The 57,671-nt window shown below is 63.0% G+C and carries 50 protein-coding genes (1 of these 50 running past the window's edge); 17 read left to right on the top strand and 33 right to left on the bottom strand.

The features are described from left to right. Nucleotides 1-250: the final stretch of a zinc dependent phospholipase C family protein gene (locus ACFPB1_RS16015; protein WP_379227041.1), read on the top strand. The gene continues 755 nt to the left of window position 1, outside the view; 250 of the gene's 1,005 nt are visible here — the last part of the coding sequence; its start codon lies beyond the left edge, outside the window; its stop codon occupies nt 248-250. Here the strand turns inward: ACFPB1_RS16015 and ACFPB1_RS16010 are convergent. Next, nucleotides 245-1,255, bottom strand: coding sequence for an HRDC domain-containing protein (locus tag ACFPB1_RS16010; RefSeq protein WP_379227039.1), 1,011 nt, complete (start codon nt 1,253-1,255; stop codon nt 245-247). The two genes, ACFPB1_RS16015 and ACFPB1_RS16010, sit on opposite strands and share 6 nt — an antisense overlap. A 268-nt stretch (nt 1,256-1,523) precedes the next feature. Here ACFPB1_RS16010 and ACFPB1_RS16005 point away from each other — a divergent pair, with 268 nt between their 5' ends. Further along, nucleotides 1,524-1,820, top strand: a complete 297-nt coding sequence (locus ACFPB1_RS16005; protein WP_379227037.1) for a DUF3055 domain-containing protein — start codon at nt 1,524-1,526, stop codon at nt 1,818-1,820. Nucleotides 1,821-1,871: 51 nt separating this feature from the next. After that, nucleotides 1,872-2,132 (top strand): hypothetical protein, encoded by a 261-nt coding sequence (locus ACFPB1_RS16000; RefSeq protein WP_379227035.1) that lies wholly within the window; start codon nt 1,872-1,874, stop codon nt 2,130-2,132. Nucleotides 2,133-2,564: 432 nt separating this feature from the next. Here ACFPB1_RS16000 and ACFPB1_RS15995 read toward each other — a convergent pair whose 3' ends face one another. The 3 genes from ACFPB1_RS15995 to ACFPB1_RS15985 all read right to left on the bottom strand — a co-directional run bounded on the left by ACFPB1_RS15995 (nt 2,565) and on the right by ACFPB1_RS15985 (nt 5,949). Continuing rightward, the gene (locus tag ACFPB1_RS15995; protein WP_379227033.1) at nt 2,565-3,089 is read right to left on the bottom strand and encodes a hypothetical protein; all 525 of its coding nucleotides are present in this window, start codon (nt 3,087-3,089) and stop codon (nt 2,565-2,567) included. Nucleotides 3,090-3,525: 436 nt separating this feature from the next. Next, on the bottom strand, nt 3,526-4,386 hold the full coding sequence (locus ACFPB1_RS15990; protein ID WP_379227031.1) for a 5'-3' exonuclease: 861 nt from the start codon (nt 4,384-4,386) through the stop codon (nt 3,526-3,528). A 90-nt stretch (nt 4,387-4,476) separates the two neighbouring features. After that, nucleotides 4,477-5,949 (bottom strand): alpha/beta fold hydrolase, encoded by a 1,473-nt coding sequence (locus ACFPB1_RS15985; protein WP_379227112.1) that lies wholly within the window; start codon nt 5,947-5,949, stop codon nt 4,477-4,479. Nucleotides 5,950-6,167: 218 nt separating this feature from the next. On the opposite strand from ACFPB1_RS15985, the gene ACFPB1_RS15980 reads away from it, so the two are divergent. From ACFPB1_RS15980 to ACFPB1_RS15965, 4 genes are all read left to right on the top strand, one after another. Further along, nucleotides 6,168-6,443, top strand: coding sequence for a hypothetical protein (locus tag ACFPB1_RS15980; protein ID WP_379227029.1), 276 nt, complete (start codon nt 6,168-6,170; stop codon nt 6,441-6,443). Between the two features lie 396 nt (nt 6,444-6,839). Continuing rightward, on the top strand, nt 6,840-7,850 hold the full coding sequence (locus tag ACFPB1_RS15975) for a Gfo/Idh/MocA family protein (protein ID WP_379227027.1): 1,011 nt from the start codon (nt 6,840-6,842) through the stop codon (nt 7,848-7,850). After that, a complete protein-coding gene (locus tag ACFPB1_RS15970; protein WP_379227026.1) occupies nt 7,851-8,831 on the top strand; it encodes a Gfo/Idh/MocA family protein in 981 nt (326 codons plus the stop codon). 367 nt (nt 8,832-9,198) lie between these two features. Next, nucleotides 9,199-10,425, top strand: a complete 1,227-nt coding sequence (locus tag ACFPB1_RS15965; RefSeq protein WP_379227110.1) for a cytochrome P450 family protein — start codon at nt 9,199-9,201, stop codon at nt 10,423-10,425. Nucleotides 10,426-10,505: 80 nt separating this feature from the next. Here ACFPB1_RS15965 and ACFPB1_RS15960 read toward each other — a convergent pair whose 3' ends face one another. From ACFPB1_RS15960 to ACFPB1_RS15910, 11 genes are all read right to left on the bottom strand, one after another. Beyond that, nucleotides 10,506-11,708, bottom strand: coding sequence for an aminotransferase class I/II-fold pyridoxal phosphate-dependent enzyme (locus ACFPB1_RS15960; protein WP_379227023.1), 1,203 nt, complete (start codon nt 11,706-11,708; stop codon nt 10,506-10,508). Nucleotides 11,709-11,734: 26 nt separating this feature from the next. Beyond that, nucleotides 11,735-12,094: an arsenate reductase family protein gene (locus ACFPB1_RS15955; protein ID WP_379227021.1), complete on the bottom strand. Its 360-nt coding sequence runs from the start codon at nt 12,092-12,094 to the stop codon at nt 11,735-11,737. A 185-nt stretch (nt 12,095-12,279) separates the two neighbouring features. Continuing rightward, nucleotides 12,280-13,332 carry an RluA family pseudouridine synthase gene (locus ACFPB1_RS15950; RefSeq protein WP_379227019.1) on the bottom strand — a complete coding sequence of 351 codons (1,053 nt, stop codon included), beginning with the start codon at nt 13,330-13,332 and terminating at the stop codon, nt 12,280-12,282. Then, nucleotides 13,332-13,904 carry a cob(I)yrinic acid a,c-diamide adenosyltransferase gene (locus tag ACFPB1_RS15945; RefSeq protein WP_379227017.1) on the bottom strand — a complete coding sequence of 191 codons (573 nt, stop codon included), beginning with the start codon at nt 13,902-13,904 and terminating at the stop codon, nt 13,332-13,334. Before ACFPB1_RS15945 ends, ACFPB1_RS15950 begins: the two co-directional genes overlap by 1 nt. 172 nt (nt 13,905-14,076) lie before the next feature. Next, a complete protein-coding gene (locus ACFPB1_RS15940) occupies nt 14,077-14,250 on the bottom strand; it encodes an aspartyl-phosphate phosphatase Spo0E family protein (protein WP_379227015.1) in 174 nt (57 codons plus the stop codon). Between the two features lie 162 nt (nt 14,251-14,412). Then, nucleotides 14,413-15,624, bottom strand: coding sequence for an aminotransferase class I/II-fold pyridoxal phosphate-dependent enzyme (locus ACFPB1_RS15935; RefSeq protein ID WP_379227013.1), 1,212 nt, complete (start codon nt 15,622-15,624; stop codon nt 14,413-14,415). Nucleotides 15,625-15,638: 14 nt separating this feature from the next. Further along, on the bottom strand, nt 15,639-16,130 hold the full coding sequence (locus tag ACFPB1_RS15930) for an Lrp/AsnC family transcriptional regulator (protein ID WP_379227011.1): 492 nt from the start codon (nt 16,128-16,130) through the stop codon (nt 15,639-15,641). A gap of 157 nt (nt 16,131-16,287) precedes the next feature. Continuing rightward, nucleotides 16,288-16,695: a spore coat protein gene (locus ACFPB1_RS15925; protein ID WP_379227009.1), complete on the bottom strand. Its 408-nt coding sequence runs from the start codon at nt 16,693-16,695 to the stop codon at nt 16,288-16,290. A gap of 36 nt (nt 16,696-16,731) precedes the next feature. Then, nucleotides 16,732-16,956 carry a hypothetical protein gene (locus ACFPB1_RS15920; protein WP_379227007.1) on the bottom strand — a complete coding sequence of 75 codons (225 nt, stop codon included), beginning with the start codon at nt 16,954-16,956 and terminating at the stop codon, nt 16,732-16,734. Nucleotides 16,957-17,069: 113 nt separating this feature from the next. Continuing rightward, a complete protein-coding gene (locus ACFPB1_RS15915; RefSeq protein ID WP_379227005.1) occupies nt 17,070-17,738 on the bottom strand; it encodes a DUF2642 domain-containing protein in 669 nt (222 codons plus the stop codon). A 428-nt stretch (nt 17,739-18,166) separates the two neighbouring features. Next, on the bottom strand, nt 18,167-18,961 hold the full coding sequence (locus tag ACFPB1_RS15910; RefSeq protein WP_379227003.1) for a hypothetical protein: 795 nt from the start codon (nt 18,959-18,961) through the stop codon (nt 18,167-18,169). A gap of 302 nt (nt 18,962-19,263) precedes the next feature. Here ACFPB1_RS15910 and ACFPB1_RS15905 point away from each other — a divergent pair, with 302 nt between their 5' ends. Further along, nucleotides 19,264-19,701, top strand: coding sequence for a hypothetical protein (locus ACFPB1_RS15905; protein ID WP_379227001.1), 438 nt, complete (start codon nt 19,264-19,266; stop codon nt 19,699-19,701). A 130-nt stretch (nt 19,702-19,831) separates the two neighbouring features. After that, nucleotides 19,832-20,908 carry a CotH kinase family protein gene (locus ACFPB1_RS15900; RefSeq protein WP_379226999.1) on the top strand — a complete coding sequence of 359 codons (1,077 nt, stop codon included), beginning with the start codon at nt 19,832-19,834 and terminating at the stop codon, nt 20,906-20,908. Between the two features lie 60 nt (nt 20,909-20,968). Here the strand turns inward: ACFPB1_RS15900 and cysK are convergent, their stop codons facing one another. The 5 genes from cysK to ACFPB1_RS15875 form a co-directional block, all read right to left on the bottom strand. After that, nucleotides 20,969-21,886 (bottom strand): cysteine synthase A, encoded by a 918-nt coding sequence (gene cysK, locus ACFPB1_RS15895; protein ID WP_379226997.1) that lies wholly within the window; start codon nt 21,884-21,886, stop codon nt 20,969-20,971. A 37-nt stretch (nt 21,887-21,923) separates the two neighbouring features. Continuing rightward, on the bottom strand, nt 21,924-23,249 hold the full coding sequence (locus ACFPB1_RS15890) for an MFS transporter (RefSeq protein WP_379226995.1): 1,326 nt from the start codon (nt 23,247-23,249) through the stop codon (nt 21,924-21,926). A gap of 120 nt (nt 23,250-23,369) precedes the next feature. Beyond that, nucleotides 23,370-23,942 carry a hypothetical protein gene (locus ACFPB1_RS15885; RefSeq protein WP_379226993.1) on the bottom strand — a complete coding sequence of 191 codons (573 nt, stop codon included), beginning with the start codon at nt 23,940-23,942 and terminating at the stop codon, nt 23,370-23,372. 157 nt (nt 23,943-24,099) lie between these two features. Then, nucleotides 24,100-24,519 (bottom strand): DUF350 domain-containing protein, encoded by a 420-nt coding sequence (locus ACFPB1_RS15880; protein ID WP_379226991.1) that lies wholly within the window; start codon nt 24,517-24,519, stop codon nt 24,100-24,102. A gap of 18 nt (nt 24,520-24,537) precedes the next feature. After that, nucleotides 24,538-26,898, bottom strand: coding sequence for an endonuclease MutS2 (locus ACFPB1_RS15875; protein WP_379226989.1), 2,361 nt, complete (start codon nt 26,896-26,898; stop codon nt 24,538-24,540). 222 nt (nt 26,899-27,120) lie between these two features. Here ACFPB1_RS15875 and ACFPB1_RS15870 point away from each other — a divergent pair, with 222 nt between their 5' ends. From ACFPB1_RS15870 to ACFPB1_RS15860, 3 genes are all read left to right on the top strand, one after another. Then, complete coding sequence (locus tag ACFPB1_RS15870) at nt 27,121-27,483, top strand: phage holin family protein (protein WP_379226987.1); 363 nt, start codon at nt 27,121-27,123, stop codon at nt 27,481-27,483. 93 nt (nt 27,484-27,576) lie between these two features. Beyond that, the gene (locus ACFPB1_RS15865; RefSeq protein WP_379226985.1) at nt 27,577-27,975 is read left to right on the top strand and encodes a cupredoxin domain-containing protein; all 399 of its coding nucleotides are present in this window, start codon (nt 27,577-27,579) and stop codon (nt 27,973-27,975) included. Between the two features lie 247 nt (nt 27,976-28,222). After that, nucleotides 28,223-28,909, top strand: a complete 687-nt coding sequence (locus tag ACFPB1_RS15860) for an SDR family NAD(P)-dependent oxidoreductase (protein WP_379226983.1) — start codon at nt 28,223-28,225, stop codon at nt 28,907-28,909. A gap of 175 nt (nt 28,910-29,084) precedes the next feature. Here the strand turns inward: ACFPB1_RS15860 and ACFPB1_RS15855 are convergent, their stop codons facing one another. The 7 genes from ACFPB1_RS15855 to ACFPB1_RS15825 all read right to left on the bottom strand — a co-directional run bounded on the left by ACFPB1_RS15855 (nt 29,085) and on the right by ACFPB1_RS15825 (nt 41,663). Continuing rightward, the gene (locus tag ACFPB1_RS15855; protein WP_379226981.1) at nt 29,085-33,308 is read right to left on the bottom strand and encodes a hypothetical protein; all 4,224 of its coding nucleotides are present in this window, start codon (nt 33,306-33,308) and stop codon (nt 29,085-29,087) included. Between the two features lie 304 nt (nt 33,309-33,612). Further along, entirely contained in the window at nt 33,613-36,057 is a 2,445-nt protein-coding gene (gene pheT, locus ACFPB1_RS15850; protein ID WP_379226978.1) for a phenylalanine--tRNA ligase subunit beta, read from the bottom strand. Nucleotides 36,058-36,073: 16 nt separating this feature from the next. Continuing rightward, nucleotides 36,074-37,105: a phenylalanine--tRNA ligase subunit alpha gene (gene pheS, locus ACFPB1_RS15845; RefSeq protein WP_379226976.1), complete on the bottom strand. Its 1,032-nt coding sequence runs from the start codon at nt 37,103-37,105 to the stop codon at nt 36,074-36,076. A gap of 403 nt (nt 37,106-37,508) precedes the next feature. Then, the gene (locus tag ACFPB1_RS15840; protein ID WP_379226974.1) at nt 37,509-38,156 is read right to left on the bottom strand and encodes a YcnI family protein; all 648 of its coding nucleotides are present in this window, start codon (nt 38,154-38,156) and stop codon (nt 37,509-37,511) included. 171 nt (nt 38,157-38,327) lie between these two features. Beyond that, entirely contained in the window at nt 38,328-39,047 is a 720-nt protein-coding gene (locus ACFPB1_RS15835) for a response regulator (RefSeq protein ID WP_379226972.1), read from the bottom strand. Between the two features lie 6 nt (nt 39,048-39,053). Continuing rightward, nucleotides 39,054-39,905, bottom strand: a complete 852-nt coding sequence (locus ACFPB1_RS15830; protein ID WP_379226969.1) for a sensor histidine kinase — start codon at nt 39,903-39,905, stop codon at nt 39,054-39,056. Between the two features lie 84 nt (nt 39,906-39,989). Continuing rightward, the gene (locus tag ACFPB1_RS15825) at nt 39,990-41,663 is read right to left on the bottom strand and encodes a copper resistance CopC/CopD family protein (RefSeq protein WP_379226967.1); all 1,674 of its coding nucleotides are present in this window, start codon (nt 41,661-41,663) and stop codon (nt 39,990-39,992) included. 453 nt (nt 41,664-42,116) lie between these two features. Here ACFPB1_RS15825 and ACFPB1_RS15820 point away from each other — a divergent pair, with 453 nt between their 5' ends. Together ACFPB1_RS15820 and ACFPB1_RS15815 are read left to right on the top strand one after the other, a co-directional pair. After that, a complete protein-coding gene (locus tag ACFPB1_RS15820; RefSeq protein WP_379226965.1) occupies nt 42,117-44,342 on the top strand; it encodes a ribonucleoside-diphosphate reductase subunit alpha in 2,226 nt (741 codons plus the stop codon). A 226-nt stretch (nt 44,343-44,568) separates the two neighbouring features. Continuing rightward, the gene (locus tag ACFPB1_RS15815) at nt 44,569-45,606 is read left to right on the top strand and encodes a ribonucleotide-diphosphate reductase subunit beta (RefSeq protein WP_379226963.1); all 1,038 of its coding nucleotides are present in this window, start codon (nt 44,569-44,571) and stop codon (nt 45,604-45,606) included. A gap of 100 nt (nt 45,607-45,706) precedes the next feature. Here the strand turns inward: ACFPB1_RS15815 and ACFPB1_RS15810 are convergent, their stop codons facing one another. Further along, nucleotides 45,707-46,843, bottom strand: a complete 1,137-nt coding sequence (locus ACFPB1_RS15810) for a substrate-binding domain-containing protein (protein WP_417623321.1) — start codon at nt 46,841-46,843, stop codon at nt 45,707-45,709. Nucleotides 46,844-47,378: 535 nt separating this feature from the next. On the opposite strand from ACFPB1_RS15810, the gene ACFPB1_RS15805 reads away from it, so the two are divergent. Further along, on the top strand, nt 47,379-48,113 hold the full coding sequence (locus ACFPB1_RS15805) for a hypothetical protein (protein ID WP_379226959.1): 735 nt from the start codon (nt 47,379-47,381) through the stop codon (nt 48,111-48,113). A gap of 4 nt (nt 48,114-48,117) precedes the next feature. On the opposite strand, the gene ACFPB1_RS15800 is transcribed toward ACFPB1_RS15805, so the two are convergent. The 3 genes from ACFPB1_RS15800 to ACFPB1_RS15790 form a co-directional block, all read right to left on the bottom strand. Beyond that, complete coding sequence (locus ACFPB1_RS15800; RefSeq protein WP_379226957.1) at nt 48,118-48,534, bottom strand: gamma-glutamylcyclotransferase family protein; 417 nt, start codon at nt 48,532-48,534, stop codon at nt 48,118-48,120. 28 nt (nt 48,535-48,562) lie between these two features. Beyond that, complete coding sequence (locus ACFPB1_RS15795; RefSeq protein ID WP_379226955.1) at nt 48,563-50,677, bottom strand: putative bifunctional diguanylate cyclase/phosphodiesterase; 2,115 nt, start codon at nt 50,675-50,677, stop codon at nt 48,563-48,565. 379 nt (nt 50,678-51,056) lie between these two features. Next, nucleotides 51,057-51,974 (bottom strand): VWA domain-containing protein, encoded by a 918-nt coding sequence (locus ACFPB1_RS15790; RefSeq protein WP_379227108.1) that lies wholly within the window; start codon nt 51,972-51,974, stop codon nt 51,057-51,059. A gap of 680 nt (nt 51,975-52,654) precedes the next feature. Here ACFPB1_RS15790 and ACFPB1_RS15785 point away from each other — a divergent pair. Then, nucleotides 52,655-52,957 (top strand): hypothetical protein, encoded by a 303-nt coding sequence (locus ACFPB1_RS15785; RefSeq protein ID WP_379226953.1) that lies wholly within the window; start codon nt 52,655-52,657, stop codon nt 52,955-52,957. Nucleotides 52,958-53,153: 196 nt separating this feature from the next. On the opposite strand, the gene ACFPB1_RS15780 is transcribed toward ACFPB1_RS15785, so the two are convergent. Next, the gene (locus ACFPB1_RS15780) at nt 53,154-53,735 is read right to left on the bottom strand and encodes a TetR/AcrR family transcriptional regulator (protein ID WP_379226951.1); all 582 of its coding nucleotides are present in this window, start codon (nt 53,733-53,735) and stop codon (nt 53,154-53,156) included. A gap of 274 nt (nt 53,736-54,009) precedes the next feature. Here ACFPB1_RS15780 and ACFPB1_RS15775 point away from each other — a divergent pair, with 274 nt between their 5' ends. Then, nucleotides 54,010-56,901: an MMPL family transporter gene (locus ACFPB1_RS15775; RefSeq protein WP_379226949.1), complete on the top strand. Its 2,892-nt coding sequence runs from the start codon at nt 54,010-54,012 to the stop codon at nt 56,899-56,901. Nucleotides 56,902-56,940: 39 nt separating this feature from the next. Here ACFPB1_RS15775 and ACFPB1_RS15770 read toward each other — a convergent pair whose 3' ends face one another. After that, a complete protein-coding gene (locus ACFPB1_RS15770) occupies nt 56,941-57,303 on the bottom strand; it encodes a hypothetical protein (protein ID WP_379226947.1) in 363 nt (120 codons plus the stop codon). Nucleotides 57,304-57,671: the final 368 nt, after the last annotated feature.

Raw genomic sequence — 57,671 nt, 5'->3', positions numbered from 1 at the left:
GGATGTCTGGACGCTCTGGGACCGGGCGATGGACGAGAGCCTGGCCGTCGTGTCGGCCGTGCTTCAATGGCTGCGCTGCGACGAACCGGAGGCGCCGGGGATCAATGGCTCGATCGACGAAGAGGCGCCGTCCAAACATCGGCTGCGCGAAGCGGCCGCCCAATTGATCGGCAACCGCTCCTACGAGACCGGACGGGACTGCGGCAGCGGCGCCTCCATCCGGTTCGAAGATCCGATCTGGACGCTATGACACCCGATTGCCGCCCGAACGGCGATACCGCAGCCGGATAAGCCGCAGCCGGTCGTACAGCAGATCCACCGCCTTTCCCTTGCTCTGCTCCGCATCCTCGCCATACACCTGATGCAGCACGGGCCTCAAGTACCGGTCGCCCATGGACTGCAGCGCGTCCCAGACGAGCTGCTGTTCGGAAGCTGGCATGCTCGCGAGCTCCTTCTCGATGAGCGGCTCTAGATCGTAGCCATCCAAGTCCAGCTTCTCGAGCCGTTCCATTAAATCCCGCCGCGGCAGCTCGATCTCCGCCTGCAGTTCCTCGATCGACTTGCCTTCCGCGATCGCGCGCAGCAGGTCGCGCTTCTCCTGCTGGCGGTCGAGCTGCGTCTTGTATTTGTTCTCCTTTTGCTTGAACACCCATTTCGTGTACACCTTCGGATCGAGCTTGTCCGCCACCCAATCGAGAGGAAACGACGTCTCCCGTTCGAACGCGCCCGTGATCGCCAGCACATCCGCACCGTATGCGGCTTGCTTGGCCTCGCCCCAGCCCGGGATTTGCATCAATTCTTCCGGCTGCAGCGGCACGTAGGCGCTGATCATCCACAGCATCCGGTTCGTCGCCACGAGATAGGCCGATTTCTTGATGGACGCCGCCTTGGCGCGCCGCCAGTCGCGCAGCGCGTTGAACAGCTCCGCATTCCCGTATATCTCCCCGTAGCATTGAATCATGGCATACTGCGCCGTGCCCGCGTTCACGCTTCGCCGCTCCTCGAGCATGCCGTCGATCAGCGGCGAGAAGCCTTCGCCCATCTGAACCGCGATGCCATGCCGGAACGCGGTCATCATCTCTTCCCACGACCCGCCTTCGTACCACGTCGACTGGCCGCCTTCCCCCGGTCCGTCCGCGTCGGTCCAAATCACCGACCAAACGCCGTTCTGTTCGCAGATCGACAGCTGCGCTTCGCGCGCCGGCCCGTCCTCTCCGCCCGGTTTCTCAAATGTGTTCAAAAATACGACCTGCATGCAGGCCACCTCCGTCTCTTAGTGTCATCAAATCCGCTCCGCCCGCGCCACGCGCGCCATCATGCGCATAAACGCAAAAAAGCACCCCTTAACGCCATAGAATATGGCAATAAGAGGTGCTTCCTCACGTGCAACGATTCGATTGCATTCATCATAGCACAGTTATAATGGCAAAGGCAATAGTAAAATCGAACAATTGTTCCCCTATTTCGTATTGAACGGCCCGGAACGGGATGCTATGATAGACCCAACAAAGGAGGAACGCCCGATGCAGCTGACCGATTACGATTTTATGTCGGATTCGACCGAACAAACGTCGACCCGCTTCGTAACCTTCATAACGCCGAGCCTGAAACGGTTCGATCTCGCCATTATGACGACCAACCGCTTCTACGGCAAGAAGCTGATTACCGACCTGCAGTCCGGACGGACCGCGATCGTGGGACAGGACGATCTGGACGAGGAAGGGTACTTGGAATACACTTACAAGCTGACCGAAGAGGAAGCGGCCGAGCTTCGCCAGTTTCTCGAGCTTGTGGTGGGAACGGTGAATTTTACCGACTGATCGGGGTACACTGAAACGGTACCACCCAATCCGTTTCAGGAGGTAGCCGACGTGTTCGAAGAAGAAAATCGTCAAGCTTATACGGATCTCAAGACAGTTGAGTCCCAGCGCAACGATCTCGCCGCGGAGGAATTTCCCGAAGGCTCCTACGGTTCCAGCATGCAATCGGCGTCGCTCGGCAAGAGCACGCCATGGCGGATGGACATGCGCTCCCCGAACCGGTTCGACTACGAGAACCGCGAGCTGCACGAAGGCATGGACCGCGAATACCCCGGAGAAGACAGCTATCCGGACGCGCTGGACGAGCCTTGATCGTCCCTGATACTTAACTCAATTTCTTGCCAACATAGGAAAATGCCCGGAAGCAGTCTAGTTCCGGGCATTTTCCTGTTTTGTTTATAAAATTAAATTCCTGTTCACGACTGTGTGGAAACGATCTGAATTCCCCTACTCTCCTTCTTGTTCTTTAATGTGAGGAATAAAGCGATGAGCGCAATTAGACTGATGATCGATGCAAACAGCGTGATAGCAAAACTAAATCCGTAGACTGTAGATGTTACTCCAGCCCCAAAAGAAGTGGCGCCTTGGAACAGATAGGCCATGACCAATACGGCAGACAGAAATTGTACCCGGTACCGCTCTGGAGAGTTAATGGCTGCAAGACCAATAGCTCCTGTTCCAGAAAAGCCATAAGCAAGCCTACAAAATATCGCGGCCAAAATAAAAATAATAAACGAGTGAAGCTCAGCTGCGAATGTTAGCAGCATCAATGTAAAAAGAATTTGAAACCAGACCAATTCGGATTGAAATAACCGGCCTCAGCTTACCCGCAAATACAGCAGTCACTGCCATGAGTAGATACGAGATGGATAAAACGGCCCCAATGACAAGTATGTCTTTCGTCCCGATGATATCCCGTGCAATTTGCGCTCCGAGCGAAACAAAAATCGCAACAGCCCCGAAAGCGGTCCCGATGGCCAAGCCAGCTACGATATATAACCCCCGCCAATCCTTGAGGAATTTTGACTCCTCGCGGTTTCCAGCGACCACCCGAGGCGTTCGGATCTGTTTTTTCTGTGGCAGGAATAAACAAAAGATAATGCTGAAAAAGACAAGCGCACATAAGACCCAATAACTGAGGTGTAACGGAAACGGCGCATATTTAATCAAGGATGCGCCAACACTAGTGGCGATAATGATACCGACGGCTTGCGTAATCGTATTGATGGATCCCGGCAGCCTTTTATTGGAATAAGAATTGAACTCCACTAACGCTGCTGCGCCCGGACCTAAGGTAAGGCCGCTGCCTATAATTTATAAAATCATTAGCAGATGACGCCAGGGAATAATATTTGCTGCTCAATTAGAGATGCTATATGGCGGGGCTATTGTGGATGCCATCATTCATAGAAGTGATCCTCATAGACAAGATACTTTCTATGATGCTGCGATTATGTTGGCCCAGGCACATCTATCCAATACGCAAGAGCAAGGAACCCTCTGATCAAGCCAAAAAAAGAGCAGTTTGCCAGCGGCGGCAAACTGCTCTTTGGTTCATTCTATCGTTGCCTAACTACCAATCCATACTATGAGGCCCTCACGACGGACACGCTAGATTACGGCCACATCACATCGGCGATAGGAGCAGCGATGATCGCGGCTCTTCGGACGCCCTTTTTCTGTCCGTTTCCGCTGCGCCGTCCCGCTACCCGATCAGCTTCAGCAGCGAGGTCAGCCGATATTGCTCGAACACCGGATGCGCCGGGTCCTGCGGCCCGCTCCAGGTGCAGGTCTCCAGCTCGCATTCGATCGGCACCTCGACGTTGATCCGCGCCAGCGTGCGCGACAGATGGAGCATTTCAAGGTCGGCTTCGATCTTCGCCTTGACGCTCTTGGACAACGCGTCCAAATTACTCAGGATGCCGTCGATCGACTCGTACTCCTGCAGCAGCTTAAGCGCCGTCTTCTCGCCGATGCCTTTGACGCCAGGATAGTTGTCGCTCGTGTCGCCGGTCAGCCCCTTCATCTCGATGATCTGGAACGGCCGCACGCCCTTGTCCGTCTGCAGAAAGTCGAGGTCGTACACCGCGTAATTGCCGCGGCCCTTCTTCATGATGGCGACGTGGATGCGTTCCGAGACGAGCTGCAGCATGTCCTGGTCGCCCGTCAGCACGTACACGTGGCCGAGCTCGCTCAGCCTGTTCGCGAGCGTGCCGATGCAGTCGTCTGCCTCGTAGCCTTCCAGCCCGACGTTCGGAATGCCGAGCGCAGCGACGATGTCTTTCACCAAAGAAAATTGCGGGACGAGATCGTCCGGCGCATCCGGCCGGTTCGCCTTGTAGCCGGCGTACATGTCCGTGCGGAACGTCTTGCTGCCCATGTCCCAGCAGCAGAGCACGTGCGTCGGCTCGAAACGGTTGACGGCGTCGAACAAATACTGCAGAAAGCCGTAAACGGCGTTCGTCGGGGTACCGTCGGCCATGCGGCGCGCGTCGTACGACTGGGCGAAGAACGCCCGAAACAGCAGCGCCATCCCGTCGACGATCAGAATCTTGTTTTCGTTCATCGGTTCGTCCTTCCTGTTCTATCAAATGTTACTCTTATCATAGAATAGGAAGCCCCCCGGCCGCAACGCCGATCGTCGTTTGGATGCAATTTACAAGGAATCTCTGCCGTCCGTCAGGCGGTTCGCGATTTGGGCGAAATAACGCGCCGAGTCCGGCCGTTCCATCCGCGCCTCCCAGGACGCCGCCCATTCCGACAGGCTCGCGAGCAGTTCTTCGATATCGCTGCGGATGTCGAGGAACCACTGGTCGTAAATGCCCTGCATGAACGGCTCCGTGCCGACGGTCCGCAGCAGCGCCCGCGCGGCCGCGTACTTCGACTCGCCGTCCGTAATGAACAGAATCCGCTTGAGCTCCGCGTCGTAGACCTGCAGGTCGCATTCGATCTTCGCGTTCAGCCGGATATGGGTCCGGCTGGTGACCAGCACCGACTCGCCGTCCGGGAGCTCGAGCAGCTTCTTCAAGTAGCCGAGGTAGACGCGCAGGTTGCTGAGCGCCGTCAGCCGGCTGAGCGCAGGGAACAAGGCGTCGCACAGCTCCTCCCGTGTGCAGGACGGGCGCAGGGTCAAATACGCCAGGATCGTCTTGGCGTACCGCTTGTCCCAGCCGTCCGGGATCGGCACGCCGTTCAGCCGCACTTCGAACGGGTGGAACAGCGCGATGTGCAGGACCTGTATGGCCGATCGCCCCGACTCGCGCGGCTGCAAATCCGGCACGAGATTGTGCATCACCGCGCGGATAATGGACGGAACAGGGCTGCCCATCGCCGTCTGCGACGGCCGCTGCGCGTAATTCGACGCGGTCAGCACGAAGCTCCGGATCCATTGGGCCGTCAGTTCCGGCTGGTCGATAAATACGGCGTTGCACGCATTCGGCATGATCAGGAACGACCCTCTCTGGAAGTAGCCGGCCGTGATCGACTGCAGCTGCGGCAAGTACAGCTTGTCCTGCTCGCCCGCGATCAGCAGCGTCGGGCAATCGATCTTGCGCCGTTCGTGAACCGGACGCTCCAGCATTTGCAGCTTGAACAGCTGGAGATAGAGCCGCTCGTCGATCCGGTCGTAAGCGCGATAGATGGCTTCGAGCGTCTCATCCCCTTCCGGAAGCGAGGTCAGGAACGGGATGACTTCCCGCCGGGTGACGGCCGGGAGGCCTTGTTCCGCGATATAATCGAGGTAGGTGCTAATGATTCGTTCCCCTTCGACGGCGGGATAGAATACGGCGATCGATATGAGGACGAGCGTCTTGACCGTCTCCGGATAACGGTCGGCAAAGGCGACCGCGAACGACCCGCCGAACGCGTGCCCCGTAATATGAAGCTCGCGAATATCCAGGCGCGCGAGCAAGTCGCGCAGTTCGCCGCAGAGCCGGTCCCATGTCGCGCATTCCGCTTCTCCGCCTTCCAAGTCGATGTACAGCACCTGGAAGCATTCGTTCAACCGTTCCGCCATCCCGCCCCACAAGGAGCTGTTGAAGCCGTTTCCGTGCAGCAGCAGCATCGTTTCCGCTTCCGGGCTGCTCGTCGGCGAATACCGGTACTTCAGCACCGGTCCCGGTTCCTTCATCTCGGACAAGCGAACACCTCCAATCGGGCCGTCTGAGGCCGAATCTGTTCTGGTTTTGCCGTTTTGCTAGAGAAGCGTGTGGCAGATTGCGGCGTTACGGCCTCTTGGTCAGCCATGTAACGGTTATGTAACGGTAGCTTTATTATAATTTGAGGAAGCGAGAAAGCAATTGCAAGCGCCTTCCAATGTCTGGGAGCGGGTATGGCTCGCGGCCTCGGATGGCCAAATCTAGACGGCATTCGTACGGGCAGTGGCTGAACGATCAATTGGATCTCTATACGATTGCGGCGTCTCGCGGCGACGCGTTCTGGCAGGAGGAGGAAATCATGAAAACGCTGACATACAAAGAAGCGGCCGTTGACCGATACATCCGCTCCGAAACCGATCCCGAATTCAAGGCGCTGCTGCTAACCATCGCCGAGAAGATCACGGAAGCGCAGACGCTCGTCGAACGAGAGCGCAGCAGAGCGGCCGAAGCCGAGCATCGTCCATAAGAGGTTAAGCGGTATGCACGGCCCTGCCATCTGGAATGGCGGGGTCTTTTTGGTTGTCGGCGATGAACGAACTCCCCTCCAATACGCAAGAACCGGACGGCGAGTTCCGTTTAAACAGTACTTACTCAGGCGCAGTATACGACGCGCGTTCGGGCCCGTCAACCCGAAAATTCCGGTTCAAACGTGTCCGATATGCCCGGGACGACCTGTTTCTTGGGCAAGGGGGCGAGCGGGCGGACATCTCCGGGAAAGCCCGTTTTTTTACCGGCCGGGAGGAAATGTGCCGGAGAACGGTGAAATCATGTTGGGCGGCTATGCTTTCGAAGCCGGATTGTTCTACCTTGTCACTCCTGTGGCTGCGTCTACTAATGCAAAACTTGAGGAGGTCCCAAGATCATGCGAATCGCACTTATCGGCGCCGGCGCCATGGGGTCCGTTCATGCCGAAGCCCATGCCCGCAATCCGCGCGCGGAGCTGGTCGGCATCGTCGACGCACGCCCGGAAGCCGCCGGCGCGCTGGCCGAACGGCTGGGCACGGCGGCGTATGCCGCGCTGGACGACCTGCTGGGAGGCGCCGAACCGGACGTCATCGATATTTGTTTGCCGACGCCTCTGCATAAGGAATACGTCCTTCGCGCCGCCGCTCTCGGCAAGCACGTCATCTGCGAGAAGCCGATCGCCGGTACGCTCGCGGATGCCCGGACGATGATCGACGCCTGCAGGGCGGCCGGGGTTCACTTGTATATCGGCCACGTCGTCCGCTTCTTCCCGGAATACGTCCGAGTCCGGGAGTTGATCCGCGCCGGCGAGATCGGCGACGTCGGCACGGTCCGGGCCGAACGCGTCAGTTCTGCCCCGAGCGGCAGCAACGGCTGGTACGCCGACTTCGCCCAATCCGGCGGCGTGCTGCTGGATCTGATGCTGCATGATTTCGACTGGCTGCGCTGGACATTCGGCGACGTCGAACGCGTCTACGCGCGCGGGCTGCGCGCCGCCGGCGACCACGCCGGGCCGGATCACGCCTTCGCCACGCTGCGCTTCCGCAGCGGCGCCATCGGGTACGCCAACGGCTCGTGGGCGTTTCCGGAAGGCTTCGCGACCCGGCTCGAGGTCGCCGGCAGCGGCGGCATTCTCTCCGTCAACTCGGAAGACGCCGTCACGAACCGCACCCGGCTGGCCGCTCAAACCGCCGACCGCCCGGCCGTGCAGGTTCCGCAGAGCGCCCTGGCGGCCAGTCCGTACGACGACGAGCTCGCGCACTTCCTCCGCTGCATCGAGGACGGCATCGCGCCCGTCCTGACCGCCGAGGATGCGTACGAAGCCCTGCGGATCAGCTTGGCGTGCCTCCATTCGGCCGCAACCGGTACCGCCGTCGAGATGGACAGCTTCGGAAAGGAGGAAGCGTAAATGAAGATCGGTCTATTGGGCGTCGCCCATATGCACGTCTACGCCTACGTCAACGGACTGCGCCGGCTCGGCATCGAGATCGCCGGCGTCGCGGATCCGGAAGAAGCGCGGGGCCGACAGGCTGCCCATGATTTCGGCACGCGGTGGGAGCGGGATTACGGGAAGCTGCTCGCGTCGGACATCGACGCCGTCGTCGTCTGCTCCGAGAACGCCCTGCACCGCGAGATGGCGGTCGCCGCGGCGGAAGCCGGGAAGCACGTGCTGTGCGAGAAGCCGCTCGCCGATTCCCTGGAGGGCGCGGAAGCCATCGTCGCCGCGGCCCGCAAGCACGGCGTTCAGCTGATGACCGCGTTCCCCTGCCGGTTCCACCCGGCGGCCGCGGCGATGAAACGCGACGTCGAAAGCGGCGTGCTCGGCCGCATCCGCGCCCTGGAGGGCACAAACCGCGGCACGATGCCGGGCGGCTGGTTCATTGACAAGGCCAAATCCGGCGGCGGCGCCGTCATCGACCACACCGTGCACGTCGTCGACTTGATGCGCTGGATCATGCCCGGCGCGGAAATCGTCGAGGTGTACGCGGAAATCGCCACCCGCTTCCACGCCATCGCGGCCGACGACTGCGGCGCGCTCGCGTTCGCGTTCGACAACGGCGTCATCGCTTCGCTCGACCCGTCCTGGTCGCGCACGAAGTCGTTCCCGACCTGGGGCGACGTCACGCTCGAGATCGTCGGCAGCGCCGGCGTCTCCAAGGTCGATCTGTTCAAGCAAAACATCGTCGTCCATAAGGACGCGACGATGAAGACGTCCTGGGCGAACTGGGGCTCGGACATGGATGCCGGCCTCGTCGCCTCCTTCGTCGACAGCGTCCGAACCGGCCGGCCGGTCGCCGTCACGGGCGAGGACGGCCTCGAGGCGGTGCGCGTCGCGCTCGCCGCATACGAATCGGCGGCACGGCGCCAGCCGGTGAAAATCGAGCGCTAAGCGTGCGCTTCCTCCGCTGCTCGCCCGCCGCCCGATCATTCGGTCGCAGCCTTCCGCGCGAAGCGAACGCGGCAGCACCCGCCGTAACTTCGCGGCGCGAACAGGGCATCCTTGCTGCATTCGCTCCGCCCGCCGTCCGCCGTCCGCACATTCGCGATCCAAGCCGCGGAGAACGCCGCGGCTTTTGTTGCGTTCAGTCGGCAGCATGCCGATGAACGGCCCGCAGGCCGGCCGAGAACGATATTTTTCCGCCTGGACCCGATCGTGCGGCTTCGGTCCCATGGGCGCGGCCATGGCGATGGTGTACACTACCAATCAGAGGCGGCAGGCAAGGGACTCGCCCCGCCTCGACAATAATCGGATTGGAGTGACGTTCTTGACGATTCCAAACGCGAACCTCGACGTGTCGTCGCCCGCATTCAAACGGCAAGCCCACGAGCTCTACGACCGGCTGCGCGCCCAAGACCCGCTGCACGAATTGACCATGCCCGACGGCCAGCGGGCCTGGCTGACCACGCGGTACGACGACGCCATTCTGGCGCTCAAGGACAATGAACGCATCACGAAAAACCTGCAGTCCCTGTCCCCGGAAGACTACGCCGCGGTCATCCCCGAGAAGGAAATGGCGCTGATCAGCAAACAGATGCTGTCGTCCGATCCTCCGGACCATACCCGGCTCCGCGCCATCGTATCGAAAGCCTTCACACCCCAGATGATCGACCGCATGGAAAGCGATATCCTGCGCATTGCTGAAGATCTGATAGACCGCATCGAGCAGGCGGGCAGGCTGGAAGCCATCGAAGACTTCGCGTTCCCGCTGCCCATAACCTTCATCAGCCGGATGCTGGGCATCCCGGACGACGATTACGTCCTGTTCAAGCGCTGGTCGAGCGACTTTATCGAAGCGGCCAACGACCGCGAGAAGCTGAAGGCTGCTTATCCCTCCCTGCAGGCCTTCCGCCTCTATCTCGAGGAACTGATCGAAGCGCGAAGGAAAACGCCGGGCGACGATCTGATCAGCCTGCTCGTTCAGGCGCACGATAACCAGGACCGGCTGTCGGAAGACGAGCTTATCTCCACGATCTGGCTCCTCATCGTCGCCGGGCATGAGACGACGGTCAACCTGATCGGCAACGGCCTGCTCGCGCTGCTCGAGAATCCCGACCAGCTGCGCCTGTGGCGGCAGGACCCGTCGCTGTCCGCGACCGCCGTCGAAGAGCTGCTGCGTTACTACAGCCCGGTGGAAATCGCCACGTCCCGCTGGGCCAGCCGCGATTTCGAATGGCACGGCAAGTACGTGCGCAAGGGCGACCTCATCCTCGTCGGCCTCGGCGCGGCCAACCGCGACCCCGCCCAGTTCGACGACCCCGGGCGTCTCGACCTGAGCCGGAAGAAAAACAAACATATCGCCTTCGGCAACGGCATTCATTTCTGCCTCGGCGCGCCGCTCGCCCGAATCGAGGGACGCATCGCGCTGACGGCGCTGCTCCGGCGGCTGCCCGATCTGCGGCTCAGCCCGTCGTTCGCCGGCGCCGAATGGCGGCCCGGCATTCTGATGCGCGGACTGCGGGAGCTGCCGATCGAGCTTCGCTAGCTAGGCGCGCCATATGACAAAAGGTCGACCGGGACTCCTCTCCCGATCGACCTTTTTACGCGATCTGTGCGGCAATGCGGTCATTCGCCGCGAATGAATGCCCCGATGCGGGCCGCCGCTTCGCGCAGCCGGGCCTCGCTCTCCACGAGCGCGATGCGCACGTACCCTTCTCCCTCGGCGCCGAACGCGTCGCCTGGAATGACCGCGACGCCTGCCCGTTCGAGCATTTCCCGGGAAATTCGACGCGAGCTCCACGGTTCCGCGAGCTGCCAAGCCATTTTGGGCAGTTCGGCCCATAAGAACATGGTCGCTTTCGGTCGGCCGATATCCCAGCCCTGCTTCGCCAGCGCCTCGACTAGCACATCCCGGCGATGCTCGTACAGCGGTCCGACCTTCGGTCCAGTCCCCAGCCGATCCGCCCGGAGCGCAGCGATGCCCGCCTCCTGCACGGGCAGGAACACGCCGTAATCGATGTTCGCCTTCAGCTCGCGCATCGCCGCGACGGCCTCGCGGTTGCCGGCCAGGAAGCCGATCCGCACGCCCGCCATATTGAAGCTCTTTGACAAGGAATGGAACTCCACCGCCGTGTCGACGGCGCCCGGAACCTGCAAAATGCTCGGCGGACGATAGCCATCGAACGCCATCTCGGAATAGGCCAGGTCATGCACGATCAGCACGCCGTGAAGCTTGGCGGCGGCAACGGCCCGCTCGAAGAACGCGAGGTCCGCGACGGCCGACAACGGGTTGCTCGGATAGTTGAGCAGCATGAACTTCGCCCGCCGCCACACGTCGTCCGGAATCCTATCGAAATCCGGCAAATAGCCGTTCTCCGCCCGCAGCGGCATGAGATGCGGCTCGACGCCGGCGAGCGCAAGCCCCGCCGCGTAGACGGGATAGCCCGGATCCGGCAGCAGCGCCGCATCGCCGGGATCGCACAGCGCGAGCGCCAGATGGCCGAGGCCGTCCTGCGATCCCATGAGCGACACCAGCTCCCGTTCCGGATCGAGCCGGACGCCGAACCGGAAGGCCAGCCATTCGGCCGCCTCCGCGAGGAACGCCGGCGTCCCCTTCGAACCGGGATAGCCGTAGGCGTCATCCCGCAGCGCGGCCCGGCTCAGCGCCTCCCGCACGGCCGGCGAAGGCGGGAGATCCGGACTGCCGATGCCGAGGTCGATGACGTCCAGCCCGTTCGCCGCCGCGCGGCGCTTCCATTCGGCCACCTCCGCGAAGATCGACGAGCCGAGACGCGACAGCCGCTCGGCCCGCCATGTTTTCTTCGTCACACGAATTCTCCTCCCGTATCCGCCGATTAGCCCCAGACCCGCTCGTAGTCGTCTTCCTTGAAGCCGACGGTGACCGTGCTGCCGTCCGTGACGACGGGCCGCTTGATCAGCCGGCCGTTGGACGCGAGCAGCGCGATCTTCTCCCGCTCCGACAAGCCCGGCAGAACATCCTTCAAGCCCATCTCCTTATATGCCTCGCCGGACGTGTTGAAAAACTTCTTCGCCTCGAGGCCGCTCTTGCGCACGAGCTCCGCCAGCGCGTCCTCGGACGGCGCCGTCTCGAACACGTTGTGATGCTCCAGCTCGTAGTCCTTGCCCTTCAGCCACTTGATCGCGGTGCGGCAGGTGCCGCATTTGGGATAGTCGTAGATCGTCAATGTCTTCATCTCGTCCTCGTCTCCATTCGTCGATATCAGCCTCCGTCCGGCATCGCCCGCAAGCGCACGATTCGCCGCGGCAGCGGCGGCTGGCCGTCCTCGCGCCCCCTCCGGATGCGCGAACGGCCGCATAGCCGCACAGCTACGCAAGCCTAACTGCCCGGCCTAGCTGCCCGGCCTAGCTGCCCGGCCCGTTATAGCCGCTCCAGCGCCGCCTCGAGCCGCCGCAAATCGTCGGGCAGCGAGGCCTCGAACGCCATACGCTCCCGCGTGATCGGATGCGTGAACGCCAGCATCGCTGCGTGCAGCGCCTGCCGGTCGACCGCGGCCTCCAGCACGGCCGCGGACGCCGGCATCTCCGCGCCCATGGCACAAGCTGCAAGCGCAACCGCCGCCGGATCGCCGGCGCCCGCCGCGGTATCGAACGGCTTGCCGTCCGCCGCGATGACCGCCGTCAGTTCCGCATAGCCGTACAGCTTGTCCCCGATCAAGGGGCAGCCGATATGCTTCATGTGGACGCGGATCTGATGCGTGCGCCCCGTCTCCAGCTTCAGGTTCACCTTCGCCGCCGCGCCGCCGCCGTAGACGGCTTCCGTCTCGTAACGGGTCACGGACGGGTACCCGTCCGGCCGCACGACCCGCAGATGCGGATTGACCTCGTCGCGGTCGATCGGCTCGTCGATCGTGGCCGCCGCCTCGGCGGGCCGGCCGTACACGTACGCCCGGTACCGCTTGTCCACCTCGCCGCGCTGCAGCTGCTCCGAGAGCTGCTGGTGGACGTAGGCGGTTTTCGCGATCGCGACGAGGCCCGACGTATCCTCGTCGAGCCGGTGGATCGGCCGGAAGCGCACCCGTTCCCCGCGCTCGCGCCAGTGGTGGACGACGCCGTTGGCCAGCGTGCCCGTATAATGGCCGTGCGTCGGATGCACGATGACGCCCGGCGGCTTGTTCACGACGAGCAGGTCGTCGTCCTCGAATACGATGTCGAGCGACATCGGCTCTGGCAGGATGTCGTCCGATTCCTCCCGTTCCATCCGCAGCTCGAGGAGATCGCCCGCGGCCACGCGCTCATTCGTGTAGACGCGCGCGCCGTTCACCGTAATGCCGTGCTCCGTCAGCTTCAGCCGCGACAGCAGCTTGCGGGAGACGCCGAGCCGGCGTTCCAGCACGGCGCGGACCGTCTTGCCGGCGTCCTCCTCCGTCACGCGAACCGCGAGCGGCGCGTAATACGTCTGGTCCAGACTCATCAATCGCGCTTGCGGAACACGTCCGCGCTCCTGACGTACTCGGCGTCGCTCACGCCCAGCCGCGCATTGGCCGCCCGCGCCGCCGCGAAGAAATAATCCGACAGCCGGTTCAAATACACCATGACGGGCGCCGGCACCTCGACCTCGGCGCTCAGCGTCACGGCGCGCCGCTCGGCCCGGCGGCACACCGTCCGGCAGACGTGCAGCTGCGCCGCCACGTCGCTGCCGCCCGGCAAAATAAACCGCGTGATGTCCGGCGCGGCCGCGTCGTGCGCGTCGATCCAGCCTTCCAGCCGCATTGCAGCCTCCGCCGTCAGCTTGAGCTCCCGGTTTGCCGGGTCGCGGAACGCGAGGTCCGATCCGCAGTCGAACAGCTCCTGCTGAATCTCGACCAATTCGGCCGCGAGCGTTCCGAGCCCTTCGCGCGCGGCTGCCATCGCCGCCGCCAGGCCGACGAAGCTGTTCAGCTCGTCGATCGTGCCGTACGCCTCCACCCGGGCGTCGTCCTTGCGGACGCGCCCGCCCTTCACCGACGTTTGGCCGCCGTCGCCCGTTCGTGTATACAGTTTCATCGCCGTTGCATGCTCCTTCCGCATCTTGCCTTCGTTAATCAGTTACGTTCACTATAGCATACTTGCGGCCGGGCGGGCATTGCTCGCCGCCGACCGGATCCCCGGCGCTGCGGGCAAAAGAAAAGAAGCCCTCGCAAGGACCTCTTCCCGGAACAGATGTCGCGAGTCCGGGTCAGCTTAACGGCGCTGCGCCCAAACCTCTGCGAAACCGCATATACTCGTTAATCTTGTTATCCAGCAGCCGGCTGAGGCCGATGACCTTCTCCGAGCTGAACGTCGCTTCTTCCGCGTAAGACTGTTCCATCTTCACGCGCAGCGCATAGATTTCGTCTTCCAACCGACGCATAGACGTTAAGGACTTCAGCTTAAGACCCGTTCTCGCACAAGTCACTGCCATCCCTCCTGTCATCAATCAATGCCATGTCACGACGCTTGTGCTCAGCGCGGGTTAAAGATTCGATAAAGATTACGCAAGTATAACAAAGTCTGGAAATCAAGAAGATTCCTATTATTCGCCCTTCAGCTTGCGGACGTACGTGCCGATGCGCTCGATCGCCTCCGTAATGAGGCTGACGGACGTCGCGTATGAGCAGCGCAGATGGCCCTCGCCGCCTAGTCCGAACACGTCGCCGGGGACGGCCGCGACCTTCTGGTCCTGGAGCAGCCCCGTCGCGAATTCCTCCGATGTCATGCCGAGTCCCGCGATGGACGGGAACGCGTAGAAGGCGCCCTGCGGCTCGTGGCAGTCCAGGCCGATCTCGCGGAAGCCCTTCACGACGATCCGCCGGCGTTGATTGTACGACTCCACCATCCGGTCCTTCTCTTCCATGCCGCCTCGGAGCGCTTCGAGTGCCGCCACCTGCGCCATGTTCGACGCGCACATAACCGTATACTGATGAATCTTCAGCATCGCGGCGATGAGCTCCGGATGGCCGCAAGCATACCCGATCCGCCAGCCGGTCATCGCGAACGCCTTGGAGAAGCCGCTGACCAGAATCGTCCGGTCGCGCATGCCGGGCATCGCGGCGAAGCTGACGTGCTTCGTGCCGTACGTCAGCTCCGCGTAGATCTCGTCGGAGATGACGATCAGGTCATGCTCTTCGACGACCTTGGCGATCGGCAGCCAGTCCTCGCGCGTCATGATGCCGCCGGTCGGATTGCTCGGGTAGCACAGGATGAGCACCTTGGACTTCGGCGTGATCGCCGCGCGCAGCGACTCCGCCGTCAGCTTGAACTGGTCCTTCGCGAACGTCTCGACGCCGACCGGCACGCCGCCGCTCAGCGCCGTGATCGGCGAATACGAGATGTAGCAGGGCTCCGGCACGAGAATCTCGTCGCCCGGGGCGATCAGCGTCCGCAGCGCCAGATCGATCGCCTCGCTGCCCCCGACCGTCACGAGCACTTCATTGCCCGGATCGTACGCAACCTCGTACTGCCGTTGCAGGTAATGCGCGATCTCCTCGCGCAGCTCCGGCGTGCCGGCGTTGGACGTATACTGCGTCTTGCCCATCTCCAGCGCGTACACGCACGCTTCCCGCACGTGCCAAGGCGTCACGAAGTCGGGCTCGCCGACGCCGAGCGTGATGATATCCTTGCGTCCGGCCGCCAAATCGAAAAACCGCCGGATGCCCGAAGGCTTGATCGCTCTCACCTGCGGAGACAAATAGTCCTCCATCGAAGCTCGCCGGGGCTTGCTCTGCCGTTTCTCGTCGATAATCATCCGGCCTTCACCCCTCACGGCGAGACGAGAAGACGGTGATCGTCCTCATGCTCTTCGAATATGATGCCGTCCTGCTTGTATTTTTTGAGAATGAAGAACGTTTTGGTCGACAGCACGGCGTCGATCGGGGACAGCTTGTTGGAGACGAAGGACGCCACGTCCTTCAGCGTCTTGCCTTGCACCTCGACGAGCAGGTCGTACGCCCCCGACATCAAATAAACCGATTTCACCTCGGGATATAAATAAATCCGTTCCGCGATGCCCTCGAAGCCGCGGCCGCGTTCCGGCGTGATCTGAACCTCGATGAGCGCCGTCACCTTCTCGTCTTCCACCTTGCTCCAGTTGACGACGGTCGCGTATTTGACGATGATATGATCCTGCTCCATTTCCGCAATGGCCGCCTTCACTTCGTCCACGGACGCGTCGATCATCGTCGCGATCAGGTCCGCGGAGCGCCTTGCGTCTTCCTTCAGCAGTTCAAGTATCTGCCTCTTCCGTTCATTCATCGTCAAACCCTCCTGATCTTAGCTATAAAAACTATATTACAACGAATCCAAGCTTCCTGCAAAGCGGAAAAGGGCGCGGGCTCGCCTCTTTCCGGGCTTTCGGCGGCGGGCGGCCGCGGCATGAAAAAAGACCCCGAAGGGTCTTTTGGGCGGCCGGCTACATGTAAGGCTGACCTTGCTGCTGCTGCTGGTACTGCATGTTCTGCGGCTGATGCATGTGCTGCTGGAAGCCCATGCCGTTCTGGCCGTATCCGTGCCGCTGCAGAAACTGCTGCGTCTGCTGCGCCGTCTGCTGGTTCTGGTTCAGCTGCTTGTCGACTTCCTGACGAAGCGCCGGCGACGCGACGCTGTACATATTGTTCTGCTCCATGATCTGGTACAGGTGACCCTGCATTTGCAGTGTGCTGTTCAGCAGGTTCGTGAACAGCTGGCGCACCTGCGGGCAGCTCGACTCGGTCGTCGCCGTCGCGTATTCGCCGCACACCCGCTTGAGGTCCGCCAAGACCGTATACGCCAAATCCTCGTCGGACAGCATTGGATGGGCTTGTCCTTGTTGTTGGTGCATATCGTGCATCCTCCCGATTGTTAGTAGGGCTGGCCGTCAGTGCGACTGCGGCTGCGTAGGGGCGAGCTGCTGGTGCTGTCCGATCGACTGGAGCAGCATTTGGGTATGCTGCTGATGCGTCTGAATCATTTGCATGCTCGCCTGTTTCAGTGCGGCACTGCCGGCGGAAGCCATCATGACCGCGTTTTGCTTGATGAGCAAATCTTCGTTCGACAGGGAATCCACCATATATTCCAGCTCTTTGGACGTGAGCGCCTTCATTGAGGCAATCCCTCCTTTTTCCATGGATTTTAATCCTCAGGTAGTATGTCCGGCGCCGCGCGATCCTATGTAACGCTTCTTCCCCGGAGGGAAGAAAACGATGCCTTGCGGTCTTACGGGAGATGGACCGTCTTCACGTGGTCGAAGTGCAGATAGACAGAATTGCCGCCCGCGGTCGACAGCTCGATGATGTTTTGGTCGATGCTTTTAAGCACGCCGATTTTGTTCGGATTCTCGCCGAGATCCAGGATGACGAATTCCCCGATCAGCTTGCGCAGCTGCTGGTCGAACGTGCGGGCGAGCGTGATCGGCGACGGCTTCAGCGGGAACTGTTCGGGCGTGAGCGTGTAGGGCGTGACGTTCGGGTTGTACGGGATCAAGTATTTCAGGTGCTGGAGCGACACGATCACCGAATGATACACGGGCGAGTAAAATACGAAGAAATCATTCATGACGCTCGTCAAGTAGCCGTGAATGGACTGGTTGCCCGTAATGTAAATCTCGGAAAACATGCCCTTCGCGTTCATGAGCACCTTGCGGTAGGAAATGAGATCGTTCTGCGCCTCGAAGGGCAGGTCCGGTACTTCGATTTCTTGTGTATCGGCGGCTTTGGACATGCGGAGCTGCTGCACGTGGATGAGCGGAATGTAAAGGAACTGCGTGCCGTTATGAATAACGAGTATGTCTTGGCCCATATCGATCAGCTTGCCTTGTATCGTAATCGACTTTCCGGAAATATCCAGTTCGACGTAACGGTCCAACAAAGGGTGACGATGTTTCAACGAAATCGACCTCCTTTCATCCGGTTATTTGCGTTCAGCATCGCAAGACTGAGCAGACTGGCCAGCTGCATGGCAGGAGAAAAGAAGGAGGCGGTCAGCGGCCGTCCCGGCCGTCGATAACATATACGCTGTTCATGAAGGTTTGACATGATCGCCGGCAGCCCGCCGAAGTTGCGCAATCACATAGATACCGAACGCAAACAAGAGGATATGCCAGGGAGTCTTCGCCTTTCGGTCTCCCGCTATGAAGCGGTTCGCGGCCGTGCGGCCCGCCGATGAGGGCCGCGCCGGTCGCGCAAATCCAGTCAGCCGGCACCCCGGGGCCGGATCCGTTTACGAACCCGGCCCGGGCGCGCCGGAAGCGGAAGCCGCGCGCGCCGCCGCTTCGCGCAAGGCGCGGGCGGGACGCTTCGCGGCTGCCGTCCGTCTTACTTACTGCGGCGCAAAGAACCGGAGCGGAGGCTCGACGTTTTGCCGCTTTTCTTGCTCGTGCTGCCGCTGCGGCTGCTGCGGTTGTTGGCTTCGCCGGACGTGGCGTTGGTCTTGCCGGATTTGTTGCTGCTATTTTTGTCGGATTTGTTGTTATTGTCGGATTTGTTTTTGTTGTCGCCGCTGCTTCCTTTGCTTCCTTGGCTGCCGCGGCTTGCATAGATGCCGGCCGTTTTAACCGTTTTGATGTGCTGCAGCGGAACTTGCACCAGCTCCGGACCGACGACGAGCAGCAGGGCGTTGTTGCCGACATCGGAAATGAAGCCTTCGATTTTTTCCGGGCCGCCCCAGTTGATTTGGACGAATTTCTGTCTCAGCGCACGCAGGACGCCGACGAAGCTGCCGGCCATGATGTATGGGCGCGAGCCGCCGCGGGAGCCGTGGGAGCCTTTGGTGCCGCCCGGAAGATCCGTCACGCTCTTCACGTGGGTAGTGTTGACGTAGACGAGGCCGCCCGAGGCTTTCAGTACGAGGTAGCCGGATTGCACGCCGAGCAGCTTGCCTTGGAGCGATTCCGGACCGCCGCGGTTGATGCGGACATTCATGCCGACTTGGTTGGATAAGAAGTTGCCGCCGCTGCGTTGGCTCTTGTGATCCTTGTGGCCGCAGCAGTTGTTGCCCATGCCCATACCCATGCCTTGGTTGCCGAGCATGCCGTACGGTTTGTAGCTGATCGCTTCGTTAACCATGTTGCCCATGTGACCCATGAAACCCATGTTACCCCAGTAATTCATACCAAAATCCCTCCGCATAAATAGATTCTAACCTGCCCCATGAGAGACCAAAGGGTGCAAACACGATCCGATACCTGCTTACGAAATAACGGTTCATTTTACTCGCTTCGGCATTCATCCCTCCATTGCTTGCCCCTGTGAAATCTATCATGGGAGACAATTTATAATGCATATATATGTATCCTGTATCCATAGGGTACTAGATTGATATCTATTTCTTCCAAGTTTGGTCGATAACCCGGAGCGATTGATAGATTCGCAACATAGCCTGTATTAACTCTATGAAAAGGAGATGGCGCAGCATGGCAGTGCAAAAGAAGCGTGCCAGCAAGAGCGGTCGAAACGGCAACCAAGGCAACCAAGGCACGAAAGACAAGCAAGGTTCGAAAGACAAGCAAGGTTCGAAAGACAAGCAAGATTCGAAAGACAAGCAAGGTTCGAAAGGCACCCGCGGCGAAGGTACGCAAGGCGAAGGTACGCAAGGTGAAGGTAAGCGCGGCTCCAAGGGCACGCGCGGCGAAGGCACGCGCGGCGAGGGTACGCGCGGCGAAGGCACGCGCGGCGAAGGCACGCGCGGCGAGGGTACGCAAGGTGAAGGTAAGCGCGGTTCCAAGGGCACGCGCGGCGAGGGTACGCAAGGCGAAGGTAAGCGCGGTTCCAAGGGCACGCGCGGCGAGGGAACGCAAGGCGAAGGTACGCGCGGCGAAAGCAAGCGCCGTTCCCAAGGCTCCCGCGGGTAACTCCCGCGGCGACGGCCGCAGCCGGGGCGGCAAATAAGGAGTGACCGATAGACGTTCGCCCGCATAGTGTAAATAAGCTGAAGCCTATCGAATGCGATAGGCTTTATCTTTTGCCTAAGGAGATGGTCGAATGTCCGGGGAAGGGCTGCCTACTCGCAAAATCACGATTGACGAAGCCGACTTGCGGCGTCTTCAGGCGGATGTCTGGAGCAATGAATTCGCGCCGGTGAAGCTGGAGATGGACGGCGTGACGATGGATGCGCAGCTGCGTTTTCGGGGAGGCCACACGCGGAGCTATCCGAAGAAATCCTACGAGATCCATTACGGCGCGAGCGGCATCCTGCACTGGAACGCCGAGTTCGACGATCCGTCCATGATCCGCAACGCGCTGTCGTTTCATTTCTTCAATATGATGGGACTGCCGGCACCGCGCACGCAGCATATGTGGCTGGAGTGGAACGGCTATCCGCACGGCGTCTACCTGGAGATCGAATCGGTGGACCGGACGTTCTTCCGCAAGCGGAAGCTGGGCTCCCGCGCGCTCGTGTACGCGGTCAACGACAAAGCCAACTTCAGCCTGCTCGACCCCGACTCGGACGCCGTCAAGGCATCGCTGCTCGACGGCTACCGCGTCATGCACGGGAACGTCGCGCGGACGGAGAAGCGGCTCGCCCGCTTCGTGCGCGGCATCAACCGGCTTCCGCGGCGGTCGCTGAAGACGTTCCTGGCCAAGCGGCTGGACGTGACCGTCTATTTGAAATGGCTCGCCGGCGCCGTGCTGACGGGGAATTACGACGGCTTCGACCAGAACTACGCGCTCTACGAACATGCTTCGACGGGGAAATACCGGATCATTCCGTGGGATTACGAGGGGACCTGGGGACGGAACTGCTACGGCCGGCTGTGCGGCAGCGACCTCGTGGACGTGAAGGGCTACAACGCGCTGACGCGCAAGGTGCTGTCGTACAAAGCTTGCCGCATCGCCTATCGGAAACTATTAAGGAAGCTGCTCGAAACGAAATTCACGCAGAGCGCCATCGAACCGGTGATCGAGCGAATGTACGAGCAACTCACGCCCGCCATCCGAGACGATTTCACGCGAAAATGGCCCTTCCGCTCGTTCGAGGAGGAGCCGGAATTGTTTCGCAGCTACATCGAAGAGCGCAGGGCCATCATATACGAGGCGTTGAACACATGGAAGAATTGAACGAGGGCGAGCGGCACGGAGCGTCAGCAGCCGGCGCCTATCGGCCGTACGGCACGGGGGTTAAAACAACCCCATGCTCAAATACCGCTCGCCGCTGTCCGGCGCGATGCACAGCACGCGGCCGTCCGGTCCGATTCGGCGCGCCTGCGCGAGGGCGGCCCAGACGGCCGCGCCGGACGACGGCCCGAGCAGCAGTCCTTCTTCCCGGGCGAGCCGGCGCATCGTCCCGACCGCGTCGTCGTCGGCGACCTGCACGATCTCGTCGTACACGGACGTATTCAAGATGCGCGGGACGAAGCCTGGGCTCGTGCCGACCAGCTTATGCGGCCCCGGCTTGCCGCCGGACAAGACGGGCGAGCCCTGCGGCTCCACGACCGCGACGTATAAGCCCGGCAGGGCCGCCTTGAGCGTCTCGCCCGTGCCCGTGATGGTGCCGCCAGTGCCGGCGGTCGCGACGAAGACGTCCAGCCGGCCGCCCGTCTGGCGGAGAATCTCCTGCGCCGTCGTGACCCGGTGAATGTCGGGATTCGCCGCGTTCTCGAATTGGTTCGGGATGTAGCTGCCCGGCCGTTCCGCCTGCAGCTCCAGCGCCCGCTTGATCGCGCCCGGCATCCGCTCCGCCGCCGGCGTCAGCACGACATCGGCGCCGTACGCCTTCAGCAGGCCGATCCGCTCCTTCGTCATGTTGTCGGGCATGACCAGAATGAGCTTGTAGCCCTTCGCCGCCGCGTTCATCGCAAGCCCGATGCCGGTGTTGCCGCTCGTCGGCTCGATGATGGTCGCCCCGGGCTTCAATATTCCCTGCCGTTCGGCGGCCGCGATGAGCGCGAACGCCGCGCGGTCCTTCACGCTGCCGCTCGGATTGAAGCGTTCCAGCTTCACGAGCACCTCCGCGGCGCCTTGTTCCCTCATCCGCCGCAAGGCCACGACGGGCGTTTCCCCGATCAGCTCCGTCACGTCGTTTACGATCCGAGGCATCGTATTCCCCTCCTTGAAATCCATCCTCACGAACACCTCATGAGGAGGCGTCGTTTCTCCCCGCGATGACCTTCCCGAGCAGCCCGCGCATCAGCCACCAGCCCAAGATCGGAAAAGCCCCGACCGCCAGCATGAGCCCCGGTACGACGTAATCGGACCGGTCGATGTACGGCAGGACGAGCAAATACGCGGTGACCCCGATGATCCGGCCTACGGTCAGGCCGGCCTCGCGCAGAATGACGAACTCCTCGCGCTGCCGCGCGCTGGCTTCCGAGCTTCCGATCAGATCGAACACCGTCGAGGTCATCGGCAAAATATAGAGCGGCATGAACAGCGCGGTGCCGATGCCGAAGATCAGCAGCGTCCGGTACGACAGCGGCCAGAACAGCGTCGCGATGGTCGCCGTCACCGCGAGCGCCCCGATCAGCATGGCGGCGCGCCGGCGTTCCGGCTTGAGCATCCGCCCGATCGCCCAGAAGCTGACGAGCGCCACGAGCGATGTGATGAGCGAGAAGTTGCCGAGTTTGCCTTCGTTCTTCGTCGCCAGGAAGACCAGCAGGCCGATGAAGAACATGTAGACGCCCTCGCGCACGCCCTGGCAGACGATCGCCGGGAAGGCGAACCGCCACGCATTGCCCCGTTCGCGAAGCTGGCGAATGCCGTGCAGCCATTCGTACGTGCCGGAAGACTTCCGCTTCTTCAGCCAGAAGCTGAGCACGACGCCCACGGCGAAGACGATCGCGGACACCGTGAAAATAATATGATACCCGCGTTCCCCTTGGTTGATCGTAATGAGCCACCCCGAGATCCAGGGCGCCACGATGCCCGCCCCCGAACCGAGCAGACCCGCCCAGCCGTTGAACCGGTCGCGGTTGCCAGGCTCCGTCACTTCGAAGTAGACGACGTTGAACGCGAGCCAGAAGAAGCCGTTGCCGAGGCCGATCATGGCGCCGAGCGGCACCGCGTATGTCACCGCGGACTTCCCCAGCAGCAGCACGACAAAATAAAACAAGCCCGACAGCGCGACGCCGAGCCGGAGACTGTTCATTTTGTTGTGCTCTTTGACCCATTTCCCCGCTAGCCAAAACGTCAGGCCGCTGACGAGAAACTGCGTCAGGTTGAACCACCCGATGAGGGCGAAGGATTGACTCGTCTTCCACAAGTAGATCGGCAGGAACGTCCCCGACAGCGCGTTCGCCGTGCCAAGCAGCGCTTGCACGGCCAAGAGCAGCACGCCCTGGCCGTCCAGCGCGCGGCTCGCGTCATTCCGCTTGCCTCCGCCGTCGTTCGATACGGTCCGTAGGCCGCTTTCGCGCTTGCCCGCGAACCAGCGCGACTGCACGCTATGTTTTCCTTGCTCCAAGCAGCATCCCTCCTGCTTGCTGCATCGCTGCAGCTAACTAGGCGTAAGATACCCCCAAGCCAAAGGTGCCATGCCCCGCGCGTGCCGTTTCCCTAAACTTGCCAAAGGCCGGATCGCCGCTTACGACTGCTCGCCGCCTTCGTCGGATGCCTCCGTCAGCAGGAAGACGAGACGCTCTTGATCCTGCACCGACAGCCGGTTTTCCGTATGGAAGCACGACGGGCATACGTACATCGCGAGCGCGAACGGCGTTGCCACGACCGGCGCGCCGAGCGCGGCCGGGATTCTGGCCTTGAACGCGTCCCCCGTCACGATATGCGTGCCCGCTTCAAGCATCAGCTCGCGGCAGTTCGGGCATTCCGGCGCTTCCAGCTGGTCTTCCAGCATCCGCTCCATCGTGCCGTCCAGGGCGAGACGCTCGCGGTTGTATTCGCGGAAATCGGTCAGGTCCTGATCGGCGCCGTCTCCGCGCCAAGCTTGTCCATCGTCTTCCACTTCCTCTTCCTCATCCGGGCCCTCTTCGCCGGCGTCGTCCAAATCCAGCTGCAGCGTCCGATAGCCGGACAGCTCGTTCTCGCAGTGCGGACAATAGCGCTCGGGTCCGATTTCCTCGTCCCAGACGATCTCCGTCTGGCACCACGGGCAGACGACCGGTCCGTCGTGGTCATGGTTGTGATTGTGTTGGTTGCTCATGAAGCGTCCCCCCGCTCTCATTCGATTGACAAGCTTAGTTCATCAAATATAGTACGCCGATAACGATGAATAACGCGGCAAGCGCAAACAGCGTGCCCCATAGATATTTCATGCCGACCGTTCAGCCTCCCCGTTCATTGCAGCATAGCGCTCGCCGTCACGCGATCGTGGCGCCGATGACGTACGACAGCGAGATCGAGATGATCATGGCGATGAACCCGACCGCGCGGTTGTCGCGCGCGATCTCGTCGTCGATCCGGAACACCGGCGTCAGAAACTCGAACAGGAAATAAGCCGCGAGCAGCAGGGCATAGCCGTACAGCGCCCAAACCATGCTTTGGTACACGGTCTCGTTCGCCTCGATGGAGAAGCGGAACAGGTTGCAGATGCCGAAGATTTTGCCCCCGGTCGCCATCGCGACGGCCAGATTGCCCTTCTTGATTTCCTGCCAGCATTGATAACGGGTGACCAGCTCGAAGATATATAAGAAGATTAACAGCGCGAGCACCGCCACCGATACGTACGCCAGCGATGCCGCGAAGGTGTTGCTCAGCAGCTTGTCGACTTCCTGATCCATCGCGAAGCCCCCATCTCCTTACTTCAATTCGGCGACGGTGACGCCCGCGCCGCCTTCGCCGTACTTGCCCAGACGGTAGCTCTTCACGTGCTTGTGGCGCCGCAGGAAATCGCTGATGCCGCTGCGCAGCACGCCCGTGCCGTGGCCGTGGATGATGTAAACTTGCCCGAAGCCGGCCAGGAACGATTCGTCCAGGAACCGGTCCACCTCCAGTATCGCTTCCTCGAGGTTGGAGCCGCGCAGGTCGAGCTCGGAGCGGACGTTCTCGTCACGGGTCCGCTTCAGGCTGGCCGCCAGCTTCGGCTGCTGCGTCTTCGACTTCTCGGCGCCCTTCACGAGCTCGAGGTCGCTCAGCGCCACCTTCATCTTCAAGATCCCGAGCTGCACCGTCGCTTCGGAGCCGCTCAGCTCCACGACATGGCCGCGCTGGCCGAGGCTGTACACCATGACCTCGTCGCCGCTCTCGATCTTCTGCGGCTTGGCGGTGTTCGGCTTGCCCGCCGCTTTGCGCGCCTCAGGCGTCGCCTCGTCGAGGCGGCGTCTGGCTTCCGTCAGCTTGTGGTCCTTGACCGCCGCGCCTTCCTCCTGAGCCAGCTTGCGGAGATCCGCGATGATCTCTTCCGCCTCGCGCTTGGCGCGAACCAAGACGGCGCGCGCTTCCTCCTGCGCCTTCGCGAGCAGCTTCTCGCGCTGCTCCTCGAAGTGCCGCAGCTCCGCCTCGTGACGGGCCCGCTGCTCCTCGAGCTGCTTGCGCAGCGCTTCGGCGGTTTGGCGCTCGTGCTCGGCGCCGATCCGGTTCTCCTCGAGCGACGCGATCATCGTCTCGACGCGGACGTCTTCCTCGCTTACTTCGCCACGAGCATGCTCGATGATGCCGCGCTGCAGGCCGAGCCGCTCCGCGATCGCGAAGGCGTTGCTTCGGCCGGGCACGCCGACCAGCAGCCGGTACGTTGGGCTCAGCGTCGCGATGTCGAATTCCATGCTCGCATTGATGATGCCCTTGCGGTCGTAGGCGTAGGCCTTCAGCTCGCTGTAGTGCGTCGTCGCCACGATCCGGCAGCCGAGCTTGTGCATATGCTCCAGTATCGCGATGGCGAGCGCCGACCCTTCGGCGGGGTCCGTGCCCGCTCCGAGCTCGTCTAGCAGCACGAGGCTCTTCGGCGTGATCGTGTTCAGGATGCGAATGATGTTGGTCATATGGCTGGAGAACGTACTGAGGTTCTGCTCGATGCTCTGCTCGTCGCCGATGTCGGCGTAGAGCGCATCGAAGACGCACAGCTGGCTGCCTTCCTCGGCCGGCACGAACAGCCCGGACATCGCCATCAGGCTGAGCAGGCCGATCGTCTTCAGCGAGACCGTCTTGCCGCCGGTATTCGGCCCCGTGACGATAATGGCCGTGTACTGGTTGCCGAGCTCCACGTCGATCGGCACGACCTGCTCGCGCGGAATGAGCGGATGGCGTCCGCGGCGCAGCTTCAAGTAGCCGCGGTCGTTCATGCGCGGCATCGAAGCACCCATCACATGGGCGAGGCGCGCTTTCGCGAACGCGAAATCCAGCTTGCCGAGCAGGTCCAGGTCGATCGTCAGGTCGTCAGCGTATTCCGCGGTCAGCCCGGTCAGCTTTTGCAGAATTTTCTCGATTTCCCGCTCCTCCGCGAGGCGCAGTTCGCGCAGCCGGTTGTTCATCACGACGACCGCTTCCGGCTCGATGAAGAGCGTCGCGCCCGAGCCCGACTGGTCGTGAATGATGCCGCCGAAGTTGGAACGGTATTCCTGCTTGACCGGAATGACGTACCGGTCGTTCCGGATAGTGATGATGGCGTCTTGCAGCATCTTCTGCACGGAGGACGAGCGGATCAGGCTCTCGAGCTTCTCTCGGACGCGCGATTCGCCGGAACGGAGCTCCCGGCGGATGCCCGCAAGCTCGACGCTCGCGCTGTCCATCACCTCCGCCTGGTCGTCGATGCATTGGAAGATCGCGTCCTCGAGCGGCTTATGCTCCGTCAGCTGCTCTGCCATGGCGGCCAGCATCGGGATGGGATCGTCGTCGTGCAGCTGCAGCACATGCCGCTTCACGCGGCGTCCGCCCCGCACCGTCTCGGCGATCTCGAGCAGCTCCGCCGGATTCAGCGTGCCGCCGATCTTCGAGCGCATGAGCGACGGCCTGATGTCCGCGACGCCGCCGAACGGCGCGCTTCCCTTCAGGCGGTCCGCCTTGTACGCTTCGTCCGTAACCTGGAGTGCGTGCTTCACGTCGTCCAGCACCGGGCTCGGATGAAGCGCTTCGACCTCGGCTTTGCCGAGCGCCGTCGCCGCATGCTGGCTTAATGTATATACAATTTTCGCGTAATCGAGCGTGTGTAAGATTTTGCTGTCCAAGCGAGCACAACTCCTCTCGTTTCCTATTATAGCCGAAGCGGTCACCGTATGCTACGACCGGGCAATTCCATGCATGGTCCCGATCATTAAGGTAACACTACATGTACACGGGAAGTGTCATGCTTCTTGGTAAACCGGCCGCCGTTTGCCGCTCGAACGAAAGCGGGGGGCGAGCCCCGGCCGGAGCTTGGCCACTATACTTTTCAGGAGGTTGATATCGATATGCATTTTCTTGGTCATGTCGTTCGGTTTATCGTCTCCGCGATCGTCTTGATGATCGTCGGTTACATTGTTCCACAATTCAGCGTCGGCGGATTCTGGAGCGCCCTGCTGCTCGCGCTCGTCATCGCGGCGCTGGGCTGGATCGTGGAAGGCATTTTCGGCAAACGGGTCACGCCGTTCGGCCGGGGCATCGTCGGCTTCATTATGAGCGCGGTCGTCATCTGGGTGGCCCAGTTCATCGTCGGCGGCGTGTCGGTGACGTGGCTGGGCGCCATTCTGGCCGCGCTCGTCATCGGCATCATCGACCTGTTCATCCCGGTCGCGACTCCGTATGAAGCGGGACGGGACAAGGGCCGCGCATAAAACCGGATTCAACAGTTCGTCACAGTAATTTCGTCCCGTTCGCGCTATACTGGAATGGCAGCATTCCAGATTAGGGAAGGGGAGTCACGTTTCGTGAAAAAAGTACTGCTCATGGCCGTCATGCTCGCCGCCGCGATATTCGTTCTGGCCGCCTGCGGGTCGAAGTCCGACACCGGCTCGAACGCCGGCGGCAGCGGCAGCGTCGAGGAGACCGGTACGGCCGCGTCCGCATCCGCGAAAGTCACGATCAAGGCGAAGCGCTACGAATTCGACCAGCCCGAATATACAATCAAGAAGGGCGAACCGACCGAGTTGACGCTCGTGTCCGAAGACGGCGTGCACGGGGTAGAAATTCCCGACCTCGACGTCAAGCTCGATTCCGGCAAGCCGAAGGTCGTCACGATCAACGACGCCGGCACGTACGAGTTCCAATGCGACATTCCTTGCGGCCCCGGCCATGCCAAGATGGTCGCCAAAATCGTCGTGCAATAAGCGGCCGTCAGCCCGGTCCGGCATGCAGTTCATGCCCGGAGCCGGGTTTTTTTTGCCCGCGGAGCTATAGCGATTTCTGATAACGTTCATCAATAACGCTGATGAAGCGGCGTTTCCGAGCCGGAACCGCTCAAATATGGCCTAAACCGCCTGTCCCTCATAAGAAAGTCTGATACCGCGCCTATTCCTCGTGCCGCCGTCGTTTGGTACGATGTCCGCAGACAGAAGAACCGAAGGGGTGGACCTTATGGCAACAGGCAAACTGCAAGGACGGGTCGCGATCATCACGGGAGCGGGCACCGGTCTCGGCCGGGCGGCCGCTCTTGCCTTCGCCGCGGAAGGCGCGCACGTCGCGCTCATTGGCCGGCGGCTCGCCAAGCTCGAAGAGACGGCCGCGGCGATCCGGGCCGCCGGCGGCACCGGCAGAGCCATCGTCATCCAAGCGGACGTCGCGTCGGAACAGGACGTCCGGCATGCCGTCGGCTGGGTCTACGCCCAGCTCGGCACGGTCGACGTGCTTCTGAACAACGCCGCAACGTTCGAGCCCGGAAGCGTGCTGGAGATGGATTTGGAAGAATGGAACCGGCAGCTCGCGACCAATTTGACCGGGCCGTTCCTGATGACGCGCGAGGTGCTGCCGATCATGCGCAGCAGCCGGTACGGACGCATCGTCAACGTGACGTCCGGCCTCGCGGACAACGGCGCGGGCGGATACGCCGCCTACAGCGCCTCCAAGGCCGGTCTGGAATCGCTCACGCGGACGACGGCCGACGAAGAGCAGAGCTACGGCATTCTCGTGAACGCCTTCAATCCCGGGACGATCCGCTCGGAGATGCACGCGACGGGACGGGATCCGCAGCTGGTCGCGCCGGAGCTGGTGCGACTCGCCTCGCTCCCGAATCACGGGCAGACGGGCGGGATCGTCGCCTGCTGACGTCGCGGCGGGACGAAGCCAACCCCAATCGACGGCAAGCGCGCTTCGTCTCGCCGCGGCGTATCGCGTTCGAACATGGCCATCTCGACAAAAAAGGACAGCGTCCGCGAAAGCTCGGCCGGTATCGTAACCAGCCGAACTCGGATGCTGTCCTTTTCTTATGCTGAGCCTTGGTTTAACTGTTCTCGATGAGCTCGATCCAGTCGTTGAACTCGGTCTGCAGCTTCCGGTATTCGGTCGTCAGCTTGCCGTGCTCCACCTTCAGCTGCTCGTGATCGCCGAGGAGCGACTCCTTGTCCTGCACCGCTTCGTTGAGCGCCGCTTCCAGCTCCGCGAGCCGCCCGTCATGCTCCGGGCGCTCCTGCATCCGGAGCGCCCGCTCCTCGACGAGCCTCAGCTGTTCGAGCAGTCCGGCTTCCGACTCCGCGTGCGCCGCGGCTTCGCGCCTGGCCAGCTCGAGCTCCGATTCCGCCGCCCGGGTACGGCGCTCCAGTTCGGCGGCCGCTTCGTCGGCCACCCGTTCGATCTCCGCCATATACTGCCGCGCCTCGCCCATGAGCTCGGCCGCGCGTTCTTCGGCGGCCTCCAGCCGCTCCGCCAGCTCGGCGTTCCGCCCGCGCAATGCCTCGAGCTCCGTCCGGATGCCGTTGCGTTCTTCCAGCAGCTCCAGCTGCAGCTGCCGGTAGTCGTCCGCGCTCGTCCGCGCTTCCCGCAGTTCCGCTTCCAGCTCGCCGACCCGCCGCTCCTGCTCTTCGAGCGCCGCCGCGCGGCGCTGCTCGCTGCGCGCCAGCTGCTCGGCCTGCCGCGACAGCTGCTCGGCGGCGTGCTCCCGCTCGCGCAGCTCCTGCTGCAGCCGTTCGATCGTCTTCCGCTGCGTTTCTTCCTGCTCGGCCGCTTCCGTCAGCAGCAGCTCGCCGCTCTCCTGCGCGTCCGCCAGCTCCTTGCGCAGCCGCTCCAGCTCGGCGCGCGCACCGTCCAGCTGCTCCGCGAGGCGAAGCCGCTCTTCGCCGCGCGCCTCGAGCTCGGCGCGCAGCGCCTGCTCGCGCGCGGCCGCTTCCGCATGCACGGCTTCCAGCAGCACCCGGTGCTCGGCCGCGAGCGCGGCGGCCTCGGCCGTGCCTTCCTCCAGCGCCTCGTCGAGCATCGCCTGCGCGGTCTCACGCTCCCGCGCCAGCTTCGCCTCGGCCGCTGCCCGCTCGTCCTCGAGCGCCGCGCGCAGCAAGGTCAGCTGTTCGCGCAGCGCGGCCTCGGCTTCCGCCGCCAAGTCGGCTTCGCGCTCCGCTTCCCCGCGCAGGCGCTCGGATTCCTCGGCGGCAGCTTCGCGCAGACGCCCGGCTTCCGACGCCGCTTCCGCGCGCGCCTGCTCCAGCTGCGCCAGCAGCCCGGCCCGCGTCTCCGCGAGCTGCTCGGCTGCGGCGGCCGCCGTCGCTTCCTGCAGCGCCCGTTCGCGCCGCACGTCTTCCTCGTACTGCTCCTGCGCCTCGATCAACTCGAGCAGCGCGGCTTCGCGTTCGCGTTCGAGCTCGGCCCGCGCTTCCGCTTGCTGCTGCGCGAGCTGCGCTTCCATCGCCCGGCGATGCTCCGCGAGCTGCAGCTCGTGCGCCTCGCGCAGCTGCGCGGCTTCCCGCGCCGCCTCTTGCCGCAGGCGCTCCAGCTCTACCGCGGCCGCGGCTTCCGCCGCTTCCCGCGCTTCGCGTTCGGCCGCCGCCCGCGCCTCGGCCGCTTGAAGCGCGTCCTCATGCGCCTTGCGCTCTCCGCCCGCGCGCGCCGCGGCGGCGAGCAGCATTTGCTCGTACGCGTCGCGCGCCTCGGCGAGCGCCGCTGCCTGCGCATCGCGATCGGCCGCCGCGCGGGCTTCCGCTTCGCGCAGCGCCTGCTCGTGCGCTTCCAGCGCCTCGAGCTCCGCCAGCTCGCGATCCTCGCGCTCGCGTGCGAGCTCGGCTTCGTGCGCCGCGCGCGTCCGCTCCAGCTCGGCCGCCGCCGCTTCCTGCGCCTCGGCCAGCGCCTTCACGCGCGCTTCGCGCTCCGCCGCCGCGGCCGTTTCCGCTTCGCGCAGCTCCGCCGCGATCGCCTCGCGCTCGGAGGCTGCCTTCGCCTCCACTTCGCGCAGCACCTGCTCGTGCGCCTCCAGCGCCTCGAGCTCCGCCAGCTCGCGGCTGTCGCGCTCACGCGCCAATTCGGCCTCATGCGCCGCGCGCGCCTCGGCCAGCGCCCGCTCAGCCGCCTCGCGCTCCGCTGCCGCCCGCGCTTCCGCCTCGGCCAGCACCCGCTCGGCCGCCTCGCGTTCCGCCACCGTCCGCGCTTCCGCCTCGGCCAGCACCCGCTCGGCTTCCTCGCGTTCCGCCTGCGCCCGCGCTTCCGCCTCGGCCAGCACCCGCTCGGCCGCCTCGCGCTCCGCTGCCGCCCGCGCTTCCGCCTCGCGCAGCACCGCCTCGGCCGCCTCGCGTTCCGCCACCGTCCGCGCTTCCGCCTCGGCCAGCGCCGCCTCGTGCGCCTCTAGCGCCTCCAGCTCCGCCAGCTCGCGGTCCTCGCGCTCCTGCGCGAGCTGCGCGTCCAGCTCCGCGCGCAGCCGCGCCAGCTCGGCCTCTGCCGCTTGACGCGCGCCGGCCAGCTGCGCTTCCAGCGCCTCACGCTGCGCCGTCAGCTCGGCCTCTGCCGCTTGACGCGCGCCGGCCAGCTGCGCTTCCAGCGCCTCGCGCTGCGCCGCCAGCTCCGCCTCATGCGCGCCGCGCAGCCGCGCCAGCTCGGCCTCGCCCGCTTGACGCGCGCCGGCCAGCTGCGCTTCCAGCGCCTCGCGCTGCGCCGCCAGCTCCGCCTCGTCCGCGCCGCGCAGCCGCGCCAGCTCGGCCTCGCCCGCTTCCCGCAGGCCAGCCAGCTCCGCTTCCGCGGCTTCGCGCTCGCGCGCGCGCTCCGCAGCGGCCGCCTCAAGCTCGCCGGCCGCCCGCGCTTCCACCGTCTGCAGCGCTTCCTGCGCCGCATGGGCCGCCAAATCCTGGCGCTCCCATTCCTGCTCCAGCTCCGCGCGGTGCTCGGCTTGCCGCGCTTCCAGCGTCTCGCGCGCTTCGGCCAGCTCGGCCTCCAGCGTCTCGCGAAGCCGCGCCAGCTCCGACTCCGCGGCTTCGCGCGCGCTCGCCAGCGCCGCCTCGGCTTCCGCTTGGGCCTGTGCCAGCTCGCGCTTGCCGGCTTCGCGGACGCCCGCCAGCTCGGCAGCCGCCGCTTCCCGCTCCGCGGCTAGGCGCGCCTCGGCCTCTTGCTTCAGCCGTTCAAGCGCTTCTTCGGCTTCGAGCGACTCCAGCAGCCGGCCTTCGCGCTCTTGCTCCAGCGCCTCCCGCTGCCGCGCCAGCTCGGCTTCGAGCGATTCGCGCAGCGCCTGCAGCTCCGCTTCGAGCTCCGCCCGCGTCCGCGCCAGCTCGGCAGCCGCCGCTTCGAGCTCCGCGGTCAGCGTCTCCTCGGCCTCCAGCCGCGCAAGCGTCAGCGTCTCCTGCCCTTCGCGCACGGTGTCGGCATGCCGTCCTTGCTCGCGCTCCAGTTCCCCGCGCGCGATCGCCAGCTCGGCTTCGAGCGCCTCGCGCACGCGCGCGAGCTCCGCCGCGGCGGCCTCCCGCTCGCCGGCCGCCTTCGCTTCCGCCTCGCGAAGCGCCTCTTCCATCCGGCCCTGCAGCATCGCGCTCAGCCGTTCCAATTCCTCGTGCGCGCTCTCCCGTTCGAGCTCGCGCTCCAGCTCCAGTTCTTCGAGCACGCGGGCGAATTCCGCCTCGGCCGCTTCGCGCCCCGCAGCATGCTCGGCGATCAGCCGCTCTTGCTCTTCCCGCGCGGCCGCGAGCGCAGCCGCATGCGCTTCCTGCGCGCGCTCGAGCTCGTCCTGCGCCGCCAGCATCTCCTGCAGCTGCTGCTCCTCCAGCTCCTTGCGGACCCGCTCCAGCTCGGCGCGCGCGTCCGCTTCCGCCTTTGCATGCTTCGCCTCGGCTTCGCGCAGCGCGGCTTCGAGCTTCTCCTTCAGCTCGGCGCGCGTCCGCTCCTGCTCGGCGCTTGCCCGGCCGCGCTCCGCTTCCAGCGCGGCTTCCGCGTCCAACCGCTCGGCCTCCAGCTGCGCCTGCAGCTCGTCCAGCAGCCGCTTCGCCTGCTCCATCTCGGCCACGGCCGCCCGGCGGCGCTCCTCCGTCTCATGCATGCGCTCGTTCTCGGCGCGCAGGCGGAATACGTCCTCCGCCATTTGCACCGAAGCCAGCATCGCCAGCTTCGGCAGGTCGAGGCGCGGATAGCCTTTCGCCAGCTTATGCAGGTTGTCATCCACGAAAGCGGCGATCCGTTTGATGTAATCCGGATTGTTGTGGCCTGTCAGTTTGAATTGATTACCGTATATATCAACCGTCACACGTGTCCGATCGGCAGCGTTCATGAGGGTAGCCTCCTATTGTTCCGGGTGAACATTTTTTTGCGCGTTCTCGAAGGGCATCCGCCCATTTACCGTCGAACCGGACTTCCGCCTTGGCGGCTTGCCGCCGCATGCCGGAATCCGGCCTCCGCAAACGCTTTCGATACGGCCGATCCAGCCTAGAACCATTCGGCTTTTCACGTTTTATTCCAAAATATAGAAAGAAGTGGCAAACAAGCCTGCATTCTCCCGTCTCCAGAAAAAACAAAGCCGCATCGAATTAGCGTTCGTCCGGAACTAATTCGATGCGGCTCATGGTATCTCCTGCCTATTTACGCAATTCTGCCCCAAAAGATTGTTCCAATTTTGTTACGACCTTGCCGTGCAGCTCCGTCACTTCTTCGTCCGTCAGCGTACGCTCGCCGTGGCGATATACCAGCGACAGCGCGACGCTCTTCTTGTCCTCGCCGAGCTTCTCGCCCGTGTAGATGTCGAAGACGCGGATCGACTCCAGGAGCTCGCCGGCCGTTTCAGCCGCGACCCGCGTCAGCTTGCCGGCTTCCACGCCGCGGTCCAGCACGACGGCGATATCGCGTTCCATCGCCGGGTAGCGCGGCAGCGATTTATAGACGATGTCGAATTTCGCGTGGTCGTAGAGCGGCGCAAGCTCGATCTCGAGCACGTACGTGTCCTCGAGATCCTGCTCGAGCTGCACGGAAGGATGCAGCTGGCCCAGGTAGCCGATCGTGATCGGACCGCGCTCGCCGCGGAAGACGACGGCGGCCGTCCGGCCCGGATGCATGTGCGCCGGCTGCGCAGCTTCGTAGCCGATCGCCCCGCCGACGCCGAGCGCGTCGGCCAGCGATTCGAGGATGCCCTTCGCATCATAGAAGTCGTAGGCCTCCGCCTTGCGGTTCCATTCCGCGCGGACGCGGCTGCCCGTCAGCAGCACGGCCAGGCGATGCTTCTCCTGCGGCAGGCGCGTGAGCGTTTCTTCGTCCGTATGGAAGACGCTGCCGATTTCGAATATCGCGACGTCGTCGTTTTTGCGGTTGCGGTTGTACGCGGCCGTCTCGAGCAGCTGCGGCAGCAGGCTCGTGCGCAGCACGCTGCGGTCCTCGCTCATCGGCAGCGACAAGCGAACCGGGAGCACGCCTTCGCCGCTCAGCGCCGGGAACAGCTTCGTCCTGTCCGGGTGGGTGAACGAATAGCTGATCACCTCGTGCAGGCCGGCGTCGGTCAGCCGCTTGCGCAGCTCGCGGCGGATCGCCTGCGGCTTCGTCAGGGCGCCGGGCGTCGCCGCGCCTTCGATGGCCGTCGTCGGAATATTGTCGTAGCCGAACAGGCGGGCCGCTTCCTCGATCAGGTCGACGTCACGCGTGATGTCGCCGCGGCGGCTCGGCACGTCGACCGTGAACACGCCGTCCGCGGACAATTGGAACGGGAACTGCAGCCGGCTGAAGATCGTCTCCAGCTCCAGCTTCGACAGGCTCGTGCCGAGGTAGCGGTTGATCTTCTCGATCGAGACGGTTACGACGGTCTCCCCGGCAGGCGCTGCGATCTCTTCCACGACGCCTTCCAGCACGTGGCCGCCGGCGTACTGCGCCATCAGCGCGGCCGCCCGGTCGAGCGCCGGCAGGACGCGCGCCGGATCGACGCCTTTCTCGAAGCGAAGGCTCGATTCCGAACGGAGCCCGAGCTGGCGCGACGTCTTGCGGACCGTGCCGCCGTCGAAACGGGCGGATTCCAGCAGGATGTCGACCGTCGACGCCGACACTTCCGAATCCGCGCCGCCCATGACGCCGGCGAGAGCGATCGGCCGCTCGCCGTCCGTGATGACGAGCATTTGCGGCTCGAGCTTCCGCTCCTGGCCGTCCAGCGTCGCCATCGTTTCGCCTTCCCGCGCGAGGCGTACCGTAATGCGGCCGCCGGGAATTTTATCTGCATCGAACGCGTGCAGCGGCTGTCCGTACTCCAGCATGACGTAGTTCGTGATGTCGACGACGTTGCTGATCGGACGGATGCCCGCCGCCATGAGGCGGTTCTGCATCCAGAGCGGCGACGGGCCGATGCTGACGCCCTTGATGTAACGGGCGGCGTAATGCGCGCACTGCTCCTTCGCTTCGATGCGGACCGAGACGCGCGCGGACGCGTGCTCCGCGGAATCGCTCACGCGGTTGTCCGGCAGCTTCACCGCGCGGCCGGTCAGAGCGCCGACCTCGTACGCGACGCCCAGCATGCTGAGGCAGTCCGAACGGTTCGGCGTCAGGTCGAGCTCCAGCACTTGATCGTCGAAGCCGAGCACGTCGAGGATGGACGCGCCGACCGCCGTGCCTTCCGGCAGCACGAGGATGCCTTCCTGCTGCTCCTTCGGCAGCAGCTTGTCGTTCAGGCCGAGCTCTTTCGCGGAGCAGATCATCCCTTGGGATTCCACGCCGCGCAGCTTCGCTTTCTTAATGGCAAAATCGCCCGGCAGCACCGCGCCGATCGTCGCGACCGGCACGAGCTGGCCCGCCGCGACGTTCTTCGCGCCGCAGACGATCTGCAGCGGTTCCGGACCGCCGACGTCGACCGTCGTGACGTTCAGCTTGTCGGCGTCGGGGTGCTTCTCCTTCGTGAGGACGCGGCCGACGACGACGCCGGACACGCCTTTGTTGCGGGATTCGACGACGTCGATCTCGATGCCGCCGCTCGTCATCAGCTCGGCCAGCCGCTCGCCGTCATAACCGTCCAGCTCGATATATTGGCTCAACCATTTATAAGATACGTTCATCGTAGTAGCCTCCTTCTCACATTCGGACAAACTGGCTCAGGAAGCGCAGGTCGTTCGTATAAAAATGACGAATGTCGTCGATGCCGTACTTCAGCAGCGCGATCCGCTCGATGCCCATGCCGAAGGCGAAGCCGCTCATCTCCTGCGGGTCGTAGCCGCCCATCTCCAGGACGCGCGGGTGGACCATGCCGCAGCCGAGAATCTCCAGCCAGCCCGTATGCTTGCACATCCGGCAGCCGTGGCCGCCGCACTGCACGCACGTCACGTCCACTTCCGCGCTCGGTTCCGTGAACGGGAAGAAGCTCGGGCGCAGGCGGATCTGCGTCTGCTTGCCGAACATGAGCTGCACGAACTGCAGCAGCGTCCCCTTCAGGTCGCTCATGCGGATGTTCGGCCCGATGACCAGGCCTTCGACCTGGTTGAACTGGAACGAGTGCGTCGCGTCGTCGTCGTCGCGGCGGTATACCTTACCCGGGCAAATGACCTTGACGGGCTTGCCGTTCATCGCTTTCATCGTGCGTACCTGCACCGGCGACGTGTGCGTGCGCATCAGGATTTCGTCCGTCACGTAGAAGGAGTCCTGCATGTCGCGCGCCGGGTGGTTCTTCGGCAGGTTCAGCGCCTCGAAGTTGAAGAAGTCGGTCTCGACCTCCGGGCCTTCCGCGATCGTGTAGCCCATGCCGATGAACGCGTCCTCGATTTCCTGGGCGACCTTGTTCAGCGGATGCACCGCCCCCGCGCCGAGCTTGCGGCCCGGCAGCGTGACGTCGACCGTCTCCGCGCGGAGGCGGTTCTCCGTCTCGGCCTGCTGGAACGCGGCCTGCTTCGCCTCGATGACCGCTTCGATCGCAGCGCGCACGTCGTTGCCGACCTGCCCGATGACCGGGCGTTCCTCGGCGCTCAGACTTCCCATGCCGCGGAGAATCTCCGTCAGCGCGCCCTTCTTGCCCAAATATTTGACCCGCAGGTCGTTCAGCTGCTGCGGGCCGGCGACGCCCTGCAGCTCCTGCAGCGCCTCGGCGCGCAGTGCTTCCAAACGCTCTTTCATTTCTTCCAGTCCCTTCTCGTGAAAATAAAAAAACGGTCCTCTCTCCCCGTAAGGGACGAAAGAACCGTGTTACCACCCTAATTCAAACCGCCGCGCCGGCATGCTGCCGCCGTATCGCCCGGCGATTCCTCAAGCTCCGGATATCGGCCGGATGACCGGTGCCTCCTACCTCATGCGTCCCAGAGGACGCACCCGTTCAGAAGCCTGCTCGGAAGCGAACTTCGGCAGCCTGATTTCCCGAAGACGCTCTCAATCTGCGGCGTCTCCTCCCTGTTTCGGAAAGCACTGCGTACTCTTCTTCCTCATCGCGTTGACGTATGTTCGTTTTATTATACGAAACTTCGCCGCTTGTTCGCAAGTCCGCCCGGCGCGAAAACCGGCTATTTCCGTCTTTTTTTCGCGTTTATGCCCGTTTCCGGCGAGTCAACGCCGCGATCAGCGCCGCCGCGCCGAGCACGGCCGCCGCAATCGACAGGACGAACGCGGCGTTTTCCTTCGCGCCGCCGCCGCTGCCCGCCGCCGAACCGGCCTCCGGCGAAGCCGCCGGCGCGCCGTGCCCGCCGCCTTCCGCGGCGCCCGCCGCGACCGTTGTCACGGATGCCGGATGATCCGAGCCGTCCGCGCCGACCCATTCCGCCACGGATTTGTCGCTGTACGTCTGATACGCCTTCCATACCAGCTGCGCCGCGTCGTCCGCCACTTTGCCGGAGATGCGGAAGTCCGTGAATTCCGTCTGCGCGAGCCCCGCGCCTTCGGCCGTCCACGTGATCGATTGGACCGCCTTCGTATCCGGCGCGAGCTCCAGCTCGTACTTCCAGCCCGGCTTCGGCTCGACACGGCTGATCGCCACGCCGTCCGGCACCGCCACCTTCACGCTCGTCGTCGTCACGTTCTCGCTTTCGCTCGGCACGCGGACCGAGAATACCTCGTAGCTTCCCTGAGTCGTCTGCTTCGGCTGCACCGTCACGTGCGCGCTCGCCATGGACGCGAACAGGAACAGCGACAGCGCGGCCGCCCCGATCACCGATAATTGCTTCATTTGTTTCAACATCCCGCCGCTTCCTCCCTCGGGCAAATGATCCCCCATCTGCCGTTATCAATAGCTTAACCTAGAGGGAGTATAGCGCAGACCTGCGGCGAAGACATGACTCGAACGGGCTATGCGGATGTTACGAAATCGTGTCCCTTGTCCAGAACGGCGCGCTCCTATGCCGGCCGGCGGCTATTCCTTCACGAGCCCTTTCTCCAGCGCGTACCGCGTCAGCTGGACCCGGTTGTCGAGATGCAGCTTCTGCAAAATGTTCTTCAAGTGGTTCTTGACCGTATGCTCCGAAAGGCCGAACGTTTCGGCGATCTGCCGGTTGGAGCCGCCCGACGCCACCTGCTCGAGAACTTCGCGCTCGCGCTGCGTCAGCGCCGTGCGCGCCCGCTCTTCCGGGGTCTGCCCGGCCGGGGCTCCCTGCCGTCCCGGGCGCCTCGGCGCGCCGGAGCCGCTGCCGCCGTTGAACTCCTGCAGCATGCGGAAGGCCAGCTCCTTGGACAGCGGCGCTTCGTCCAGCGCCACGGCCCGCAAGTATTCCAGCCAAGAGGATGGCGACAGGTTCTTAAGCAAGTAGCCCTGCGCGCCTCGCTTGATCGCCTCGAACAGGTTCGTGATGTCGTCCGACACCGTCACCATGACGATTTTGATTCGGGGGTCGGCGGCCTTGATCCGCTGCGTCGCCTCCATCCCCGACATGACGGGCATGTTGATGTCCATCAGCACGAGGCCGGGCGCCAGCCGGGCCGCCATGGCGACCGCCTGCTCACCGTTCGCCGCCTCGCCGACGATCTCGAATTCCGGCGCGCCGCCGACGATGTCCCGCATGCCTTCCCGGCCGTGGGGATGATCGTCCGCCAGCAGCACCCTGACCTTGCCGTTTCCGATCCGGCTCCCGTCCATTTTCCCTCACCCTTCCTTCTCGACCTCCACGACCGTTCCGCGGCCGCCGGACCACGGTTCGTCCGCGCCGGCGCGCCGGACTGTGAAGCGCCAGCCCATCTCGGCGGCGCGTCCCTGCATCATGCGGACGCCGTAGCATCCCTTCGCGAACAGCCGCTCCGGGTCCGCCCCGGCGCCGTCGTCGGCGACCGCGCAGCGGAACGCCGACTCCCCGACGGACGCGGCTTGCACCCGCAGACGCGACGCGCCCGCATGCTTCCGCGCGTTCTGCATCGCCTCGCGCACGATGGCGAGCAGCTGCACTTTCTCCTTGCCCGACAGCCGGGCATCGGTCAGCCGCCAATCCAGCTCGACGCGCAGGCCGCCGCGCTCCAGCTCCGCCGCCATGCCGCGCACGGCCTGCATCCACTGCGCGTCGGCATGGGACGGCTCGCCGCGCAGCCCCGCGATCGACTGCCGGACGTCGTCGTAGACGTGCTTGACCGTCCGGCGCAGCTGGCCCATCGTTTCCGCCGCCAGCTGCGGATCGTCGGCGCGCTCGAGCTTGTCGAGCTTCACGGACAGCAGGAAGAGCGATTGCGAGATGCCGTCGTGCAGCTCCCGCGCCAGCTGCTCGCGCTCCTCGTACGCCGCCTCGGCCGCCTTGGACCGCTGCAGCGTGTCCTGCGCGTCCTCCAGCATCCGGAACAGCCGGAGCAGCAGCGTCGCGGTTACGGTCATGACGATGACCGGCGCCAGCGCGTTGCCGAGATTCATGGACAGATAAGGCAGCAGCAGCGTATGGCGCAAATATTCCCACAGCGCGATCGTCAGCGTCGGCGTCCACAGGATCAGCCATTTCAGCCGCTTGTACGTCATCTTCGTCCCCGCCTCCCTTCCGTCCGAGTCCGCGTTCCGCCAGCGGCCCTCCGATCGGGCGATGCATGATCCGGGCTTCGGCCCTTAATAGTTGCGGAAATCGACCTTCTGCACCATCTCGTTATCGTCCTTGTCGCGGACGCGGATCTCGGCCTCCCACCGGCCGGCGAACGGAATGTACGGCCCTTCGGCCTTGTACGCCGTCTTCGCGAAGCCCTCGAAGTCCGTCAATTCCGTGTCCTCGAACGGTTTGATCGGCACCTCGATCGGCCCGAGCTCCTTGCGGTCTAGCGAGAACAGCCGCAGCTCCGCCGACTTCGCGGCGCCGGCGGCGTCCGGCAGCCAGACCTTGACGGTCAGCTCGTTGACCCCCGCCTTGTTCGGTGTAACCCGGAAGGACAGATGCATCTTGTCGCCCATCTGATGGTACGTGACGGGCTCGTTGGCCGGCAGCGGGCTGACGTACGTGAACAGCGCCGCGACGACGACGATCAGCGCCATCAGCGCAGCGTCCGCGCGGAGCAGCGCGCCCGTCGGCAGGCCGCCCTTGCGGATCCGCAGATGCAGTACGCCGCCGACCCCGAGCACGAGCACGACCAGCCCGGTCTTGACGAGCAGCAGCGTGCCCCACGCCGTGTAGAGCAGATACTTCAGGCTCGGCAGGAAGAGCAGCGTCAGCCCGACGCCCGACAGCGCGAGCAGCATAAGCGACAGCAGCGCCGCCTTGGAGAACAGCGCGGCGAAGCGGCCGGCTTCCTTGCGGTCCTTCAGCCACAGCATGAACAGCAGCGTCAGCCCGCCGGCCCAGACGGCGGCGGAGGCCAGGTGCAGGAAGTCGAACAGCACCGTCGCGTATGCCGGCGAGAAGACCGGCGCGTGCCCGCTCCAGCTTTCGACGGCCAGCATGGCCGCCGCCCAGAGCGCCCGGAGCGCCGGATGGAGCCGGACGAACAGGAACCCGAGCAGCGCCAGCGCCGCCAGCGCGATCCATTCCTTGCCCACGGCCGTGTCGAGGAAGAGCTTGCCGTAGTCGCTCGACGGATAGCCCTTCAGAATCTCGCGCGCGTGGACGAAGATGTACAGCAGCACCGCCACGAGCTGCGTGCGCAGCGCGACCGGCTCCCATTTCCGCTGGATGCCCGCCAGCGCCTCGCCTCGGTTTGCGGCGGCAAACCGCCAGAACATGAGTCCCGCCGTCCACAGCAGCGCCGCGTAATACAGCGAGCGGACCGCGTAAATAATAAATTGATTTGTCGTCAGCCCCGTCGCCGCGCCATGGCCTTCGTGCCCGAGCGCCTTGTGCGGATCGAACGCGGAGGCGTCGACGCCCCGCGGCGGGTTGCCCACGACGAAGACGTACGAGCCGCTGACGGGATGGCCGTCCGCGGAGACGACCGCGTACGACACCGTGTAGACGCCTTCGCCGAGCTTGGGCAGCGCCAGCGTCAGCGTCCGGCTGTCGGCGCTCGCCGCCGGATCCGCCTGCGTCACCCGGCGCGATTTGTCGTCCAGCACCTCCAGCGAACCGACCTTCGCTTCGATCGCTTCATTAAAGGCGAGCTCGATCTCCTTGGGGCTCTGATCGTAGCGGGCATTCGGCTCCGGCACGGAGCGCTCCAGCTCGGCGTGCGCGAACGCCGCCGAAGGCGCTCCGGCCAGCAGGATGCCGAGCCATAGGGCAAACACCGCCGCCGCGAAGGCGCGGTGCATCAATTTGCGCAGTCTATTCATACGGCCGGTCAACATCTTGAACGTCACGTCCCTTCCTTCTATTCCATGCACCGATTTCGCAACCGATAACCAATAAGCCTAGTGTACTAGAGCGAATCGCAGAGCACCAATCGTAAATTCAACTTTTGTTTGAACGAATCCGTTTTCTGCCCAAGCCGCGCGAAAAATCCCGTTCCCGGATTCGCACCGAAAATCCCTATTATTGTCACGACACGTTCGCGTCCCGAAATGCTATAATTGTTTTTTGCTCGCCGCTTTTTTATTTAGCTCCGGGGACGCCTGAACGGTCGTTTGCGAAAGGGCGCCGCTGCGAGCTTTCATTGATTTTTCATGAAGAAAACGGGTTTTCCGGAGGGCCCGGATGTCGAATTGTTTAGCTTGACTATCACTATATCTCGGTGTAACGTAGGAAAGTACTTACAACATATTGTGTATTACGGGTTGTCGGACGACAACCTTCGACAAGGAGTGGCTCTGCCCGTGGATATTATTAAAAGGAATGGTCAGAAGGAAGAACTCATCTTTTCCAAGCTGAAGAAGGTCATCGATTTCGCCTGCCAGAGCTATAGCGACTGCGATCCTTTGGAGCTGGAAACGGCCTTGCTCCCCTATTTCCGCAACAACATCACGACGAAAGAAATTCAACGTACGCTGACGCAAGTCGCAGTCGAGAAAACGAGCATCGAAGAGCCGAACTGGCAATATGTCGCGGCCAAGCTTCTCGTATACGATCTCTATAAAGAATCCGCCATCAACCGCAAATACGGCTACTTCGGCTACGGGGACTTCTATTCGCTCATCACGTACCTGACCGATAAGGGCTTATACGGCAGCTACATACTAGAACACTACACGCGCGACGAAATCCGCGAGCTCGGCAACTACATCGTGCCGGAACGCGACTATCTCTTCAACTACATCGGCCTGAAGACATTGTCCGACCGTTATCTCATCAAGAGCTTCAACGGCGACGTGCTCGAGCTGCCGCAAGAGCTGTTCATGGGCGTGGCGATGCACCTGGCCATGAAGGAAGACGACAAGCTGGCCTGGGCCCGGAAATTCTACGACGTGCTGAGCCGCCTGCAGATGACGGTCGCTACCCCGACGCTCGCGAACGCGCGCAAGCCGTTCCACCAGCTGTCGAGCTGCTTCATCGACACCGTGCCCGACAACCTGTGGGGCATCTACAACGTCGATTCCAGCTTCGCCCAAGTATCCAAGTTCGGCGGCGGCATGGGCATCTACATCGGCAAGGTCCGCAGCCGCGGTTCCAACATCCGCGGATTCAAAGGCGTCGCCGGCGGCGTCGTGCCTTGGATCAAAAACTACAATAACACGGCGGTCGCGGTCGACCAGCTCGGCGTGCGCTCCGGCGCCGCCGCCATCTACCTCGACGTCTGGCATAAGGACATTTTCGACTTCCTTAACCTGAAGACGAACAACGGCGACGACCGGATGAAGGCGCACGACATCTTCCCGGGCGTCTGCATCCCGGACCTGTTCATGCGCAAGGTGCAGGCGCGCGAGACATGGTACCTGTTCGATCCGCACGAAGTGCGCGGCTTCATGGGCTTCTCCCTCGAAGACGCCTGGGGCGAGGAGTGGGAGCGCCGCTACGAGGAGTGCGTGAACCATCCGGAGCTGTCCCGCGAGGAAGTGCCGGCGATCGAGATCATGAAGCGCATCCTGGCCAGCTCCTTCGAGACAGGCACGCCGTTCGTGTTCTTCCGCGACGCGGTCAACCGCGCGAACCCGAACAAGCACAAGGGCATCATCTACTGCTCGAACCTGTGCACGGAGATCTGCCAGAACATGAGCCCGACGGAATACATCACGACAACGCACGAGGACGGCATCATCACGACGCAGATCAAGTCCGGCGATTATGTCGTCTGCAACCTCTCCTCCCTCAACCTCGGCCGCACGCGGACGAGAGAAGAGATCGAGGAAGTCGTCAGCTGCCAAATGCGCATGATGGACAACGTCATCGACCTGAACCATTATCCGATCCCGCAGGCGGAAATCACGAACCAAAAATACCGCGCCGTCGGCCTCGGCACGAGCGGCTACCATCAGTGGCTGGCGCTGAACGGCATCGCGTGGGAATCCGAGGAGCACTTGGACCGCGCCGACGAGCTGTATGAGTGGATCAACTACTGCGCCGTCAAAGCGTCGATGGAAATCGCCAAGGAGAAAGGCGCGTTCCGCGTCTTCGAAGGCAGCGAATGGCAGACAGGCGCTTATTTCGAACAGCGCGGTTACGATGCCCCGCACTGGCAGAAGCTAAAGCAGGACGTCGCCGAGCACGGCGTGCGCAACGGCTGGATGTTCGCTATCGCGCCGACGGCTTCGACGTCGCTGATCGCCGGCTCCACGGCGGGCATCGACCCGATCTTCAGCAAGTTCTTCGTCGAAGAGAAGAAGAACGCGGTCATTCCGCAAACGGCGCCGAACCTCAACGAAGAGACGTTCTGGCTCTATAAGGAAGCGCACCATATCGACCAGCACTGGAGCATCAAAGCGGCGGGCCGCCGTCAGCGCCATATCGACCAGGCGCAGTCGTTCAACCTGTACATCACGCCGAACTACACGGCGAAGGAGTTCATGGACCTGTACATGGCTGCATGGGAGAACGGGCTGAAGACGGTGTATTACTGCCGCAACAAGAGCTTGGAAGTGGACGATTGCGTAAGCTGCAGCTCGTAATCCGTCCTTGAACATAAGCTTGCTTTATAAGCTTGCTTTCCGGGCAGACGAGGCGCGGGACCGGCGCGGGCTTGCGTGCCTTATCCAAATGACATGGCATGCGGCGCGCGGCCGTTCCTTCAGGAGCATCGCCGCTCCTTAGGCCCCGGACTGCCCGCTGGCTTGCTTGCGCAAGAAACACCGCATTACGTTTAGGTAGCAGGAACAGAAGGAGGCAGCCCATTTTATGGAACTGCAGAAGAAAAAATTGTTTAACGAGGAAGGCGAACGCGACTGGGGCAAGCGCCTCATGATCGGTGGCAACACGACCAACCTCATCGAGCTCAACAACGTCAAATACGACTGGGCCACGAAGATGTACCGGACGATGATGAACAATTTCTGGATTCCGGAAGAAATCCCGCTGTCCCAGGATGCCAAGGACTACAAAAACCTGTCCCTCTCCGAGCGGAACAGCTACGATAAAATCATCAGCTTCCTGATCTTCCTGGATTCGCTGCAGACGGCGAATCTGCCGAACATCAACGAATACATCACGGCGCCGGAGGTCAACCTCGTCCTAACGGTCCATACGTTCCAGGAAGCGGTGCACAGCCAATCCTATTCGTACATCCTCGACAGCGTCTGCTCGCCGGAAGTGCGCGATCAGATCTACAATCTGTGGCGCGAGGACAAAAACCTGCTCAAGCGCAACCGGTTTATTACGGACCTGTACGAGAACTTCATCGCGAACCCGTCTTCGCAAAACCTGATCAAGACGATCATGGCGAACTACATTCTCGAAGGCATCTACTTCTACAGCGGCTTCAGCTTCTTCTATGCGCTCGGCCGGCAAGGAAAAATGCTCGGAACGGTATCCGAGATCAAATACATTCAGCGCGACGAGCTGACGCATCTGGCGTTGTTCCAAGGCATCTTCCGCGAAGTCCGCAAGGAAAACGCGGAACTGTTCACGCCGGTGCTCATCGAGGAGCTGCGCCAAATGATGCGCACGGCCGTCGAGCACGAGATCGAGTGGGGCAAGTACATCACGAACAACCAGATCCCGGGCCTGACCGACGAAATCATCGACGCGTACATCAAGTTCCTGTCGAACGAGCGGCTGCGCAAGCTGAACCTCGACATTCTGTATCCGGAAATCACGGAGCACCCGATGAAATGGGTAGAAAGCTTTAGCAACATGAACGGCATGAAGACCGACTTCTTCGAGCAAAAGGTCACGAACTACAGCAAATCCTCCAACCTCAACTGGGGCGACCTGTAAGACCGATTTCGTATACGCCGCCTTGTCCGCGCCTTCCGCGCGGGCGGGGCGGTTTTTTGCTGCAACCGGCGCGCTGCCTTCGAACGAAAAAAAGCAAGCGTCAGGAGAGTTTCCTCCATCCGCTTGCTTCAGTTTCCGGCTTGAGCTGCGGTATGCCGGTGTGCACCGCCAAGGACATTCGCTCGATGATCCTCGTGTTGACTTTGACCGTGACCGGTTTCTTGACGCCTCTGCCATGCATCCGGTCAAGCAGCATTTGGACTGCCCGCCGCGCCAGCTCGTCCGCCGGCAGAGCCACCGATGTCAGCGGCACGGGCAGCATCCGGGCGAGCTCGGAATCCGAGAAGCCCGACAGCGACAGGTCTTCCGGTACGGCCTTGTTCATCCGAACGGCGGAATAATAGACGGCCGCGGCCAAATAATCGTCTCCGCACGCCACCGCCGTCACTTTCCGGTTCGCCTTCAGGAAGGCTTCTATCTCGGAGTTGCCCTCCCGGTAATGCGCATGGCTGTCCGCCCGTTCGACGACCAGGATATATTGGCTCTGTACGGGAATATCGTGGTCGATCAGCGCCTTCAAATACCCCTTATAGCGTTCGTCGATGCTGCTGACGTCCTGAATCGGATTGGTGACGAAGCCGATATCCCGATGTCCCGCTTCGATGAACCGCTTTACCATGTCGTACATGCCCTGGAAGGAGTCGTGCACGACGGAATCCAAGGCCGCTCCGGCGAATAACCGGTCGATCAGCACGATCGGCACGCCCGATTCGCGCAGCCCGAGCGCCGCGGGGTTCAACGCTTCCCGTCCGCGGGCGAGCAGCAAGATGCCGTCGACTTCGCCTGCCAGCCGCTTCAAGGAAGCTTCCTCGTCGGCGGCATCCTTGCTCAGCCGAATCATTAGCTCGCAATTATAAGCGCACGCCGCCGTTTCCAGCTCCGAAACGAGGCGCGATGTGTATGAATCCAATACCGGCAGCACGAAAGCGATGCGTCTTCGCGCGTCCGTCCATGCGCTGCCCCCGCTCGCGTCCAAGGCCGGCGTCGGGACCTCCGTCCCGTCTTCGTTCAACTGCGATGGCGCCGCCTCCGCCAGGAACGTCCCCCTTCGTCTGAGCCGGTAGACGCGTCCCTGCCGCGCCAACAGGTCGAGCGCCAGCTTCGCGGTCATTCGGCTGATGCCGAACATCGCCGCCAGTTCCGCCTCCGAAGGCACGGGATCATGCGGCTGCAGCATGCGTGTTTGAATAATTCGTTCGACTCTAACCGCCGTTTCCCGATATAAATGCGGACGGTTCGTTCCTCTGCTCAATCCAATCACCTACATGTCCTTGCATGAATATACAAATCGTACCCGCTCCCGCCGTCTTTCTCAAGCTTCCAATGGATGAAGTATTTGTAAACCCGAAACAATCGAAGGGCAGTACATCTATTCCGGCCAGGGCACGTTTTCGGAAAAGCCGCTTCATGGTACAATAATGAAACGAAGTACCGGACATATCAGGCCCATACAGCGGAACAGAGACGGCATGGTCTTCGTTCCGCGCTTGACCGCGCAATCCTTCGCGAAGCCTGGCATCATTCGAACCGAAATGAAGCACACTACTCACCAAGACTGCATTCGCATTCATTGTTCGGATTCCATCGCTTTAGCAACCGTACGACCGCTCAGACTAAAGTCCAGCCGCAAAACTGGACTATGGCCGTTACACGCTTTCCGGACATCCATGTACACTTGATGAGAAAGAACGTGGAAATGAGGGGTACTGCATATGTCGCAGCAAATCTATATCATTAACGCGGCGCTTGCCGTCTTGCTCCTGCTTCTCGCGTTATGCGCGGGCTTCCTGTCGGGCAGCCTTGCCTTGCGCAAAACCGTCGACTCGCTTCAACGCGGCTCCATCGCGACGCTCGCGCTTCTCGGCGTCATGACGCTGATCGCCATCGGCAAAGTGACCATGCTGATCGCCACGTACTCATACCGCAGCTGGTTCGTGCTGGATTCGGCGCTGCTGTTCCTGACGCTGATTATGGCGCCGACGGCCGCCATCGCGTTCTTCTCCTTGCCTCGCCTGCTGCAGCTGGCCAAGCTTCAGCCCCGGGATGCCGGGAAGCCGGTCAGCCGCACGAAACGCCGCGCCGCCTCCGAGGTCGGGCTCGTCGTGCCGATCCAGGTGCTCGTCATCGAAGCGCTGCTGTACGCCGCGATTAACATCTTCCCGCTCGGGATGGCGCTTCGCAAGGAAGTGCTCGTCGTCGGCCTGCTCGTGCTGATGTCGCCGGCGGTGCTCATCTGGCGTCAATCCATTCGCCGCCGCCGCATTCACCGGGACGACGGGACGTCGACGATTCATTTCATCAAGCGGGTCGTCTTCATCACCATGGCGTTCATGCTTCTGGCCTTCGGCATTATCCATACGATGAACAACGCCAAAACGCTCAGCGAACCCGCTGAGCGTGACGAAACCTTGCAATTATCCGTCTCCCCCGCCTTCCCCGGCAAATAGACGTCTACGCGCGATCCATCCGCTTGCGCGCGGTATAGTCCGGCCAGTACGTTTCCCGAATGGCCGGACGGTCCCGCGGTCCTTCCCAGACGTAAACCCAGCCGGCCCGATCCGGGAATTCGGCATCCGCGGTCCACACGCGAGCGTAATCGTTGACCTCTTCGGCCCCTTCATACTCCTCGAGCGCATCCATCGCCCGCAACCCGCGGTCGCCGACCGTGATCCATAGTCCCCTCACGTGAGCTCCCTGTGCCTGCGCCAAGCCGTCCCGTACGAGCGCGGGATACGCCCCGCAATCGACGAGCCGGCCATGCACGACGCCCGGTACGGCCTGCCGAATGTGACCCGCCGCGACGGCGTGATTGCTTTGACCCGGCAGCAGCGAGCCGTAAACGAACATGCGGTGTTCCCGCTCGGCCATCGGCCTTCAGCCTCCTCTCCCGGCCCGGTCAAGCCGTCTGACTGCGGTGGCGGAACCAATTCTCGAACAGATTGGCCGGAATCGGCTGCGTGTAATAGAAGCCCTGCGCCTCCTCGCAATCGCGCTCCCGGAGGAACTTGACCTGTTCATCGTTTTCCACGCCTTCGGCGGTGACCTTCAGCTTTAAATGTTTGGCCATGGCCGTGATCGTCGACACGATGGCGGCGTCGCTGCCGCCTTGCGTTAAGTCGTTCACGAAGCAGCGGTCGATCTTGAGCTTGTCGACCGGGAACCGCTTGAGCGAGCTGAGCGAGCTGTAGCCGGTACCGAAATCGTCGATGCTGATCTGCACGCCGAGCTCCTTCAGGCTAGCCAGCGTGTCAGCCGCGAATTCCACGTCGCTCGTCATGCTCTCCGTGATTTCCAGCTCCAAGTACTGCGGCGGCATGCCGCTCTGCTCCAATATCGCCTTGATCCGCTCGGCCAGCTGATGCTGCCGGAACTGGCGCATCGACAGGTTGACCGACATCATCATCGGCGGCAGCCCGGCGTCCTGCCAAGCTTTGTTTTGCCGGCAAGCGGCGCCGAGCACCCATTCCCCAAGCTGGAGAATGAGCCCGTTCTCTTCCGTAAGCGGAATGAACTCGCCCGGCGGCAGCAGTCCCCGCTGGGGATGCTGCCAGCGTACCAGCGCTTCCACGCCGACGACCTGGTTGCTGCGCAAATTGACGAGCGGCTGGTAGGCGAGCGCGAACTGCTCCTCTTCGATCGCGCGGCGCAGATCGCTTTCCAGGCGAAGGCGGTCATGCGCCTGGCGGTTCATCTCCGGCGCGTAGCTGCAATACTCGTTGCGATACGCCTTGGCCGAGTAAAGCGCCGTGTCCGCGTTCTTGAGCAGCGCCTCGACGCTGTCGCCGTCCTGCGGGTAGAAGCTGATGCCGAGGCTGATCGTGACGTGATACTCCGCTTCGCCCAGGACGAACGGCGCGTCGAACAGGCCCATGATCGATTTCGCCTGCCGCTCGGCCGGCTCGCTGCCAGACTCCGCGCAAGGCAGAAGCAGGGCGAATTCGTCGCCGCCCATCCGGTAGACGCGCTTCGCCGGCGCCGCGCGGCGCAGCCGCTCCGACACGGCCTGCAGCATCCGGTCGCCGGCGGAATGGCCGAGCGCGTCGTTGATCGTCTTGAATCGGTCGATGTCGAGCAGGAACACGGCGACCCGTCCGTTCGTCAGCCGTGCGCGCTGCAGCTCCTCCTGAAGCTGCTCCATCAGCAGCCGGCGGTTGGACAGGCCGGTCAGCTCGTCGTGGTACGCGAGGAAGCGAGCGCGGGATTCCGTCCGCTCGCATGCCTGGTACGGCTCCTCGACCGTGACGTAATAGACGCCTTTCATCAGGAAATAGCAGCCCGCCAGCTTGTACGCGTGGCCGATCAGCATGTCGCTGCCGGACTGGCCGAAGCTTAGCATGAATTGCAAATCCGAGAGGAGGAAGAACACGAGCGACTGAACGATCGCGAGCGCCGCCTGCGGCCGCTCTGTCCGGCGGCGGTACAGCACGAGGACGATCGCGCCGAGATAACCGAACGCGATGAGGCTCTGCGCGGCGATGCGAAGCAGCATCGCCGAACGTCCACCGAACAGCGCCGCTTGTTCGTCAAACAGGAAATAGCTGCCCGAGGCCAAGCACGCGAGCGTCGCGGAAGCCGCGAAAGCCGGAAGCCGGCGAGAGGCCGGCACGAGCGAGTCGCGATGCCGGAAGATGAGGCACAGTCCGACGGCTCCGGCCAGCTGCGCGGACATCGCGAAGAGCTGCGAGAGCGTCAAGCCGCCGGCCGCCCGGAAGAACGGCATGCCCGGGGAGGTCAGCGCGTGGAGCAGATTGAGCGCGCCCACGGCCCCGAACAGGGCGGCCGTGAAGAGCCGATGTTTCGTAAGCGAATCGACGAAAAACAGCCAGCCGAACACGAGTATGGCGAAGCAGACGGCGAACCCGAACAATTCCATGCCGGAATGGAGAAAGAGGTATACGCGCGGCGGCAGCGGTTCATGCGCCCCGCCGTGCAGCGCGCGCAAGAGGACAAAGCTGAGTATGGCGGAGAACGCGGTCCCCATCGTGATTTTTTCCGCCCGGGTAAGTGACATGATGTCCTCCTTCGACATGCAGCCGTAGATGATTGTGCCGCGCAAGCACCCGGACGCCGTCCGGTGTCCGGGCGCTTGAGCGGCGAAGCGCGGTTGTCCAGCCGCGGTCCGCAGGCCTCTGCCGCGTCGAACGGCCGCAGGCCGGCGGAAAACCGGGAGGCGCCGCCGGATGTCCGGCGGCGTCTGCTCTTGCCGCATCGCCCGAGCGAGGCGAGCGGTCTATTAGATCGAGGTCCGGCCCCCATTCGACAGAACCGGCGTCGACGGGAAATCAGGACCGAAATTCAGCTAATCCCTTCTAGTTTGTACCATTCCGCGTCACTTGTCCAGTTTGTTTCGAACGCCTCGTTTCAACTATTTTTCGACAAAATCCTGCCGATTACGACGCGAAACGATTGATGACTTCCACGAGCAGGTCGTTCAGCGCCTTCACCTCGTATTCGCCGACCGCAGGCTCCAGATGATCGTTGCCGATGCCGCTGTGATCCGTCAAAAATAAATACGTGCCGCCCGTGGCCGACGCCATGAACCGCATGAGGTATTCCGTATGGGCGTCCACCCCGCTGGAGGCGACCGGAACGATCCGGATCCCTGCCGCCGCGGCGTCTTCGGTCAGCTCCTGCAGCCGCTTCACGATCTTGCGGTCGCGATGGGGCGGCGCATCCATGACGAGGAACAGCAGCCTCGCCCGCGCGCGCTCGCTCCACTCATGCTTGCCGATGGCATTCGCCAGCGCTTCGTCCACCGCTTCCGGAAAATCGCCGCCGCCGGCGGCGTCCTGTTCGGACAGCCGTGCGACCGTCTCGTCGATATCGTCTGTGAACGGGTACGGCTTGACCACGTACTCGTCCCCGCGATCGCGGTAGAAGTTCGCGCTGACCCGGATGTCCAGCTGCTGCCCGTTGTCCCGGTCGACGCGCCGTACGACGTCCTTCAGCTCCGTCTTCAAGTAATTCAATTCGTCCTCCATCGAGCCCGTCGTATCGACCAAGAGCAGCAGGTCGAGCGCCTTCGGCGGCTGAACCGCCTCCCCGAGCTCGACCTTGAGCGCTTGCCCGCGCGGGATCGGCACGTTCTCGAAGCGCTTCCGCTGCTGCCCCGCTTCGACGGTCACCCCGAATTCCGCCTGCTGGTCCTGGTCGTCGTACAGGCCCGCGTAGGCGTAGGCAACGCCTTCGTTATTCGTGCGCGCCTCCCAGACGATCTCCCCGTCCCGGCCGGTCAGCGTCACCTCCGCATCCGCGACCGGCTTGCCGCCCGCCGTGACGTCGACCTCCAGGCGCCGCTCGGGGAACATCGACCAGTACGACTGGCTCTCCCTTGCTTCGGCGCCGTCCAGCAGGCGCTGCCAGGATTTCCAGGCGAGCGTGTCGTTCCATTCGCCCGCGGTCAGCTGCCCCGGCTTGGAAGCGTCGTACTGGGACCCGCGTCCCCCGCCGCCCCGCTCCGGCTCGACGGCCGAATCTCCGCGCTCTCCGTCCGCGGCCGGTTCATCCGAGCCGGACGAATCGCCGGCGGCGCCGTTCTTGCCCGAATCGCCCGGCGAACCCGGTCCCGCATTGGCGGTCGAATCTGCCGACGAGCCGGCATTCGTCTCCGCGTTGTCCGCCGCGGCGTTCCCCGAATTCGCCCCTTCGTCATCCGAATTCGAGCTGCAGCCGCCGAGCGCCAGCGCCAGCGCGAGCAGCGCCGCGACGGATGCTTGCGCCGCTTTTTTGCGGCCCGTTCGTTTTCCGTTCCTTTCGCCTTGCGCATGCCGATGGTTGACCAATTCCGATTCCCCCTTTATATTGTTCGGACAGCCAATATCTGTAAAATGCCAATCGTACTTTATACGCGCCGTCCGGCGGATTTGTTGCAATGCCGGCAGAGCGCCTTTACAATGGGGGAATAACTTTTCGGGCTCGGCCGGCCGGACACGCGCGCATGCGCGGCGGCGCCGGCTCCCGCGAATCCGAATTAGGAGGCGCCCTCGTCTTGGACACCTATCACGTAGCGGAATTATCCATCGCGCACGGCGGCGCGGCGACGAAGCTGGCGTTCTCGGCGGCGCAGCTCGTCGTCGTGGCGGATGCCGGCCGCAAGCTGTGGTACGTCGAGATCGACGGCATGACGCAGCATACGCTGCTGCGCATGTTCAGCGAGAGCGACGACATCGGCGTCGCCGTCAGCGGCATTACCGCGGGCGGACGGCCGTTCCGGGGGAGCGGCTACTTTCACCCGAACGTGCCGCATAGCGCAGCGGCGATCCGCGGCGACGGCGAGCTGGCCGGCTTTTGAGCTTGGGCCGCTCCATCCGCACGCAGTCGCGCGCGGCACCCGTTGATCGCGCTTCCCGCGCACGCCAAAACAGCTCCGGCTCTTTCCCGACATCGGGAAGAGACCGGAGCTGTTTTTTTGGCATTGCCGTCTTAGCAAGCGGGCGGCGGCGCCGCGATAGCGCGTCATCCAGGAGCGGAGGGGGCGGCCGGTCCCGTTACTGCGGGGCGATGCCTTTGAAGAACAATTCGAAGGTCATCGTCATCCGGGTGGCGAGGGGCTCGTCCCCAGCCTCCATCGCCCAGACGATCAGCGTGCCGAAATACGTCTGGAACGCTTGCTGCGCCAGCATCTCCGGCGGCATGTCCTTGCGGATCTCGCCGTTCTCCTGCGCCTGCAGCACGAGCGGCAGCAGCGCTTCCGACAGATCGGCGAGCAGCCGGTTGTGCAGGTCGAGCGCGGCGTTGGTGGCCAGCATGCCCTGGAACAAGGCGCGCGTCAGCGGCTTGTTCATCTCGAAGCGCTTGACGAGCTCGAAGACGAGCAGCTGCAGCCGCGGTACGAGAGGCCCCGGCGTGCCCTTCAGCTTCACGACCTCATTCATGGCAAAAAAACCTTGCAAATCGCATAGAAGATCGTCCTTGGACGAAAAATAGTTGAAAAAGGTTCCTTTGGCAACGCCCGCCTGCTTGGTAATGGCTTCGACCGTCGTCGTCTCGTAGCCCTGCTCGGAAAACAAAGCCAGCGCGGCTTCCTTGATGCGGGCCCGGGTCAGTTCTTTCTTCTGCTCGCGGTTCATGTCGGCGTCCTCCATCGTCAGACGTTGTGTCCCCCCCCATTGTAGCACAGCCGCTCTAGGGCGTAAACCATATATGACCCGCGGTCATTTTCTATCAAGACTAGCTGCCACCACGGATCTCCGCTGCTGCGTATCCTAAGCTCTCCTCCAATTCAATACTGGATTCCAAGGGATATGGAGAAATTATGACCGTTGGTATATGATTATTGACTTTACGATTTTCCATGCGCTATAACTATGCATAGAGAAAGCCCAGCTTAAGGAGGTATTCCCGATGACAGAAAAGTTCATCCGCGGCATCGCCCGCGCCAGGTGGGCGGTCTTGTTCGGATGGCTTGCGATTACCGTCGCGTCGGTGCTGTTTTTGCCCAATTTGGCCGACATCGTGCGTCAGACCGAGCAGAAATTCGTGCCGGCCGATTCCGAATCCGTCGTCGCCAAGCGCCTGCTCGAAGAGATCAATCCCGAGGCGACGACCAAATCGAGCGCCATTCTGGTCTATTCCAGGGACGGCGGCCTGACCGATCAAGACCGGGCCTGGCTCAAGGCCAAAGCGGCCGAGCTCGAGGGCTTGAGCGGCAAGGACGGTTTCCAGTCCGTCCAGTCGGCGTACGAGACGCCCGAATTGGCGTCCAAATTCCGCAGCAAGGACGGCACGACCGAGATGCTCATCGTCGGCTTCTCGGGCGCGGACAACGACGCGCTGACGCAGGACGCCGTGGGCGAGCTCGACGGCCGGATCAAGGATGCCCCGGCCGGCAGCAAGGTCGAGCTGACGGGCAGCGCGCCGATCGGCAAGGACTTCCAGCAGAGCTCCGAGAACGGCCTGAAGAAGACGGAGCTGCTGACCGTGGCGCTCGTCCTTGTCATCCTGCTGATCGTCTTCCGTTCGCCGGTCGCGCCGTTCGTCCCGCTCATCACGATCGGCCTCTCGCTCGTCATCACGACCGGGCTCGTCGCCGCGGCGACACACTGGGGCATGCCGGTCTCCTCGTTCACGCAGTCGTTCCTGATCGCGGTCATGTTCGGAGCGGGCACGGATTACTGCATCCTGCTCATCCAGCGATTCCGAGAAGAGCTGAGCCGCGACGGCGACAAGGTCGAGGCGCTCGTGCGCACGATCCGGACCGTCGGCAAGACGGTGGCCTTCTCCGCGAGCACCGTGTTCGTCGCGTTCTTCCTGATCGGCTTCGCCCAGTTCGGCCTGTACCAGTCCGCCGCCGGCGTCGCCATCGGGGTCGCCGTCACGCTGATCGCCGGCCTCACCTTGACGCCGGCGCTGCTGATGATCTTCGGCAAGGCGGCGTTCTGGCCGACCCGGATCGCCGCGGGCCAAGGCCACGGCGAATCCAAGCTGTGGGCGGGCATGGCGGCGTTCTCCGCGCGCCGGCCGGTCGCGATCATCCTCGTGACCGTGATCGTGCTCGCGCCGGTGACGCTGCTGTTCCAGAACAAGCGCTCCTTCGACGACTTGGCGGAAATCGATCCGAAGCTCGGCTCCGTGCAAGGCTTCCGCCAGGTGGAGCGCACGTTTGGCTCCGGCGAGGTGTTCCCGCTGTCGATCGCGATCGCGTCGCCGGACTCCATGCGCGATCCCGCCGCGCTCGCGGCGATGGAGACGGCCAGCGCGAACGTCGCGAAGCTGAGCGGCGTCAAGGAAGTGCGCAGCGCCGTCCGGCCGCTCGGCGCGCAGCTCGCCGATCTGACGGTCTCCGGCCAATTGACCAAGACGTCGGAGGCGATCCAGCAGCTCAAGGACGGCGTGGATCAGGTCGCGGGCGGATTGAAGGAGGCCGAAGCGTCCGTCTCCGGCGGCCGGGGCGACGTCGACAAGCTGACGAGCGGCCTGCGGACGATGGCCGCAAAGACGAAGGACGCGCAGCGCGGCCTGAATCAAATTCGCGGCGGCCTGCAGCAGGCGTCCCAGGGCGCGAAGCGGCTCGAAGACGGGCTTGCGCGGAGCGCCGCCGTCTCGGCGTCCATGAGCGCCGATCTGAGCGCGCTGCTAAAGGCCCATCCCGAGCTGAAGGACGATGCCGCCATGCAGCGGCTGCTCGGCAAGCAGCAGGGGGTATCCGGCGGCTTGAACGAGCTGAAGGACGGCGCGAACCGGTTGTCGTCCAGCTTCGCGCAGCTGACCCCCGGCGTCTCCCAAGCGGCCAGCGGCCTCGGCCAGCTCGCGGCCGGCCAGACGGAAGCCGCCGAAGGCGCCGCGAAGCTGAGCGGCGGTCTGAAGGAGTTGACCGGCGGGCTGCAATCGGGCGCGAAGGGGCTCGGCGACGTCTCGGCCGGACTGACGCAGGTCAAGGCGGCGCAGCAGGCGATCGGCGACAGCCAGATCCCGGGCTGGAACCTGCCGCAGTCGGCGCTCGACAGTCCGGAGCTGCGGCAGGCGCTGGACTACTACATTTCCAAGGACGGCAAGACCGCGAAGTTCGACGTCGTGCTGGCCGTCAATCCGTACTCGCCGGAAGCGCAGGATACCGTCGGCCAGGTCCGCGACGCGCTGGCGCACAGCTTCAGCGGCACCGCCCTGAAGGACGCGAAGTTGTACATCTCCGGCACCTCGGCGCAAATCACGGAGCTGAAGGCGATCTCGAAGAGCGACTTCATGCGGACGGGCGCGTTCGTCCTGATCGGCATCTTCATCGTGCTGATGCTCATGCTCCGCTCGATCGTGGCGCCGCTGTATCTGCTGCTGTCGCTCGGCTTCAACTACCTGGTCACGATGGGCATCGTGGAATTCATCTTCGTCCGCCTGCTCGGCAAGGAAGGGCTGTCCTGGAGCGCGTCGTTCTTCATCTTCCTCATCCTCGTGGCGCTCGGGGTCGACTACAGCATCTTCCTGATGGCGCGGTTCAAGGAGGAATACCGGCCGGGCGGCATCCGGGACGCGATGGCGAAGGCGATGTCCACGACCGGCGGCGTCATCGTCTCCGCCGCGATTATCATGGGCGGCACGTTCGCCGCGCTCATGATGTCGGGCGTGAACACGCTGCTGCAGATCGGGGCGGGCATCGTCGTCGGGCTGATCCTGTACGCGTTCGTGTTCATGGGGCTCGTCGTGCCGGCGCTCGCGAACTTGTTCGGCGCATCCAACTTCATGTCAGGCTTGTCCCGTAAGAAGGACAAAGCGCCGAAATTGAAGGAAGTCGGCGATGTATAACGTCTAAAACCAACGGGAGGGGCCGCTCCCTCCCGTTTGCTACTTATATAAAAGAACGCCCCGAACGTCCGCTCGATCCTCGCCCTCATTCACGATTTTCAGCTTGTACGTGCCGGCAGGCACGACAAAGGCGAAATGCGCCATTCGGACGCCGGCGACCACGTGGCGGTCCGTTACCGGCCGGTCCGTGCGGGCATTCACGAGCAAGTACCCGATCCGCGGTGCCGCCTCGGCGCCCTCCGCCCGGGTCTGGACGGTGATCACCTGCACGCGGTTGGATTGGCCGTCGACGCGGAACGATTGCGAAGTCATCGATCCTTTGAAGCGGAATGACGTGAAGGTGATGCTATGGCGGAACGAACGGTCGTTCAAATGCCGGGTCAGCCTCATCGAAGCACGCATACGATCAACTCCTAGGATGGTCATAGGATAACCTGCTAGTTGGGGAAACGGCAGCCAGCTGCCGTTTCTTCGTGTCTATTGAGCTATCGTATCCCGTTTGGAAACCGCATCGTACTGAGGGGTTTAATCCAATGCGATCAAATGAAGTACCTTTATAAACTTCTCTAACTTTTTAAATACTCGCCAAACAAGCCCGTTTTTCCTAGCCATTCACTGCTGTTTTCGACTAATCGCTTCAACTATCCTCCCTCTATGGAGAATCACTTTTCTCTTAAATACTCTCGGTTTCTTAGATTTTGACCGAGTGTTCTTCTTCGCAGGTAACAGACCATTGGAATGAAGTTGTAGATGAAGAAATTTATGGGGCT

Origin of the sequence: Paenibacillus sp. GCM10023250 (genome assembly GCF_042653205.1) — a bacterium.
In the GTDB taxonomy this organism is placed as follows: Bacteria; Bacillota; Bacilli; order Paenibacillales; family Paenibacillaceae; genus Paenibacillus_Z.
Note: the sequence above shows the minus strand (reverse complement) of the source record. Positions and strands in the feature narration are given on the sequence as shown.

Bases quoted from the DNA above. Each gene is read 5' to 3' on its own strand.
- ACFPB1_RS16010 (WP_379227039.1), bottom strand. From the start codon at position 1,255: ATGCAGGTCGTATTTTTGAACACATTTGAGAAACCGGGCGGAGAGGAC.
- ACFPB1_RS16005 (WP_379227037.1), top strand. From the start codon at position 1,524: ATGCAGCTGACCGATTACGATTTTATGTCGGATTCGACCGAACAAACG.
- ACFPB1_RS15990 (WP_379227031.1), bottom strand. From the start codon at position 4,386: ATGAACGAAAACAAGATTCTGATCGTCGACGGGATGGCGCTGCTGTTT.
- ACFPB1_RS15985 (WP_379227112.1), bottom strand. From the start codon at position 5,949: ATGAAGGAACCGGGACCGGTGCTGAAGTACCGGTATTCGCCGACGAGC.
- ACFPB1_RS15980 (WP_379227029.1), top strand. From the start codon at position 6,168: ATGGCCAAATCTAGACGGCATTCGTACGGGCAGTGGCTGAACGATCAA.
- ACFPB1_RS15975 (WP_379227027.1), top strand. From the start codon at position 6,840: ATGCGAATCGCACTTATCGGCGCCGGCGCCATGGGGTCCGTTCATGCC.
- ACFPB1_RS15970 (WP_379227026.1), top strand. From the start codon at position 7,851: ATGAAGATCGGTCTATTGGGCGTCGCCCATATGCACGTCTACGCCTAC.
- ACFPB1_RS15955 (WP_379227021.1), bottom strand. From the start codon at position 12,094: ATGAAGACATTGACGATCTACGACTATCCCAAATGCGGCACCTGCCGC.
- ACFPB1_RS15950 (WP_379227019.1), bottom strand. From the start codon at position 13,332: ATGAGTCTGGACCAGACGTATTACGCGCCGCTCGCGGTTCGCGTGACG.
- ACFPB1_RS15945 (WP_379227017.1), bottom strand. From the start codon at position 13,904: ATGAAACTGTATACACGAACGGGCGACGGCGGCCAAACGTCGGTGAAG.
- ACFPB1_RS15940 (WP_379227015.1), bottom strand. From the start codon at position 14,250: ATGCGTCGGTTGGAAGACGAAATCTATGCGCTGCGCGTGAAGATGGAA.
- ACFPB1_RS15935 (WP_379227013.1), bottom strand. From the start codon at position 15,624: ATGATTATCGACGAGAAACGGCAGAGCAAGCCCCGGCGAGCTTCGATG.
- ACFPB1_RS15930 (WP_379227011.1), bottom strand. From the start codon at position 16,130: ATGAATGAACGGAAGAGGCAGATACTTGAACTGCTGAAGGAAGACGCA.
- ACFPB1_RS15925 (WP_379227009.1), bottom strand. From the start codon at position 16,695: ATGCACCAACAACAAGGACAAGCCCATCCAATGCTGTCCGACGAGGAT.
- ACFPB1_RS15920 (WP_379227007.1), bottom strand. From the start codon at position 16,956: ATGAAGGCGCTCACGTCCAAAGAGCTGGAATATATGGTGGATTCCCTG.
- ACFPB1_RS15910 (WP_379227003.1), bottom strand. From the start codon at position 18,961: ATGAATTACTGGGGTAACATGGGTTTCATGGGTCACATGGGCAACATG.
- ACFPB1_RS15905 (WP_379227001.1), top strand. From the start codon at position 19,264: ATGGCAGTGCAAAAGAAGCGTGCCAGCAAGAGCGGTCGAAACGGCAAC.
- ACFPB1_RS15900 (WP_379226999.1), top strand. From the start codon at position 19,832: ATGTCCGGGGAAGGGCTGCCTACTCGCAAAATCACGATTGACGAAGCC.
- cysK (WP_379226997.1), bottom strand. From the start codon at position 21,886: ATGCCTCGGATCGTAAACGACGTGACGGAGCTGATCGGGGAAACGCCC.
- ACFPB1_RS15885 (WP_379226993.1), bottom strand. From the start codon at position 23,942: ATGAGCAACCAACACAATCACAACCATGACCACGACGGACCGGTCGTC.
- ACFPB1_RS15880 (WP_379226991.1), bottom strand. From the start codon at position 24,519: ATGGATCAGGAAGTCGACAAGCTGCTGAGCAACACCTTCGCGGCATCG.
- ACFPB1_RS15870 (WP_379226987.1), top strand. From the start codon at position 27,121: ATGCATTTTCTTGGTCATGTCGTTCGGTTTATCGTCTCCGCGATCGTC.
- ACFPB1_RS15860 (WP_379226983.1), top strand. From the start codon at position 28,223: ATGGCAACAGGCAAACTGCAAGGACGGGTCGCGATCATCACGGGAGCG.
- ACFPB1_RS15855 (WP_379226981.1), bottom strand. From the start codon at position 33,308: ATGAACGCTGCCGATCGGACACGTGTGACGGTTGATATATACGGTAAT.
- pheT (WP_379226978.1), bottom strand. From the start codon at position 36,057: ATGAACGTATCTTATAAATGGTTGAGCCAATATATCGAGCTGGACGGT.
- pheS (WP_379226976.1), bottom strand. From the start codon at position 37,105: ATGAAAGAGCGTTTGGAAGCACTGCGCGCCGAGGCGCTGCAGGAGCTG.
- ACFPB1_RS15840 (WP_379226974.1), bottom strand. From the start codon at position 38,156: ATGTTGAAACAAATGAAGCAATTATCGGTGATCGGGGCGGCCGCGCTG.
- ACFPB1_RS15835 (WP_379226972.1), bottom strand. From the start codon at position 39,047: ATGGACGGGAGCCGGATCGGAAACGGCAAGGTCAGGGTGCTGCTGGCG.
- ACFPB1_RS15830 (WP_379226969.1), bottom strand. From the start codon at position 39,905: ATGACGTACAAGCGGCTGAAATGGCTGATCCTGTGGACGCCGACGCTG.
- ACFPB1_RS15815 (WP_379226963.1), top strand. From the start codon at position 44,569: ATGGAACTGCAGAAGAAAAAATTGTTTAACGAGGAAGGCGAACGCGAC.
- ACFPB1_RS15810 (WP_417623321.1), bottom strand. From the start codon at position 46,843: ATGCTGCAGCCGCATGATCCCGTGCCTTCGGAGGCGGAACTGGCGGCG.
- ACFPB1_RS15805 (WP_379226959.1), top strand. From the start codon at position 47,379: ATGTCGCAGCAAATCTATATCATTAACGCGGCGCTTGCCGTCTTGCTC.
- ACFPB1_RS15800 (WP_379226957.1), bottom strand. From the start codon at position 48,534: ATGGCCGAGCGGGAACACCGCATGTTCGTTTACGGCTCGCTGCTGCCG.
- ACFPB1_RS15795 (WP_379226955.1), bottom strand. From the start codon at position 50,677: ATGTCACTTACCCGGGCGGAAAAAATCACGATGGGGACCGCGTTCTCC.
- ACFPB1_RS15790 (WP_379227108.1), bottom strand. From the start codon at position 51,974: ATGTTCCCCGAGCGGCGCCTGGAGGTCGACGTCACGGCGGGCGGCAAG.
- ACFPB1_RS15780 (WP_379226951.1), bottom strand. From the start codon at position 53,735: ATGAACCGCGAGCAGAAGAAAGAACTGACCCGGGCCCGCATCAAGGAA.
- ACFPB1_RS15775 (WP_379226949.1), top strand. From the start codon at position 54,010: ATGACAGAAAAGTTCATCCGCGGCATCGCCCGCGCCAGGTGGGCGGTC.
- ACFPB1_RS15770 (WP_379226947.1), bottom strand. From the start codon at position 57,303: ATGCGTGCTTCGATGAGGCTGACCCGGCATTTGAACGACCGTTCGTTC.